We start from the raw sequence: 41,610 nt of genomic DNA on the forward strand, positions 1-41,610 counted from the left end.
GCTACAGACCACCAGCTCCTGAAGCGCTCTTGCCAGCGACTTGTCTGCCGCCCTACGTTGAGGGCGTGCCGGCATGACCGCCGCACATAACCCGCCGGGCCCTAACTTTAAAACTGGGCCACTTGGGTGGGGCAGGCCACAAGCGTTATCCGGCTCTGTTTCAATCACCGCGATCTGCAATCACGGGAACGCTCGGATTATTGTCGCTACCAGGCCAACCATACAGTGGATCTTGCTCCTCAACCGACTTAGGCGGGCAAGCCGCGTGGAACAATCAGGGTGTATGGCTCACACCAACTGAATTCGCGCCGGTCGGTACAGCCGAGAGGCTACACTAATTGAGCATGAAGAGTGACCGTACAACGCATAGGCAGCTCGCTTTGACGGCAAGCCCTAGTCTCACCGTCAAAGCAATTTGAGCAATCTAATGTCTGTGGCCGTTGCCGGCTGATTGATGGTCGTGATCGCCAGAGTTTTGTTCCTCGCCCTGACCGTGATCATGCATCGATTGCATCATGTCGTGACACTGCTGCATGCGCGTTCGCATGGCTTCGTCCATGTTTTCCATCATCGCTTGGCGGGAGGCTTGGTCATGATGATCCGAGTTATCGCCCATCATCTCGTCGTGCATGGACCGACACTCCTCCATCGTCGGCATTTGCGACTGAGCGCCATGGTCGTGATCTCCATGATTATGGTCTTGCGCAATAGCGGTGCCGCCTAGCATTGTGAGGCTCATCGCGCCGAGCCCAGCTACCACTAACTTATTCATATCTTTCTCCTTAATCAGTCAATTGGGGTGCGCCCCAAACTCAAAACCAAATTCGTAGCCCCGTCACCAAGGCGGTGTTTTCCGTACGGCCACCGGCGGCGGTCACGTAGTCGGCCGTCGCCCCAAAGGTGCGTGACCATTCAACGCCGACATAGGGCGCAAATTCCCGAAAAATCTCGTAGCGCAGTCGCAACCCGACAACAGCGGAGTTCACGCCGCTGCCGGTCTCAAGTTCCGGAATGTCTTCTGCAGACCAGGTCCATTCGGTCCTGGGTTGCAAAATGAGCCGCTGAGTCAGCAGGAGCTCATACTCAGCTTCAAATTGTCCCGTTAGCTCTCCCTGATCGCTCAAGAACAAGGCGCCATCAACCTCAAACCAGTAAGGCGCCAGCCCTTGAATCCCGATCACAGCATGCGTGCGCATCGGGTCCGGCTCGAAATCCTGGCGGATCCCGGCCTGCAGGTCGAAATATGGCGTGATCGCGCGGCTATAGAGCAATTGGAGGTCGGCTTCTTCAAATGCCCCCTCTCCCAGCTCGAATTCCGCCTCGCTCTTCACCCAAATCCGGTTCACGCGCCCGCCATACCAGGCGTTGACATCCCAAAGCGCTATCTCTTCGTCATCGCGGCGGGATTGATATTCAAACCGGTCGGCTTGGAAGAAGAAAAGGTGCTGTCCGCCAGCGCCTTCTCTTAGCGCTTCGCGGGCCGCTTCCATCTCCTCGGGCGGGTAGTACGCATCGGCTTGATTTTGGCCCAACGCAGCGCTCGCCGTAACGATCGCCATCAAAGTCGCGGTCACCATCGAGATATGAAGTCTCATTGATGATCTCCATGGTGAGCGCCGTGCTGAGCGTGAGGGGCGTGTTCAGTGTGATTTTGATGGTGCATCTGATGATGCTGTTGCCCGGGCGTCACCGAGACGACTTGGAACATGCCGGCATGCATGTGGTAGAGAAGGTGGCAATGAAAGGCCCAATCGCCCACATCTTCCGGTGTGACATCCACTGAAAGCTTTTCGCCGGGCTTTACCGTGATCGTGTGTTTGCGCGGTTTGTGGTCACTTTCACCGTTTACAACATCAAAGAACATGCCGTGCAGGTGAATGGGGTGGGGCATCATCGTGTCATTGACCATTGTCAGTCGTACGCGCTCCCCCTGGTAGAACTGGATCGGATCAACGACCTCGCTCCAGCGACGCCCGTCAAAGGACCACATGTAGCGCTCCATGTTCGATGTGAGGTGGACTTCCACCTCTCGACCGGGCGGCCGAGTATCCGGGTTTCGATCGAGACTCTTGAGGTCCGTGTAGACCAGAACGCGGTGGCCGACATCCGCCAGGCCGGCGCCAGGCTCGTGCAGGCGGGATGTCGGTTGCATCGCCATGTTTGCGACCCCCGGCCCACCCGGGTGATCGTGCCGTTGCGGACCGCCCGTTTCGGGCGAATTCATCATTGTGTGACCTTCATGGCCCGCAGAATTGTGGCTGCCATGCTCACCGTGAGCAGACGGGCTCGCCTGCGAGGCCATCGGGGTATGGCCCATGGCCGAATGATCAATAGACGGGGCATTATGTCCGGCATGTCCGATCGAACCGTGATCCATACCCATGTCTTGCATGGTCAATGTAGGGCGCGGACGAAGCGGCGGGACAGGCGCGGTCATTCCAACACGCGGCGACAAGGTTGCTCGGGCGAAGCCGCTGCGATCGATGGATTCGCACATCATCGTGTAGGCGCGATCCTCTCGCGGCTGAACAATGACGTCATAGGTTTCAGCAACACCGATCTGGAACTCATCCGTCTCAACGGGTTGGACGTTCAGACCATCCGATTGAACAATCGTCATGGGCAAATCCGGAAACCGGACATTGAAGATCGTCATTGCCGAGGCGTTGATGAACCGCAATCGTACCCGTTCTCCCGGTGAAAACAGGCCCGTCCAATTGTCCTGCGGACCGTGGCCGTTCACGAGATATTCCAAGGTCGCGGCGGTGACGTCGGAGATGTCCGTCGGGCTCATCCGCATTTGACCCCACATCGATCGGTCTCGCAGAGCGGCGAGCAGCCCGTTTTGCCGAGAGGCCGCCACAAAGTCTGACATGGTTCTTTGCTGGAAATTATATGTATCGCTCATTTTCATGAGCTTCTCGAAGACCCTGTGCGGGCCTTCGAATGTGTAGTCGGAGAGCACCACGACGTATTCACGATCATAGGCAACCGGATCGGCCCCGGCGGGCTCGATGATGATCGGCCCGTAATGGCCCATCTGTTCCTGCAGACCGGAGTGGCTGTGGTACCAATACGTGCCCGACTGCCGGATCGGGAAGCGGTAGGTAAATGTCTCACCAGGCCGTATGCCAGGGAATGTCACGCCGGGCACACCATCCATCTGGAATGGAAGCAGTAGGCCGTGCCAGTGGATAGAGGTATCCTCGTCTAGAGTGTTGTGAACCCTCAGCGTGACCTCATCGCCCTCGCGCCAGCGCAGGAGAGGAGCCGGCAGTTGATCATTGACCGTAATCGCATTACCCGCGCGACCATCAATTAGCGCAGTCGCCCGACCAATCGAGAGGTCGAAAATTTGGCCCGACAATGGCCGCAATCCATTAAGATTTGCGGCACCCGCGGTCTGCGCCCAAGCTGGCAGCAGGCCAGTGGTCGCGGCGCCACCTATCGCTGCGGACGCGCTCAAAAACGATCGTCGTGATATCATTCACACACTCCTTCGCCCGACCTCAGACGTGTCGGGCGCTTGTGCCCGGCAGCGTCGGACCTAGGGAATCCGCGGCGGGGACAAGTCGCACGCACTCCCGGGCACAAACTTCTTCATTGCAAGGTTTACGTACACCGACGGCAGATCCCTCATGCGGAAAAATGTTCTTTGAGCAATTTTCGCGCTCGATAGATCCGCACCTCTACAGCTTTTGTGGATACGCCCATAATCTCGCCAATCCTAACCAGGGGCATTTCATCGACAACAGAAAGCAATAATGGGGTGCGTAACCCTTCAGGCATCTTCTGAATGATGTCGTGCGCTCGGGCCAATTCGCTAGTGCTTACCGCGGCGGACTCTGGGTCGGGCGCTTCAGCGACAAATTCATCCCGCTCACTTTCAATACCAACCCAATTGAGCGTTCTGCGCCGCCGGTGGTGATCGCGGGCCTTATTTCTCGCGATCACAAAAAGCCAAGCGAGAAACGGGCGATTTGGGTCGAACCGCTCGAGGTTTTTGTACACCGCCACAAAAGTATCCTGCGCGATATCCTGGGCATCATCTAAACTGCGAATATGACCCGCTAAAAACCGCAACAGGGTCTCTTGATGTTTATCCATCAAGCGATTGAACGCAGCATGATTTCCTGCCCGAGCCTCCTGAGCGAGACGAGCATCTTCATGCTCACTCTCCGTCAACTCATTCGGTGTCCGCATGAAAGGCCTGCGCCAACCTCAGGTCAAATTCTTGCACTTGATCAGGATCGAGTTCGGCACGCATAGCGAGGATGTGGTTGAGTGTTTCCATCTGCAAACCTCCCATCGCTGTGTGAAACGCTTCTGCAGCCTGTGCTACATCAGCCGAGAGTGCCTGATCACGTAGAAGCGCGGCGCCGATTTCCTGGCGTGCGCCTTCCATTTCCGCTTCGTAACGCTCGCGGATGATTGCGAACTCCGCCTCCAGGCCCTCAATGGCCTCTTCTTGCCTGGCAGACAAATGTAGTTCGTCATGCACGATCGCGTGGAGATTGGTCGCGTTTTGATTGGCACCCTCGAATACTGAAATGCCCAACCAGACGCCCAAGAATCCGCCGAGAACGCCCAGGACAGACGCGACGATGCCCGCCCGGAGCATTAGTGCTTGTCCTTCGGCGCGGCGATCATCGCGACGATCGAATAGCTGGAATCAGCATCGAAGACTGCCAGATCATCGTGCGGTGACGGTTGCGCCAGTGCCGCTCCCGACAGTCCGCCCACGACAAGAGCGAGCGCGGCGGGCGCCGCACGCACACCAATAGCCGGCATGATCGGGCGAAGAGCCTTTTGAATACGCTCTAGCCAGCTCTCCTGATTGTCGATCTTTGCCCAGACGCCGTCACGAAAGGCCCGTTGATCTATCTCAGGCGATCGTGTGACCGCTTCAAGCAGGTTATCTAGCTCTTGATCATTCATTGTCTTACTCCTTTCACTTCCCCCTAAGAGGTGTGTAGGTGCCGGATCTTCCAACCGTCATCCGAGCGTACCAACAGGGCCGTACCATGCGCATCGCGCTCTCGCGCCTCACCACGCACTTCGTATTCCATACGAATATCGAAAGTGGCAAAAGCCAGCGTCTCGTCGACTTCAATAGTGTAATTGGACCAATCATAGACATGAAATGTCACATGCTCGGCCGCAAATTCTGGCGCGAGGTGATGGTCCCGATAATTTGCCCAGCCGATATCCCGGCCCGAACCTTCAAAGATTGTGAATTCGTCACCGGACACCAGGACAAACGCCTCGGCGATGGAAACGTCTTCTTGGGCCAAACCACCGGAATAGCCCTCCAGGACGTCCATGATGTCTTCGTTATCGCCCGCCCAGGCACCCGAAGAGAGGGCCAGGCTCATAGCGAGAGCGGTTGATGTAGCTGCGATCGTCTTCATGATTGTTTCCCCTCAATTGATGACGTGGTTGGTGTTTTCAAAAAGCGGTCGCCCAAGCGACGAATGCCAGAGCGAGCTGGTTTTTCAATGATCTCGAAGGTCAGAGCTGAAGCCCCAATCATGATCACCAACAGGACCGCAAAAAGGCCGGTCGACATGGTTTCATCAATGGCGCCGACAACGTCTTGAAGGAAGTTGAAGGCCACCATGAAGAACGGCACATGGATCATGTATATGGCGTAGGAGACGTCTCCGAGATAAACGAAAATGCCCGTATTGGTCTTGGTTTCCGCGTGTCGGTCCAGTTCCGCAAGCAAGAATATCAATGGCGCGCCCAAAAGCGCGAGCACGCGGTCATCGACCGCCATATGTGCAAAGAGCAGGTAGGCGGTCACCACGACCGCCATACTTATCCAGGCGATCGATTTTGGAAGGCTCCGGATCTGACCAAGCCGATACAAGCCCACCCCAATGAGAAATTCGGGAATGATCCGGATAACGCCATAGCGCTCCGTTGCCATGGGCAATGTCTCACCAAACAGGCGCAAATGAACCTGATCGAGAACAAAAAACAACGCGACCGCTATGGCCAGAAGGACAAGAGGTCGACGCTTTAGCGCGACAGCCAGCATGAGATAAGCTGGAAAGGCAAGGTAGGCGAACCACTCCGCGCTAATCGACCAAGACGGCCCGTTCCATCCAAAATTCGGCGCAAATCCCCACGCATGCACCAATAAGAGATGGGCGGGCAGGTCTTGCAACGGAAAGCGCTCTGGTTCGAAAGGAACACCCAATTGCGCGGCCCCGAGTGCGACTACGCCCAAAAAGGCTAGCGTCGCGATGTGGAGCGGATAAATGCGGGCAAATCGCGCAATGATGAATCGCCCAAATTTGAACCGCCCCTCTTCGCGGGCCGCCACATAGACATGGGTCAGCACAAACCCTGAAAGAATGAAGAACAAATCCACGCCAAACCGACCCATGGCGAATATCTGGGAGCTCGCGTCAATGTCGACCACCCAAGGCTCTCGCCAGTGGTAAAACACTACCCAAAGCGCTGCGAAAAACCGCATCCGCGTCAAGCCAGGTAAGTTTTGTGGATAGGCCCTCACGCGTTAGCCTCCCATCAAATGTCGCAAGCCACCATGTGCCAAGGAACCGCCCAAAAATCCGTTGAGAGCCACGGCCGCAGCCGCGCCGAAAACGCTAATGTTGAGCACCAAGGACGGCACGGCGCTGGGATTTCTCCGGCGCCATTCTACCGCGGCTACCACTCCAAAAAGCCCCAAGGCTAAGCCGGTGCCGAGCCAACGGTGAGTAAGCATTACGCCAGCTTCGTTGCTCGCCATCGGACCAGAATGAGCCCAGCCGAAGAAGCCTGCGACAAGCCCACCAACTGCGCCGGTCCAGACGAGGAAGCGAACAATATCTGCATAGGCTTGCTCGTCGCGCGCCATGTTCAAGGCCTGCGCCAGGGCCGCCGCGAGGATAAGCGCGATCGGAAAATGTACCGCGACGGCATGGAATACTCCAAGCTTTGCCAGCGCGCGTTCGAACGGTGTTTTCGGCCCGTCATCACCCCAATGACTATGGCCATCGGAGGGTGCGTTTGAGTCACCGTGATGGTCATCCGCGCCCGCGCAGGGATCGTGCGCGTCTGCTTGTCCCGTGCCATGATCATGCGCTTGGGCATGGCCATGGTCGTCGCTTGAAGCATCCGTGTCATGGGCTGCCGTTGGGTCGTGCGCGTGGTCGGTTTGTTCGGCCATCGAAGAGGTGGGCGTAGCAGTCCCGTGATCATGCGGCGGTGCATTTGGATCATCGTGATGATCCGCTTGCTCCCTGTTTTCCGACGTGGTCTCTGTTTCTTGAGACACCGAAACGGGGTCATGTTCGTCCGGCGGATGGGCAAAAGCACTCGGACTGTTCAAGCCAATAATGAACAGCCCAATCAGGCTCAAAAGTGTATTCCGAAAAGACACGCGATGAACTCCCATCAAATGTGATGTGGGAGACTTACGCGTCAAACCGCCGCACCCCTCAAAAAAAGCAACATATCGGTTTGGAAAGCCAAAAGACCCGCATTTTTCTGCCGGTCGAGCACTTGCGGCGCGATAAGCGCTTCTCCACATGCACGCGTTAGCCGGTCCTGCTCGGTCGGCAGCAAACCCGCCGGCGGCCGACACAGTCGTTGAAAGTCGGCCTTGGTCCGTTTGAGCCCGCACCAGCTGACCGGCAAGCGTGGCAGATCGCTGTCATGAGCAGCACAATGCGCTCCCAGCACAGAAAACAAATTTACCGCGCGCGCATAGGTCTGGTCGGCGAGAATGCCACGTTCCGGCAGCGCTGGCATGTCAAAGGTGTCAAGCAACACAATTGGCCCTTCATCAACGCGTTCTGTCATTTCATGCGCTGTTACACCGTAGCGATGTGCACTATCCCATATCGCGAAACTTTCTGGGTGAGAGCCTGGATATTCCGGCGGCCCAGGATGAATATTGTACGGCGTAAAGATGAGCTGCTTAAGGATCGATTTGGGCACGATGACGTCCGTTAGAAAAGCAATCAGACGGACGCGGCCGGCTCGTTGTTCGACGACGCAGCTCAATTCTTTCAACGAAGTGCAAGACACCACGTCCAACGCGGGATTTTGCCGTTTCATGAAAGTTTCAAAATGAGGTCTTTCTTGTTCTCCGGTGAGCAGGACGAGGGTTCGAGCTTGCGCCTCGGTCATGATGGATGGACCGGGGTTGATAGCGATGGAAAAAACCGGGGCACGCGCTCTGCATAATAATCAAACGCTTCACCGAACGCAGAGCGGGTCTCTCGCTCCTCAATCAAGGCGAGCCGGACGTACATCCAAATAAGGACAGGATACATGGCCAGTGTGAGCAACGTTGGCCACTGAAAAAGAAAGCCCGTCAAGATGAGTACAAAACCAACATACTGTGGGTGTCGCACCCGGGCGTAAGGACCGGTTTGCGCCAACTCGCCGGTCGATTGTGCAGCGTACAAAACGCGCCAGGCACTCGCGATCAGCCAAAAGCCGCCACCGATTAACAACGCGCTTATGAGGTGAAAGGGACCCAGATGCGGATTGCCTTGCCAACCAAAGAGCATTTCCGGCAGATGGCCCGCATCATGACTGAACCAGTTGATGTCCGGATAGGCGGATTGTAGCCAACCGGATAGGACGTAAAGGGTAAGCGGAAAACCGTACATTTCGGTGAACAGCGCGACCAAAAAAGCACTGAGTGCTCCAAAAGATCGCCAGTCGCGCCAAGAGCGCGGTCGCGAAAAACTTGCTGCAAACAGGATGAAAACCGCAGAATTCAGAGCCACCAGGGACCAAAGACCATAGTCTGATTGCGTCATCGTGCTTGCCTCGAATTTCAATGGCGATCATGACGGTGCATAAAGCTGTGTCCGAAGATGCATAGCGCGAGCAGCCCCAACAAAATCCAATCGCTGGTGATGTGGGCACGGTGTTCAAACAGCAATAAAAATCCGGCAATTGCTGCAAACAGGCCGAGAATGAGCCAAGTCAAACGGGATGGTGATTTCGGCGAGGGTTCATTCATTTCTCGAGCTCGCAGGTCAGGCTGAATGTCCTGTGTTCTCCATGATTACGCCTAAGGCGCGCCCTACCCTCATCCAGCGCTGACCAAGTTTGTATTGGCGCGCCTCCGACCCGAGCCGTCATAAGCGTGAGGGATGAGTGCGCGTCGTGCGTAAGCGCAATGCAGGAGGGACGGATGAACCGACGGATATCTTTTCATACTTGGTATGTGGTATTTGTTATTTTCGCTGTCTTGATGCTGCAGACGTGGCTCTCACAGGCCAACCATCAAGAGACCGTCCCTTATAGTGAGTTTGTTACGGCGCTGGAAAACGGCGAACTGTCTGATGTCGAAATCAGCGGGCAGATCATCCGAGGAACGCGCACGAGTGCCTCTGGCGAGGTTCGCGAACATATCGTTGCGACCCTAGTGGATCCGTCACTGGCACAAACCCTGTCACAATATGACGTCACATATTCGGCGCGCGCTCAGAGTGGTGTCGCGAACGCCCTACTCTCCTGGTTCTTGCCGATGGTTTTGTTCCTGGCGATTTGGATGTTCTTTATCCGGCGAATTGCCAATCAAGGCGGAATGGGAGGGAATGCCCTTTCAATCGGTCAATCCAAGGCAAAGGTGTATGTCGAGGCCGACACGCGCGTGACGTTTGCCGATGTCGCGGGTGTTGAAGAAGCAAAGACTGAACTCAAGGAAATCGTCGATTTTCTGAAAGACCCGCAAGGCTATGGCCGCCTAGGCGCTCGTATGCCGAAGGGTATTTTGCTTGTCGGTCCGCCCGGCACCGGAAAAACCCTGTTCGCACGCGCGATGGCGGGTGAAGCGAATGTCCCGTTTTTCTCGATAAATGGTTCAGAGTTCGTTGAGATGTTTGTCGGTGTGGGCGCCGCGCGGGTCCGCGATCTATTCGAAAAAGCGCGTGAGAAGGCGCCCGCCATCATCTTTATAGATGAACTTGATGCCTTGGGGCGCGCCCGCGGTGCCTATCCTGGCCTGGGCGGACATGACGAGAAAGAACAAACCCTCAACCAATTGCTTTCTGAACTCGATGGGTTCGATCCAAGCCAAGGGTTGGTGCTGCTTGCCGCAACCAACCGCCCCGAAGTGCTAGATCCAGCGCTTTTGCGCGCCGGTCGATTTGACCGCCAAGTTCTCGTGGACCGTCCGGACAAGTCGGGGCGGATCGCCATACTGGACGTCCACACACGCCGGATCCAGATAGAGAACAATACTAGCCTTGAGGAGATCGCCGCGTTGACCCCCGGTTTTAGCGGCGCAGACCTAGCCAATCTGGTCAATGAGGCTGCCTTGCTCGCTACGCGACGTGCTGCGGACGCTGTTAGCCTCATCGATTTTGTTTCAGCGATCGAGCGCATCGTTGCCGGGCTGGAAAAGAAGAACCGTCTACTCAATCCGGATGAACGCCGAACTGTAGCCTATCATGAATTGGGACACGCGTTCGTCGCTATGGCGCTTAAGAACACAGACCCGGTTCAGAAAGTTTCCATTATACCGCGTGGAATTGGGGCCCTGGGTTACACGATCCAAAGGCCAATTGAAGACCGCTTTTTGATGTCCAAAGCGGAATTGGAATCAAAAATGGCGGTTCTCCTGGGCGGTCGGGTGGCGGAAAGGCTTGTCTTCGAGGAAGTGTCGACAGGTGCGGCGGACGACCTTCAGAAGGCCTCTCAGATCGCTCGCGCCATGGCGACCCGTTACGGTATGGTTTCTGACATCGGCCAAGTGGCCCTAGAAAAGGAAGACCAGGCGTTTTTGGGCACGCGCCTACAAGAGGGATCCCACCTTTATAGCGAGGCCACGGCGGAAAAGATCGATGCCGCCGTCCAAACTCTGATTGACGATGCCTGCCAACGGGCCACACGCATTTTAACTGAACATCGGGAGGCACTTGATACTGCCGCTGAGCTCTTGCTTGAAAAGGAAACACTCTCTGGGCCCGAACTGGCCCGAGCCACCGGAGCGTTCAAATGGAAATGACTCTTCATTTCTTGGGAGCAGCGGGAACCGTGACGGGTTCGAAATTTCTGCTGAGCGCGGGACCCCATCAATGGCTAGTCGATTGTGGATTGTTTCAAGGGTATCGAGAGCTAAGAGAGAAGAACTGGAGCCACATCCCGGTTAATCCCACCACGTTGAACGGCGTGCTCCTCACGCACGCCCACATCGATCATTCAGGCTACCTGCCGGTCTTAGTAAAAAACGGCTATTCAGGCCCGATCTACACGACACCTGCCACCGCTGATTTGTGTCGCATTTTGCTCCCCGACAGCGGGTATTTGCAAGAAAAGGACGCCGAGTTCGCCAACCGGCATGGCTTCTCGCGACACCGGCCTGCCAAGCCTCTTTATACCCGGCTTGAGGCGGAAAACTCTTTGACCCTGTTCAAAAGCATAGCGTTCAATAAGCCGCAAGTGCTCGCGCCTGGCCTCACTACGAGCTTCTTTCCGGCCGGCCATATTCTCGGCGCGGCAATAATTAAGCTCGATCTTCTCAATGGCGAAACGCTTGTTTTCTCAGGCGATCTCGGGCGAACGCGAAGCGATACCATGCTGGCGCCAACACCCATAGAGCAGGCCGATTACCTCATCATCGAATCTACGTACGGCAATCGCAAACATGAGCGTATCGAGATCGAAGATGCGCTAGAGCGCGTCCTCACGGACACTGCTAATCGTGGCGGCACGGTCATCATCCCTGCATTCGCTGTAGGGCGAGCCCAATCATTGCTGCACCATATCAGCCAGCTAAAACGCACACGCCGAATACCCGATTTACCGGTGTTCCTGGATAGCCCAATGGCGATCAACGCCAGTGAGCTATTTTGCGAACATATCGACTCGCATCGACTAAGTGCATCGCAGTGCAAGGAGGCTTGCGATGTGGCGACATATGTTCGTTCGACCGAAGACTCCAAAGCCCTCACATCTAACCGCATGCCCAAAATCATAATATCTGCTAGCGGGATGGCGACGGGGGGGCGTATCGTCCACCACATCAAAAATTACGCGTCCGATCCTCGAAACGCTCTTTTGTTTACCGGCTTTCAAGCGGCGGGAACGCGCGGGCGAGCGATCGTGGATGGGGCTAAAACCGTCAAAATTCACGGGCGCGAAGTAGCCATTCGCGCTAGCGTCTACAATCTCGAGACCCTGTCGGCCCATGCCGATGCTGATGAAATCATAGATTGGCTGGGGCAGTTTAAATCGGCGCCTAAGATAACTTTCATTGTCCATGGCGAACCAAATGCGAGCGCGGCGCTAAAATCTCGGATCGAGCGCGAACTGGGATGGTATTGCAAAATACCCGCTCTCGGCGAGATGGCGGTCCTGACATGATCAAGCGAAGCGCCGGCGCAGCGACGGAAACCGCGGCAGAGCAATCCAATACACTAGAAGCCCGACGCTTGGGGATCGACACTCACGATCACGCGATCATCTATATGAGAGCGGATTGCCATATCTGCCGAGCCGAAGGCTTTGCTAGTCATGCCCGTATCAAGATTACTGGACCGCAAGGTCAATCGCTCATCGCAACACTAAACTTGATCGTGTCAGAGTTGTTGGCTCCCGGACAGATCGGTCTTTCGGAAACGGCATGGGAAAAACTAAAATTGGTCGCAGGGGATTATGTGCGGCTCGCTCATCCAGCCCCGCTACACTCATTGAGCGCGGTGCGGTCGAAGATCTTCGGCAAGGTGCTGGATAAAAATGCTTTAGACGAGATCATCGCAGATGTCGCGGCGGGCAAATTCTCCGATATCCACCTATCGGCTTTTCTCACCGCAAGTGCTGCTCATCACCAAAATGTGGACGAAATTCGCGATCTTACGCTTTCGATGGTCGATGTCGGTCAGCGATTGGACTGGGGACGCACGCCGATCGTCGACAAGCATTGCGTCGGTGGCCTGCCGGGCAATCGCACCACACCGATTATCGTAGCTATCTGTGCCGCAGCAGGGTTGACGATGCCCAAAACGTCGTCGCGCGCCATCACGTCTCCGGCCGGCACAGCTGACACAATGGAAACATTGGCGCCGGTAGAGCTTGATCTGCTCGCGATGCGGCGTGTTGTTGAAAGTGTTGGCGGATGCGTCGTTTGGGGTGGAGCGGTTTCTCTCAGCCCCGTGGACGATGTATTTATCCGGATAGAACGCGCGCTCGACATCGACAGTGATGGACAGCTCGTCGCGTCAGTCTTGTCGAAGAAAATCGCCGCGGGTGCGACCCATCTTGTGATCGACATGCCTGTCGGGCCAACGGCCAAAGTCCGCTCGAACGAGGCCTCCGATCACTTGGAACATCTGTTTGAGCGCACCAGTTCAAGCCTTGATCTCAATCAACGCATTATCAAAACATCAGGCCTCCAGCCGGTTGGGCGCGGGATCGGCCCGGCATTGGAAGCATGGGATGTTCTCGCTGTGCTCAACAATAATCAGACCGCGGTCTCTGACCTCAGATCCAGAGCCATTCAGCTTGCCGGTGAGCTGCTAGAAATGGCGCAAGCTGCATCAGACGGGCAAGGCGTAGAAAAAGCGGCAGAACTCCTAGCGACCGGCCAGGCTTGGCGCGCTTTTCAAGCGATATGCGAGGCACAGGGCGGGCTGCGCGAGCCGCCGGTCGCAGCCCATACTCGGGTTATCGAATCTTCTCAGAATGGCAAAGTCGCCAATATTGATAATCGGCGACTTGCCAAGGCCGCCAAACTCGCCGGAGCTCCAGCGTCAAAAGCGGCGGGTATCGAATTGCTCGCCAAGCTCGGCTGTGTCGTCGAGAAAGGTCAACCATTGTTCACGCTACATGCGGAATCGATTGGTGAGCTTTCCTACGCCCACCAATACATCTTGGACGAATCCGAAATCATCACCGTAGAGGAGGAGCAATGACGCCTCTTATTTTCGCAGTTGGCGATAGCGCACCCATAGCTCGGCGGATCGCCGAAGAAATGTCTACCGACGTCGGTCGGCTCTTTTCGAAATCTTTCCCGGACGGGGAGACTTATCTCCGCTTCGACACCTCTGTAGATGGCCGAGATGTCTTTCTGGTCTGTAGTCTTGATCGGCCCGACCACAAGTATCTACCGTTAGTATTCGCAGCCGCGACGGCCCGAGAATTAGGGGCCAAGCGCGTCGTACTCATTGCGCCCTATCTCGCATATATGCGCCAAGACAACCGTTTTCAGCCTGGCGAGGCGGTGTCCTCGACCTATTTCGCCCAATGCTTGAGCGCCTGGTTTGACGGTTTAGTAACCGTCGATCCCCACTTGCATCGATATCATGACCTTAGCGAAATCTACGACATTCCGAACCGTGTTCTGCATGCCGCTGACACAATCGCCGCTTGGATAGCGGCTCACGTACCTGGAGCACTCATCGTCGGCCCGGACAGCGAGAGCGAACAATGGGTGCGTGCCGTCGCGAAGACCGCTGGCGTGCCGTTCACAGTGCTTGAGAAAGTTCGCCACGGTGATCGAGAGGTCGAGGTGTCTGTGCCAAACGTTGAGGCTTGGGAGAACCGAATCCCGATTTTGGTTGATGACATCATTTCTACGGCGCGAACAATGATCGAGACCGTAGGCCATCTTCAAAGAGCCGGGTTGCCGCCGCCTGTTTGCATCGGTGTTCATGCAATTTTTGCAGACGAAGCCTTCCTCGCGCTCCATGAGGCCGGAGCTCGACACATCATCACCTGCGACACGATCCGTCACCCAACAAATGAAATCGCCCTTGCTCCGTTGCTCGCAGCGGGGTCTCGGGATTTGTTGACCGAACTTTCGTCAACAGCGGACACAAACGAATAATGCGTGTTTTGACGATTAATTGCGGCTCTTCGAGCGCGCGTATCGCAGTTCATGATGTGGTGGGTGATGACGTGACCGAACGCGCACGGATTTCTTGCGCGAAGATTGGTCATAAAGAAGCGCGCATTAAACTGCGCGTGATCGGTTCCAACAAAGCCGAAAACTGGGACTACAAACTCGAAACACACCATCAGGCCATCCATCACCTGCTCTACCTGTTGGATAGCGAACATTGTCTCGATTACATCGAGGCTGTCGGGCATCGGTTTGTCCATGATGGCGGGCTGTTTGACGCACCGGTGGTGATCGGGCCTGCTGAGCACGCAGGGCTCGAAAATGCGGCCCGCTTCGCCCCCCTACACATGCCGGCGAGTCTCGAAGGCGTCGAGGCAGCAAGTGTCCGCCTTGGAAAATTGCCGCAAATTGCGGTCTTCGATACTCATTTTCATCAAGACCTGCCCGACCTAGCCCAGAATACGGGGCTGCCCAGGAAATTGGTGTCGCATCCGGTGAGGCGCTACGGTTTTCACGGTCTTTCCTGCGAATATGTTTTGAACTGGTTCCAATCTCAAGGATCGGTGCAATTGCCTTCACGCCTCATCGTAGCGCACCTGGGCTCAGGAGCCTCGGCTACTGCGATACTGAACGGTAAGAGCGTGGACACAACCATGGGGCTTACCCCCCTCTCCGGCTTGCCAATGGCGACCCGCGCAGGTGATCTCGATTTTGGCGCGGCTCTTTTCGTCGCCGAGAATTCGAACATGACCGTCTCCGAGCTGCGAGAATTGCTCAATGAAAAGGCAGGGTTGCAAGGTCTTTCTGGGATGTCTGGCGATATGGTCGAACTGCTCGAGTGCGCTTCCGAGTCCCCGTTAGCTTCGCACGCGATCGACTACTTCTGCTACCACGCCGCCAAACAAATCGCCGGACTGACCGTGCCGCTGGGCGGATTGGATGCGATTGTGTTTACCGGAGGCATCGGAGCGGCTAGTCAAGAGATACGAGAACGCATTTGCCGGCGGCTCTCCCATTTCGGGGTCGACGCGCCTGAGTCGCGGGCAGAAAATGTTGAGCCTCGACGCCCTGAAGAAGGAAAAGCTCAGCGAATTTTTGTCGTCAGTAGCGATGAGAACGCAGTAATCGCGCGACATGTGAACAGCACCATTTCGGCCTCACCTTGCGCCGGCTCAGATTAAAGTTTGAAGCTATGTGCTCGTTTGAGTTTGTTCGACTCGGCACAGCCCCCAACAGCGCGAACTGTCCCTAGTCCAGTGGCAGATTTCACTCTTTGTCGCGCTACGCTGTCTGGCTGGACAGTTGATGAAATTCATCGACGGGCGACACCGCTAGTATGCCCCCATCCTCAACTGCCGGCCCCATCACATCACGGATAGCAGATACCACCTCTGCGACACGTTCTTCAGCGAGAAACAGCTGGAGCCGTGCATTCGTCGTCATCAAATCTCGTTGATAGAAATTCTTATATGCGCCGTAGCCTTTTGTGTGTGAAACGCTCAATCCCGGCACTCCCAATCGGCGTAAACGCTCTTCAACCGGTTCGACCATTTCAGGGCTGATAATAGCGGTCAGGTTTTTCATCGCCATAGAAGATCTCCTCGAAAGAAAGGCTCGTAGAGATTACGCGCTGGCCGACGTCATCCCTTACACCTTTTCATCGATTTTGCCGTCGGTGCTTAGCCAACGGAATTTGAAAACCTATGACGGTCGGATTCACAGTTCGACTCTACCGTCGCGTGGCCGATGCTTCGAACAATCCAATCTCGACGTTCAACCGTCACATAACAAGCGCACTAGGCGGGTTCCTTCGAATTCGTTGCCTGCTCCCAGCGCTTCCACCCTGCTAATAATGACATGCATTCGCGCTAGACATGGGAGGGGTGGAGTGTTAATGCGAGCCATTCGCAAATATGAAATAGCGAGATAAACTGTGCGTTCACTTCTCCTTTCGGGCTCAGCCCTCTTGGCCGTTCACTCTCCCGCCTTCGCTCAAATTAATGTTTCTGATGGGGCGGACATTATCACCATCATTGGCCTTCAGGGCGATCCCGATGCCATTCCAGGCTCAGCCGATGTGCTAGATGCGGAAGACTTGGCAGTTCATGATTATGCAGACGTGACGCGCCTTTTGCGCACCGTCGCCGGCGTGAATATCCAAGAAGAGGACGGCTACGGCCTGCGCCCGAACATCGGCATGCGCGGCACCGGCCTCGACCGATCCGAGAAGATCACCCTGATGGAGGACGGCGTGCTGATGTCGCCGGCCCCCTACGCCGCACCGGCAGCCTACTACTTCCCGCACGCCGGACGCATGGCCGGCGTCGAGGTGATCAAGGGCGCCGCCGGCGTCCGTTACGGTCCGCGCACCCAGGGCGGTTCGCTGAACCTGCTCTCCACGCCGGTGCCGGAAGAAACCTCCGGCCTGCTGAACATCTGGGTCGGTGACGAGGACACCCGTCGCGGCCATGCCTATGTCGGCGGCATGACCGATGCCGGCGAGGGCGTTCGCATCGGTGGACTGATCGAGGGTTTCTTCGACAGCGCCGACGGGTTCAAGGTCATCGACGGTATGGAAGACGCCTCGACCGGCTATGATATCGAGGATTATGTCGGCAAGTTCCGCGTCGAGATCGACGGAGACGCGATCAGCCACATGTTCGAGCTCAAGGGCCAGTACTCCGACGAACTGTCCAACGAGACCTATCTCGGCCTGACCGAAGCGGATTTCGCGGCCGATCCGTTCCGCCGCTATTCCGCGAGCCAGAACGACCAGATGGATGCCGAGCATTCCGAATGGTCGCTGCGCTACCAGGGCCGGTTCGCCAATGGCCTGACCCTGTCCGGCGTCGCCTATCGCACCGATTTTGCCCGCGACTGGTTCAAGCTCGACCGCATCGATCCCGACGGTGCCGGACCGGCGGGCGCGGTGAAGATCGGCGCCCTGCTCGATGACCCGGTGACCTATGCCGACGCCTTCGAAATCGCGACCGGCGGCATCGGCTTCGTCTCGGCCGATGATGCCGTGCTGATCAAGCACAATAATCGCGAATATTACGCCCAGGGCCTCCAGCTCGAGCTCGACGGCGAAGCCAGCTTCGGCGGCGTCGAGCACGCCTGGCGTTTCGGCGTCCGCGTCCATGAGGACGAGATGGACCGCTACCAGTGGCGCGAGAACTTCCGGATGGATAACGGCACGCTGGTGCTCACCTCCGTCGATGTGCCGGGATCCGATTCCAACCGGATCGACAGCGCCGAGGCGGTGTCCTTCTTCGTCCAGGACGAAATCAGCTTTGGCCAGTGGACCTTCACGCCGGGCCTTCGCTACGAACAGGTCGACCTGCGCCGCGAAGATTACGGCAAGAACGACACCGACCGCCTCGGCACCAGCCTGGTGATCAAGGAAAACTCCGTCGATGCCTTTATCCCGGGCCTCGGCATCCGCTTCGATGTCGATGACAATCTCGCCCTCTTCGGTGGCGTCCATCGCGGTTTCGCGCCGCCGGCACCGGGTTCCACGACCCAGGAGCCGGAAGATGCGACCAACTGGGAATTCGGTGCGCGTTACTCCCAGGACAACTGGAATGTCGAGGCGATCGGTTTCTTCAACGCTTATGAAAACCTGATCGGTACCTGCACCAATTCGACCGGCGGTGGCTGCGTCATCGGCGACCAGTTCGATGGCGGTGAAGTCGACGTTATGGGCCTGGAACTGACGGCCGACGCCGATCTCGGCCGTATGGCCGGCTGGTCGGTCTCGGTGCCGGTTCGCGCCGCCTACACCTGGACCGATGCCGAATTCCAGACCGGTTTCTCTTCGGGCTTCGGTCCTTGGGGCAGTGTCGAATCCGGTGACGGCCTGCCCTACATCCCGGAAAACCAGCTCTTCGCCGCGATCGGCCTGGATGCCGGTGAATTCGGCGGTGAGGTTTCGGTGTCCTGGGTCGACGAGATCCGCACCGAAGCCGGTCAGGGCACGATCCCGGCCGACGAGCGTGTCGAAGGCCACACGGTCATGGATGCCTCAGCCTGGTATGCGATCACCGAACAGGTCCGCACCCGCATCTCTGTCCGTAACTTGGCGGACCAACGCTACGCCGTAGCCCGTAGTCCTTCAGGGCTCCTACCGGGCGCGCCCAGAGCTGTGTTGGTCGGACTTTCGGTGACGTATTGAGCAGGCCTGAGGCGCATGCCTCCAGGTTTTGGTAGACTAAATTACTGCCAAAATTCCCCTTCAGGGGAGCGAATGCCGAGCAAGACATCCTGTTCGATTTTCGAAAGACACGATTCCACCTTTTTTCCCGTCACATGACATGCTCGTTCTACAATGTGAGCCCAGGACAAACCGTTGGCAAAAAGCATCCCGTGAACATCGAGTGTGCCCCCGCGGTTCCGAAAACCCAAGAAAGCAGATCGCCGCGCGCCGGTATCAATCGGTCTCAAACAACCCGACATCGCCTCGGCGCGGGTGTGAACCGCAAAAACGCGTGCCTGAGCATGAGCAGGAAACAGGTCTTCTAACAAATACTCAGGGGCACATACCTCCGCCTCGGTTTTATCTCTGGGGATGCGGAAACGTCCCGGTTCGGCAATGTAGACGAGACTGCTGGACAATCCGGAGCGCTCCAGGCGCTCAGAGGCTTTGAGCGTTTGCTCAAGCTGATACGCACCGGTCGCCGCCAGGATTAAGGACTCTTCCCCAGAACCACTCACTCGAATTGCGCCATCGGTACACAATCGCTCGGCGTCGGGTTGCGAAAAGACCGAGGAGACAACCCGTTTGGGGCACACGATATTCCAGATTTCGCCACGCGATTTGTAAACCGCGTCGATCATCGCGAGAGCACTGTTCCAATCAGCAGGAAAGACAACCCGGCATGTGTCCGACATTTCGCCTAAAAACGCTTCTGCGAGTGTCGTGTCCTGGTGGGAAAGCTCGTTTTTACCGTTTTCCCAGGCGTGTGAAGTCGTGATCAGCGGCAAGCTCGGCCAATCGAGTGATTTGCCGGCTTCCTTGAGGTGGCGCGTAAAGATGAGATCTTGGCGGACGGCGCCGAGCATCTTGACCGCGAAGGCTTCGTAAGAAACGGCAAGTGAAAGCCCGCCCTTGTTTGCCAAGGCTGCACATATCACCGCTTCCTCATTCAGAGCGGTTATCACAGCCCCATCAACGGCTTCAGCTATACCCGGCTCTGGTGTGGTGACACGATGCTTGAGCAAATCCAGTGTAGCGTTCATTCGATTTGAGCGCATCTCGTCCGGATTGCCTACACGTACGCGCACATCCTTGTTCAGGGAAAAAAGTTCAGCAGTATAGGTATCGATCGCCTCCATCGGAGACGAGGCAAGACTTGTGTCGTCCCAACGCGGTTCGGGATATTTAAGTTCGAGCGGTTCGCGTGATACCATGGGGTGATCGCGCTCTTTTGGACGCCCAACCACAGTGTGGTTGTTGAGCGCCTGCGCGGCGGCTCTTAGCTCGTCAATGGGGACGTACAATTTACTTGCGGCCGCGTTGAATGTATCGCGAGCTGTTTCATCGTCCCGTGGATTAGCCTCGAGCGGCAGATTGTGTGCGCGATTGGTCCCGGCACCGGGAAAACCGAAGCCTTTGACCGTTTCAGCTACGCCGTAGTGAAGCGGAACCGGATAGTTTGCGTCGCCACGCTGAATAGCCTCTGAGCAGGCACTCAGACGAGATTCGATCTCTATGATACCCCAAGTGAGAGATGCGGGATCTCGACCATCCAAACTAATTGGATCGAACCCGTTGAGTTGAAGGTGTTCCTTAAACCAATCGGTTCCACCATCCTGGGCCATGCTCGACCGCTGATCGATCCGACGACCATTAGCGATCATGATTGGAGCGACCAAGCCTGTATCCTCTGCTCGCCACCATCGAGGGGCCCAATCAGAACCGCGTTGTTCTTCAAACGCACCATCGCTCAAAAATGCGACGAGCTTTTCGCCCGGCAAAGGCATATGAGGGTATAATAGTTCGGCAAAGCCCAGATATCCTCCCTCTATCATCCCACCGGCTGTCGTCGCGTTGACATGACTTCCAAGTGGAGACAATGGGCGACCATCGGCACCAACTTCGCAGGAATAGAAATCTCTCACGAGTTGAGTGAGTTTGTCGTCGCTAAGGCCGTAGTGACGAGCTTGAGCGTCGGATAGATTATTGACCAACACATTGACAGCGTCGATCGCTGCAACGCAATGCCCCTGCCCCATGAGCCAGGACCGGGTTTCTCCCGTGAGCGTATTGGCCAAAAGGTATCCGACATAGGCCGGCACCATGTTAAGCGCGCCGCCGGTATGGCCTTCCGGATTGGGCTTAAAATCTTGAGCATCAAGCGGGCGGCCATCTAGGTGGACGTTTTGCGTGTAAGTCATGTGCGCGACTAGCCACATTCCCGCGCTTGCGATCATGTCGGCGGCCCGGAAAAGCGAAAAGACGTTCGACCGAGAGGCAAATTTGTTCTTCGCGACAAGCTCATCGGCAAGCGCGTGCACACGGCACTGTATTTTCGCTTCGTGCTCGATCATCCCATACCCTGCGGCCCAGCGCGCGAAATCTGGATCATGGGCACGAAAATCCCGCGCGCGCGCCTCGATGTGATGACGTTCGTGATTTGTGCGCTGGGCGTTCATGTTGACCTCGTCTTCGATGAGTTTAATTCAAGGAGCATTCGTGCGGAAAATCTTCGTTCGCTCTCACGATTCTCTGCTAGGTACGCGTCGACCTGAGGCGCCGCGAGCGGTGCAGGGCTCCTACCGGCTTATCGTGACAGCGAACTCAATCGCCGATGCGAATACGTGATGGTCCGGTGAACTGATAAGGTGGAATTTCTAGGTTTTTTGGGGCCGGGCCACGTCGAACCCGCCCGGAAACATCGTAGACCGAGCCGTGACAGGGACAATACCAACCGCCAAATCGGCCGCGATTGTCACCCACGGACTGTCCAAGCGGAACGCACCCCAGATGCGTGCACACACCGACCACGACAAGCCACTCCTCATCGATCACGCGATCAGCATCAATTTCCGGATCAATTAGACCGGGATGGTCATCATCGGCACGTGCAAGGGCCAAAGTCTGAGGCGTCCTGCGTTCGATGAATACCGGTCGCTCGCGCCAGGCTATCGTCAAACGCTCACCGGGCTGGAGTGCGGACACGTCAACTTCGGTCGTGCCCGCCGCGAGTGTATCTGCCGCCGGATTTAAACTATCGATAAACGGCCATGCGGACAGTCCGAGCCCTACCACGGTACCGCTTGCCGCAGCGATATAGATAAAGTCGCGTCGCGTGGTTTGTTCGGGCATGTTTACCTCCATTGCTTAAAGGAGGAGGCGCGGGGCCCGCTTTCGCGTGCCCCGCGGTGACATCGGCGGATCGAGAAAAGGAATAAGCGTTCCGCCGATAAACTACCCCTACTCCGCCTCCTCCGGTGCCGGAGCGTTCAGAATCGTTCGGAGGTAGATCAACGTGTCCGCCATATCCTGATCGGTTAAGTCTGGATTGCCTCCCATTGGCGGCATCGCCATGAATGAACCCTCGCTTTGGAAGCCATTGATCATGCGCTCGAGGAGAACATCATCGGCCTGAGCAAGACGCCCGTTCGGACCGGAAAGCGCCGGCATGCCCTCAAACGCGCCCTCACCGTTATCGCCGTGGCAGGCGATACAAGTTTGCTCATAGACTTCCTGTCCGTTGGTGATGTCAGCCTGTGACAAGTCGAAGCCGGTGTTCATCGATATCGATAGATCGCTTTCCGGCTCGGTCAGGCTTGCCGAACTCGACATCAAGAAGGCCCGAATATCTTCGGCAACATCCTGAGGAATGTTCGCCCGCACTCGCATATGCGTCACCGAGACATTCCACAGATCCGGACTGAGTTCACCCGGTGATCGGATGTTGTGGCAACGACCACAGTTATCGGCCCACGCTTGCGCGCCGCGACCAACCTGATCAGCGGAAAAGTCGTAACGACCATCCGCTTGAGGCGGCGGCGCTTGCGCCGTGTCCTCCTGAGCGACGACAGCAGCGGTCACGAAGACCGCTGCGACGCCGAGCAATAATCCCGCTCGTACCATTTAAAAATCCCTCCTTGATTAGAAGCCATACGAGAATTGAAGCAGTACGCGTGTCTCCTCCTGTACGTCGTCATCGTGTCTGGCAGTGAATTCGCGCTGCTGGATAGCGCTATGAAGTACGATCGACGGGGCGAGCCAATAATTCACGCCGATATCCCAGCGTTGCTCGGCAGCCTCTTCAGCCAACTCGTCGAGGCCATCAACTTCGTACTCGCCGTAGCGCAAGGTTGGCTCGACGCGTCCCAGCCAAGGGTGCCCGGCTGTCCCCGACAGGCGGTAAGCGGCCTGGACATACCAAGCCGTGCTTTCCAGCTCCGGCAACGCGACGATCCCTTCGCTGCCTTCATAGGCAGAGTTGATCGTGTTGCGCGTCGATTTGAGGTATTCAGCGCGTAGGTCCCAGGCGCCGCCAGTATAGGCAGCGTCAAAGCCCCAAAGCGTTACATCGGCATCGGAGAGCTCAAGCCCGTGATCATCTTCCTCGGTCTCTGAACCAAGTTTGTCGAACGGTTTCGCATCGGCGTGACCGCCCTCCTCTTCTTCAGCTCCGACACCAGATACGCGGCCTCTCAGAAAAGACGCACCAAATTCAACACCGGGAAATGGCAAGAACCCCACGCGGCCGGAAATGGCCTTGTCATCATTGTCATCGTTGTTGAAGGCCTCAAGTGCGAGTCCGCCCTCATGGCTTACGCGGGGCCCGTTTCCAAGCGCGACCGAATAGGTCAAAAGCCCGGGTTCTAAATTGACCCCTCCTCGGACCATGACACCCGTTTCCGATCCAGGCTGAACGCCGTCATGTCCGAAGCCTGCAGGAGCGTCCGCCAGCCGGTTAATCCATGATGGATGGAGGCGCTCTTGAAATTGCCCAACCGGGCTTAAGAATTGCCCAATTACGATCACAGCATTGGGATGGGCAAGAATGTTGGCCTGTGCATATTCGAGGGTGTACTCGGTTCCCTCGTCTGTATTTTCGATTTGGGCTTCTGCTTCGAACAGGACCAAATCTTGATATTGAAAGTGGAAGCCTGGATTAAAGCGGACTCGCGTAAACTGCGAGGAGCTGTCGCCTCCGTCAGGATCTGAGAATACAAACGAGGCGTCGGCATACCCGGCCAGATGCCAGATGGTGTCTGCGGATCGGTTTTGGTCCGATAGGACCGGCAAATACCCACCGCCACTCGCAATGCGTTCTGCGGCCTCAGGATCTTGGCCGAATGCGTGGCCGCCTAGGCCGATCAAAAAAGCGCTTGCTAGGCTAAGGTTCAGAACCCAACGGGCTGGTTGGTAGGAAAGCGTTTTTGTCCGAGTCATGTGTCCCTCACTTGCGGCCAGGAGGGCGGAAAGGCCCACCCTGGCGGCCTTTCCATTGCGTTATTGGTTGGCATCGAGTTGATCGAAGAGTGCGCTCATCCGTCGGCGAGCCAGACCCGGATGCCGGGCTGCGCGGGCGGCTTCGCCGTTGACGGTTTCGCCATCGCCAACTTCGATCAAAACGATCATGCCGGCGGCATAATGAGGCGCACATTTGATGCCGTAGAGGCCTTCTTCGTCGAAGGTCACCGTCACGGCTTGATTAAGAGCACCTCGAAACGGCTCTGCCCCCTCGGGCAACATGCTGGAGATTGTCTCCGCATTGTGGCTTGGATTGGTGGGTAGGAAGGTGACAGTGTCACCCGGCTGAACTTCGAGAAACGCCGGCTCAAACACCATGGCACCTTCAGCGCCACGATTGAGCATATGGACCTCGTAGTCTTCAGCCCAAGCTACACCCGCTCCGGTCAGTCCCACTACGCCGGCAAGGACGGCTGCGCACGCAATCTTTTTCATAACTAGCCCCTGTATTGGCCTTAGAAATCTTGTGTTCAATACAGGGATTACGGATCAGAAAGGTTCGCCCCTCATCGATCAGGCGTGGCAGGTTGACGCATGAAAGCGTCGTCCGGGATAGAAATAATCCGTCATCAATACAATGGGTTATCAATGCGCATCGTGATGATGACTGGCTTTGGCCGCCGCTGCGCGTCGTGGCTTGAGAAAGTAAACCTCGAACAAGTAGACGCTGAAGATAACCGTAGCCGCAATGCCGACAATGACCGGGTCCTGCTCAAGCTTAACCGCGATCAGTCCGGCCAAGACAGCTAGGTCAATAAGGATTGCCGCGACCACGATGAGCGGATTGGCGCCCACGGTTTGCCGCAGGTGCCGCAACACGCCCCAATGCACCGCCAAGTCCATGACAAGGTATAGCATTGCCCCGAGCGCGGCGATGCGCGACAGGTCAAACAAGACGGTCAAAACGGCCGCTAGCACGACCGTATAGACCAGCATGTGAGTTTGAATCCGCCCCGGCATGCCAAAATGCCGATGCGGTATTAGTTGCATGTCAGTCAACATGCCCAGCATGCGGGAAACGGCAAAAACGCTTGCAACCAGACCCGAGGCCGTCGCCAGCATGGCCAGAAGGATCGTGACCAGGCGTCCTGTATCGCCGAAGCTCGGCCGGGCCGCCTCGGCTAGGGCGAAGTCCTTCGCGTCCACGATGGCGTCGATCGGCAAACTTGCCCCAACAGCCAGGGCCACGAAGATATAGACGACCACGCAAGCCAGTATCGCGAGAATGATCGCCCGACCGACATTGCGATGCGGATCCTGGATCTCGCTCCCGCTATTGGTGATGGTGGTGAACCCCTTGAAGGCCAGGACACCGAGCGCGAGCGCGGCGAGAAAGCCGATTGCACTGGGTTCGGCAGGGACGCTGCCGGGCTCTAGCGTCAGACCTTGTGCCGCCCAGAAACCCGCAAGGGCGAGCGCTGCAATCCCGACTACCTTGACCAAGGCCAGGAAGACCGAAAAGAAGCTGACAACCCGATTGCCGAGCAGGTTGACAGCGAAGGCAGCGAGGATCAGCCCGACACCGAGGGCGGGGATGATTATCGGACTGGCTTGCCATCCGAATAATTGCGCTGTGTATGTGCCAAACGTTCGGGCCACCAGGCTTTCATTGATCACCATGGAAAAGGCCATCAGCAAGCCGGCGCTCGCCGTGACGGCGGTTCGGCCATAGGCTCTCTCCAGGAACATGGCGATACCGCCGGCCGATGGAAAGGCGTTGGCCAGTTTCACGTATGAATAGGCACTGAAGCCGGTCGCGATAGCGGCGGCCACGAACACCCAGACAAAAGCGTCGCCGGCCAATTCGGCGATCTGACCGGTGAGGGCAAAAATGCCCGCCCCAATCATCACGCCCGTGCCCATCGCTACAGCACCGAACAGGCTTAGCGAGTTCGTCTTGTAGGCCTTGTCCATCTTCGCCTCGTTACAGATCAGAGTTTGACGGAGCGCAATCGCAGAGAATTCGAGATCACCGAAACCGAGGATAGGCTCATCGCCGCCGCGGCGAAGATCGGTGAAATCAAAATGCCCAGGAACGGGTACAGCACGCCGGCAGCGACGGGCACGCCAGCCGCGTTGTAAACCAGCGCAAAAAAGAGGTTCTGCTTGATGTTGCGCATGGTGGCGCTGGCCAGACGCCTAGCTCGGACAATCCCGTTCAAATCCCCCTTGATAAGGGTGAAACCGGCGCTCTCGATCGCGACATCTGCGCCTGTTCCCATGGCAATGCCAACATCCGCCTGCGCCAGCGCCGGCGCGTCATTTACGCCATCTCCGGCCATCGCGACACGTCGCCCTTCGGACTGCAAATTCTGAATGATCCGCGCCTTGTCTTCGGGAAGGACGTCAGCGCGAATTTCGTCAATGCCGAGCCGAGCGGCTACTGCGCGAGCGGTTTTCTCATTGTCGCCCGTCGCCATGACAATCTTGAAGCCAAGACCATGCAGTGCTTTCAAAGCTTCTGGCGTCGTTTTCTTGACCGGGTCCGCAACGCAGACCAAGCCGGCGACCGCACCGTCGATCGCGACGAACATGACGGTTTCGCCTTGCTCGCGACGATTATCCGCCGTCTCCGCCAGATCGGTTGCTGCGAGACCCAGCTCTTCAAGCAAGCGAGCATTGCCAAGCGACACAGCCCGACCATCAACCCGACCAATCACGCCCTTGCCCGTGATCGCTTCAAAGTCTTGCGTTTGGGCAAGTTCCAGTCCTTTTTCCAGCGCCCCCTCGACAATAGCCTCTGCCAACGGGTGTTCGGATCCACGCTCCAGACTAGCGGCCAGTCGAAGTAGCTCATCGTCCGTGTGATCATCACGGGTGATGACTGCCACGAGCTTTGGCTTACCCTCGGTAAGCGTACCAGTCTTGTCCACAATCAGAGTGTCGACCTTGGCGAAACGCTCGAGCGCTTCGGCATTTTTGATCAAAACACCCGCCTGAGCACCCCGGCCTGTTGCCGTCATAATCGACATTGGGGTGGCAAGACCCAGCGCACACGGACAGGCGATAATCAACACCGCAACCGCTGATACCAGGGCATACGCCATGGCGGGAGGCGGACCCCAAATGGACCATGACACGAAGGAAATGACAGCGATCAGGATGACGGCGGGAACAAATCGCCCCGAGATCACGTCAGCAAGCTTCTGGATCGGCGCCCGGCTCCGTTGGGCATTGGCCACCATCTCGACGATCTGGCTGAGCATCGTGTCGGCACCGACACGTTTGGCTTCGATGATCAAGCTGCCAGTGCCGTTGATCGTCGCACCCGTTACCGCGTCACCAGACGTTTTTTCGACCGGTACAGGCTCCCCGGATATCATAGATTCATCGACAGACGAGCGACCATCAACGACCTCACCGTCCACGGGAACTTTCTCTCCCGGTCGAACACGTACGCGGTCTCCAACCTTAACATCTTCGAGTGGGATTTCTTCTTCACTCCCGTCCGGTCTGATAATTCGAGCTGTCTTGGCAGCCAGGTCAAGCAAGGCCCGGATGGCAGACCCCGTCCGCTCGCGCGCGCCAAGCTCCATGACCTGGCCCAGCAAAACGAGAACAACGATCACGGCGCCTGCTTCGAAATAGACGCCCACATGGCCGTCCGCGTCGCGAAACCCCTCTGGGAAGATGCCGGGCACTATCACCGCGGCGACGGAGAAGATGTAAGCGGCTCCAACGCCCATCCCGATCAGGGTGAACATGTTGAGGTTTCGTGTGATGACGGACTTTGCGCCACGCTCGAAGAACGGCCAGCCGGACCACAAGATGACAGGTGTTGCCAGAATAAGCTCAGTCCAACCAGCAATGCCTTCGCCAATGGCTTCGCGGACAAATCCCAGTCCGACAAACGGCCCCATGGATAAGACGAGCAAGGGCAGTGTCAAAACAGCCCCGATCCAAAACCGGCGGCGAAAATCCACCAATTCAGGGTTCGGTCCTTCGTCCCCAGTCGGCACCCCCATCGGCTCGAGCGCCATGCCGCAAATCGGGCAATCGCCGGGGTGGTCCTGGATGATTTCCGGGTGCATGGGGCAGGTATATTCGGTACCCGCCGGCATGTCGTCGTAGGCCTGTTTGTGTGCACCGGAGAGGTAATGTTCCGGATCTGCGACGAACTTGTCATGGCAGGACGAGGAGCAAAAATGATAAGTCGCTCTGTCATGAGACGCCTGGGGTTTACCGGCATCTGGATCAACATCCATTCCGCAGACCGGATCGGTCACTCGTTCGGCGCCGTGGCCATGATGAGCGTGGTCTTGAGCGTCATCGCCGCAACACGCGTGCGTCGGTGCCTCGCCTTTGCAGCAAGAACCAGAGTCTTTGTCTGATGTTGTCATACAGGTCTCCATAGACGAAATTTCGACGCATGATCCAGCTTCCAGTCACTGGAAGGTCAACAGGCTTTGATCACCCTTCCTCCGGTATCGTCGCAATGCGCTGAGCCAAGCCTTCCACGATTGGGCAATCGGGCCTGTCATCGCCGTTGCAGTTGCTGATCAGGCGGCGTAATTCGCGACGCATCGCCAAGAGTTCACGGAGTTTGACGTCCATTATCTTGAGCTGTCCCTGAGCGATAGATTTCACTTGACCGCTTGTGCGTGTCGGGTCTTCGTACAGGGAAAGAAGGCGTCGGCATTCCTCCAAGGAGAAGCCCAGGGAGCGCCCATTGGCGATGAAAGCGAGCTTTTGAACATCGCGCTCATCATAGACGCGATATCCATTCGCGGCCCGAGCAGGCGAAACTAGACCAACCTCCTCGTAATAGCGGAGGGTCTTGGACGGAAGGCCGGTTAGTTTCGCTGCCTGGTTCACGTTCATTCCGCAGGCGCTCCCTCAATCTGCTTGTCATCCTGTTTGGGTTTGCGGCCTTTGAGTACGGCTCGTTGCCACAACAAGAAGGCCGCAGGAATAACCAACAAAGTCAGGATGGTCGCACTTGTCATGCCGCCAACCATTGGCGCCGCAATGCGCCGCATGACTTCCGATCCGGTCCCGGTACCAAACATAATCGGCAACAGGCCGGCCACAATCACCGCAACCGTCATCATGATCGGTCGAACACGCATGAGCGCGCCCTCCACGATCGCTTCTCTCAAATCGGCCGCTGTCATGTCTCGACCCTCATCGCGCGCGAGCGCCTTTCGTCGAGCAAGGGCCTGTTCGAGATAAACGATCATTAACACGCCGATTTCGACGGCCACGCCGGCGAGCGCAATGAAGCCCACTCCGACGGCGACAGACATGTTGTAACCGAGCAAATCGAGCAGCCACAATCCACCAACCAATGAAAGCGGTAGAGTGACCATGATCAAAAGGACTGGGATCAGCCGACCAAAATTGAGGAACAAGAGGAGCACGATGATCACAATTGTAACTGGAACCACGATGCTCAACTTGGCCTTGGCCCGTTCCATATACTCGTACTGGCCCGACCAGCTGATAGAGTAACCGGCCGGCAAGTCGATATACTCTTCCACGGCGGCCTGTGCGTCAGCAACATAGCTGCCGATATCAACATCAGCGATATCGATATAAATCCAGCCATTCAGACGGGCGTTTTCACTGCGGATAACGCCAGGTCCGTCTGACACTCCAATCTCCGCAATGCGCGAAAGAGGGATTTGAGCGCCTGACGGAGTAACAATCGGTAGAGCACGAAGCTCATCGATCGAGCCGCGATAGTCGCGCGGATAGCGTAGATTGACCGGATATCGTTCCAAGCCTTCAACACTCTCCGTGATCGTCATACCACCAATAGCCGTGCGTACGACGTCGTGAACATCGGCCACGTTAAGACCGAACCGTGCCGCTTCAAGTCGATCAACATCGATATCGACAAAACGGCCACCTGTTACGCGTTCGGCATAAACCGAAGCGGTACCCGGCACGGTCTCGATGACATCTTCGATTTGTTGGCCGATCTCGGCGATCACATCGAGATCCGGTCCCGCGACTTTTACGCCCACAGGGGTTTTGATGCCGGTTGCCAACATATCGATGCGATTGCGGATCGGCATGATCCAAACATCCGTCAAAGACGGGACATCAACCAAGCGGTCAAGTTCAGCGCGGATGTCATCCATCGTCACGCCCGGTCTCCACTCGTCACGTGGCCGCAACTGAATGGTCGTTTCGATCATCGTGAGTGGAGCCGGATCGGTCGCCGTCTCGGCCCGGCCTGCCTTACCGTAAACCGTCAAGACCTCCGGAACCGTTGCGATAAGGCGGTTTGTTTGCTGGACCACCTCGGCAATCTTGCCCGCTGAAACGGCTGGATAGGCGCTTGGCATGTAAAGCAGATCGCCTTCGTCCAGATCAGGCATGAACTCGCTGCCCATTCTCGACAGCGGCACCGCCGCACTGGCCATTACCAAAACCGCCAGGCCGACCATCACCCACGGGCGCGCCAAAACAACACTGATGAAGGGGCGATACGCTGCGATCAAAATGCGGTTGATCGGGTTTTTGTGTTCAGGCGTAATTTTACCGCGAATAAAGAACCCCATTAGCACTGGAACAAGCGTTACTGAGAGACCCGCGGCTGCTGCCATCGCATAGGTTTTGGTAAACGCTAAGGGGTGGAACAAGCGGCCCTCTTGAGCTTCCAAGGCGAAAATGGGCACGAAACTGAAGGTGATGATCAGGAGCGAGAAGAAGAGAGCGGGCCCCACCTCCACAGACGCGTCAGCGACAATCCGCCATCGGTTTTCCGGCGTTATCTCTTCCTTCTCAATATGCTTATGTAAGTTCTCGATCATCACGATGGCCGCGTCGACCATGGCGCCAATCGCAATCGCGATCCCGCCCAGAGACATGATATTCGCATTGATCCCCTGCGCGTTCATGATGATGAAGGCGGCAAGAACGCCCAGCGGCAAGCTGAGGACAATCACAAGCGACGAGCGCAGGTGGAAAAGGAAGATCGCACAGATCAGAGCAACGACAAGAAACTCCTCAATGAGCTTTTCTTGAAGGGAGTGTACGGCGCGCTCAATCAGCCCAGCACGATTGTAGGTAGTGACAATCTCAACACCGTCAGGAAGTGACTCTTCAAGCTCGTGTATGCGCTCTTCAACGCGCTCGATCGTTGCCAACGCGTTTTCGCCGTAGCGCATGATGATGACACCGCCGACGGCTTCGCCCTCACCGTTAAGCTCGCCAATGCCGCGCCTGAGCTCTGGCCCGATCTGGATGTCAGCAACATCCGAAAGCAAAATCGGCGTGCCGTTTTCAGTCACGCTTACCGGGATAGCCTCCAGATCCTCTATGCCTTGTATGTAGCCGGATGCACGGACCATGTATTCCGCTTCGGCCATTTCGATCACGCGACCGCCCGACTCCTGATTGCCGCGCTGGATCGCCATACGAAGATGAGAAAGCGGGATATTGTAGGCGCGTAGACGGTCCGGGTCGGCTACGACTTGGTACTGTCGCACCATACCGCCGATCGTCGCGACCTCGGAAACGCCCTCAATGGTTTGAAGCTCATACTTGAGGAACCAATCTTGTAGGGATCGCAGCTCGGAGAGGTCGTGCTGACCGGTGCGGTCTATGAGCGCATACTGATAAATCCACCCGACACCCGTCGCGTCTGGGCCCAGGGCTGGCGATGCTCCTTCTGGCAAGGTCGGGGCAACCTGGGAGAGGTATTCCAGGACCCGTGATCGCGCCCAGTAGAGGTCCGTCCCATCTTCGAAAATGATGTAAACGTAGCTGTCGTTGAAAAAGGAATAGCCTCGGACCGTGACGGCGCCCGGCACCGCCAACATGGCGGTCGTCAGCGGATAGGTGACTTGATCTTCGACGACCTGAGGGGCTTGTCCAGGATAGGTCGTCTTGATGATGACCTGAACATCAGAGAGGTCGGGAATGGCGTCGAGCGGGGTGCGGCTAAGCGAGAAGGCTCCAAATACAGCCAACAAGACGGCCATGATAAGGACAATCAGACGGTTGCCGATTGACCAGCGAATGATGGAAGCAATCATGATTAGTGCCCTCCATGACCGGCGTGATCGCCGTGATCCGGCTCATCCGTGGCCGTGGGCATATCCATGTCCTGCGCCATGATCGCAGAGATCCGCCACTCGCCGTCTTCATTGCGCTGCAGATCGAACATGACGCTTTGCCCAACGGCGAATTCACTCAGGTCAACGCCGTCGAGTGTCAGAAATGACATAGACATTGCGGGCCACCCGAGCGCATCGATCGGCTCGTGTTCGAGATCGACCATACCATGGCCGGCCATCAGGCTTACGATGACACCTCGTCCTTCCGCTTGTTGGACTTGAGTGCCTTCGGCTTCATCGATTGCACCCGGCGGGCTCATCCGCAAAGCAGCACCTTGAAGGCTGGCTTCAGAATCGATCAGGAACTGGCTGGAAACGACAATGCGTTCGCCCTCGAGCAGGCCAGAGAGAATCTCAATGCGGCCATCAGATTCCATCCCCGTTTCGATGCGCGCCGGTCGATATCGCCCCTCACCTTCAGCGACAATGACCCGATCTGATTGCCCGGACCGGATGACGGCTTCGCGCGGGATCGTCAAAGCCTGCACGTGAGGTTCTGTGTCGATGGTTACGTTGACGTAGGTTTCTGGGCGTAGCGCGCCATCTTCGTTCGCCGAGCGGATACGCACCGGCACACTTCGACTTTGCGGATCGACAGTTGGGTAGACGTATTCGACCACGCCGTGCCAGGTGCGGCTCGGATCCGCCGTCGATCGGATGTGGACGTCTTGACCTGGCGAGACCATGAGGGCGTCATCTTCAAAAACATCCACGAGGATCCATACCGAAGATAGGTCGGAAATCGTCATGAGCTGTGCGCCCGGCCGCACATATGAGCCCTCGCGCACCTCAAGAGCGATCACAACGCCGTCCTGGCTGGCCCGCACTTCCACGAGTTCATCGGCATTGCCCGTTCGGGCTATGCGGTTGATCTGATCGCGTGTGACACCGAGAGCAACCAAACGGGACCGTGCCGCGGAGATCAGGACGTCCCGACCAATCCGGCGTGCCTGAATGTATTCTGCCTGGGCTGTTGCGATTTCCGGCGAGTACATGCGGAAAAGCAGATCGCCGGCACTGACGACATCTCCCACCGCGGCAACAGGGAGATCCTCGATCCAACCCTCAGCGCGCACATCAACCACGGAGGTCTGATCCTCATCGGGTCGAACATACCCAACTGATGAAACGGCGTGAAAAAAGTCTGCGCGCGCGACCTGCGCGGTGCGAACGCCGATATTGTTCTCGACTGCGGGCGAGATCAATATCGCGCCGTCCGGATCGGCTTCCTCACCCTCATAGACAGGAATGAGATCCATACCCATCGGTGATTTACCCGGAGTGTCGCTTCGAAAACTCGGGTCCATTGGAGCTTGCCAATACAAAACCCGACGCTCGGCACTGTCACTACCGCCGGAATTCTCTCCGCCTAGGATGTTTGCCGAGAAAAAGCCGATGGTGAGGCCGGCGCTGACCAAGGCGGCGCCAAGCAAATAGGATTTGAGTGTCATTGGACATCTCCTACAAGGTAGAGGATGCGAGCCTGGCTCTGCAGCGCATCAATATTTAGTCGAACAAAAGCGAGTTCTGCGTCCAGAAGGGCGAGCTCAGCGCGAACCAATTCAGCGAAATCAGCCTGCTCATTCTCGTAGGCAATGAGAACGGCTCGAGCCGTTTCGCGTGCTCTTTCAAGAACGTCACCCTCGAAAAGCACGCGCTCCTCGCTAAGCCGGAGGTGGCGCGAAAACTCCCGCTCCAACTGCCGGTTCAAATCCAGCAAGGTCGCCTGTCGATTGAGTCGATCCGCTGCCTCTTCCTGGCGTGCTGCGGCAACACCTTCGTCTTGTCGGCGGCGACTGAACAGCGGAACCTCAACCGTTACGGCGACGCTCGCCGCATCGGAACGCGAGTCCCTCAATCCGTAACCGGCTTCAACGGCCCAGCCCGGTCGATATTGCTGAAGTGCCAAGTCAACTTCACGGCCCCGCGCAGTAACTTGAGCATCCAGCATGCGTACCATTGGGTGGCTTACGAGCCTTGATTGTGCGGATTGAATGTCCGGCGGCGTTGCTGGCAGGATCGGCAGCTGCGGTGTAAGGGGCCGACGAGCGACGTCAGAGGCGACAAAGCGCTCCAAATTGGCCTGCGCCAATTCTTGCTGGCGTTCGATCTGGATGAGGCGCGTGTCCAGTATCGAGGTTTCCAACTCGATCCGAATTACGTCGTGACTGTTTCGGCGGCCGGTCGCAAAGCTAGCGGTCGCGATTTCGCCAAGCTGTCTGATCGACATTTGGCTTTGACGTGTTAGCGCGTCGGCTTGCTGCCAATAATAGGTCTCGAGCCACGCCTCGCGCACCGACACTCGGATGCGGGCCTGTTCAAGCTCGCCGCCCTCTCGCGCGCCGGTTGCCTGAGCCTGGCGGCGTAGCCGATTTAATTCGCGGGTCTCGCCACGCGGAAACATCTGCCGAACGCCAATTTGGGCCTGCGTCATAGCTTCGCGGTTCAAATCGAAATCACTCAGCGGAACGTTTGCCAGCCCGACACGGACCATGGGGTCCGGCAAGGCATTTTCGGACTCGCCGCGATGCTCCAGCGCTTGCGCACGAGCCTGCCAGACTTGTACGGATGCATCGTCAGCTTGTTCAGCGGTCAAGACGGCTTCCGCCAAGCTTAGCGGTGGTTGTTCTGCCGCGTCTTGTGACAGCGCTACCAGCGAAATCGCGAGCGCTGCTCCTATAATTCCAGTCATAATCTATCTCCAGTCATCGTCCTTTGAGGTCGTCTTGCCCAAACGCGGGCTGCTCGGTCTCATTGGCGAGGTGGCTGTTTGGGAACGGGATGCGTGGTCGCGCGAAAACGATCATGTACCGCTTGCACATTCATCTGAATGGCGAGCTGGCGGACGTCGTGTCCGTCAGCTCGATTTATCGAGGCGGGTGAGAATGTGTGGTGTACCGTGCAGCGTGCGTTGTCGCAGGTTTCGCAGTTTCCAATCTCACCGATGTGCGATGCAAGGGTTTCACCGCAACATGTTGAGCTGGAAGCGGAATGACATGCGCCGGTAATTTGTGCGTCGAACGGCGCCATCGCGTCTGATGATCCCGCAAATGACAGGGCGAGAATTATCGCTGCGAGCGCTAAAAAGTTGGGGAAATTCCGAGTCATTTTGTCCCTAGTCGAAGTGCCCCTATGTGGGGGCGTTCGAACCAATTACGCTGTTCACCCAAGTATCCCTCACAGCTTCTCTGATTTCGGGCGCGCCAAATTGCCGCGGTCACAACCAAAGGCGGTCTCGCCGTTGCCCTTGCATTTGAAAGGCCGCTTCAGTATCACTGACTGACATGTCAGTCAGTGATACTGAAGAAGGTGCAAGGCCCGATGTCGACCGGCGTAACCAAAAATATGGACATGAAGCGGCGGTTGCTGGACGCCGCCGAAATCGTTTTCAACGACAAGGGGTATCAAGGCGCGCGTGTGTCCGACATTGTCGGCCAAGCTGGCGTGGCTCAAGGCAGTTTTTATCTTCATTTCGACAACAAGAAAGCTGTCTATCTAGAGCTCATCGACGGGTTCTTCTCCCATCTCCTAGACGAAACACTAGGTCAGCACCCCGTCGCGCAGATGAAACAGCCAGCCGACATGCGCGCACAAATTCACGCCATATGGTCAACGCTGATCCTGTTTTGCCGCTCGCACCCCATGCTGACGCGGCTGGTGTTAGAAGCTCAATCGGCACTTCCTCCGGAAGATCGCGAGCGGCTCAATCAACATTTTGAGAGCATTGCGGAAACTCTGTCACACTACATGCGAGCCACGAGCTCTGCTGGCCTGACAAAACCACTCAACGCCGATCTCATGGGTTGGGTTGTGTTGGGCATGATCGAACGGGCGCTCTATTTCGCGGTGTTTGTTGCTCCTGACGCCAGGGCTGAAGAATTGGCCGGCGACCTTACCGCGTTTGAACTTTCCGGGCTCCTGGCACCAACGACTGAAAGCGAGGTAAGCCGTGCTCCATAATCTGCGATGGGGGCTTGGCCTCATTTTGGGTTTGTCTGGACTGATCCTGCTTTGGTGGATTAATCGCCCTGAACCGGATCACCCAGCTTACCTGGAACTTTATGGCAATGTTGACGTGCGCCAGGTGGATCTGAGCTTCAGGGTCGCAGGCCGGCTCGAAGCTGTGTCTGCTGATGAAGGTGATCGCGTTGATCGCGGGGATATAATCGCGGCCCTAGAGCGCGAAGATTTTGTCGACGCAGTTGCCTTGGCGGAAGCCGAGCTTAGCGCGCAACAAGCGCTTCTCGATGCTTTGGAAGCGGGGAGTCGACCGGAAGAAATTGGACAGGCTGAAGCTCAAGTCGAACAAAGTCGCGCAGCATTGGTTTTCGCCGAGGCAACGTTGGAGCGACAGGAGACCTTGGCCGAGCGTAACATCGCGTCTCATCAACTGCATGATGAAGCGCAGATGCAGGTCGACTTAGCGTCCGCTAGGTTAAGAGCTGCACAGCAAACACTTGCGCTTTTGAGACAGGGGCCGCGGGAGGAGGACAAGCGCGCGGCCCGTGCGCATCGTGACGCCCTCTTGCATTCTCTCCAACTGGCGCGGCGAAGGCTCGAAGACGCAAGCCTGACCGCGCCCAATCAAGGCATCGTCCTCACACGCATTCGAGAGCCGGGCGCGGTCATCTCCGCCGGCGAGCCCATATATACACTTTCACTTAGCGAACCGATCTGGGTGCGGACCTATGTTGATGAGCCCGATCTTGGCCATATTCACCCGGGGATGAATGTGACGGTGACGACCGATTCCGGAGGACGATATTCGGGCCAGATCGGATTCATCTCACCGGTAGCAGAATTCACACCTCGAAGCGTACAGACGCGCGAACTCAGGACCAGCTTGGTCTACCGCGTTCGGGTTGTAATTTCCGAAACCGACAACGGTCTCCGGCAAGGTATGCCGGTGACAGTCCAGGTTGATTTGGCCGCTGATGACGGTTGAGCCGCTGATATCGGTGGCTCACCTCACCAAGAGCTTCGGCAGCCGCAATGAAACGGCGCTGAACAATCTATCCTTTGACGTTCATGTTGGGGGAGTGACGGGACTGGTTGGGCCGGACGGCGCGGGCAAGACAACCCTGCTGCGCATACTCGCCGGTTTGTTGAAGCACACAAGGGGCGAGCTGCGCGTCTGCGGCTTGGATCCGCAAAATACTGGCGCACAACTACATACCCATTTGTCCTACATGCCACAAAGGTTTGGCCTCTACGAAGACCTGACCGTCCTGGAAAATCTTAATCTGTATGCAGACCTGCGGGAGCTCGGCACGGAGCGACGGCAGGATCGTTTCGATGCGCTCCTTGAATTCACAGGTCTGGCCCCATTCACAGACCGCTTGGCTGGCGCACTTTCTGGCGGCATGAAGCAAAAACTTGGCCTGGCCTGCTCTCTTGTCAGGAAGCCCAAACTCCTTTTGCTCGATGAGCCAAGTGTAGGCGTTGATCCGATCTCTCGCCGGGAATTGTGGCGCATGGTCAAGGGTCTTGTTGATGATGGGATCGGCGTGGTGTGGAGCACCGCTTACCTGGACGAAGCTGAATTATGTGATCGCGTGATCGTGTTGAGCGAGGGCAATGCGATCTTCGACGGCTCGCCAGCGGTGATGACCGAGTTGTTGGTTGGCAGAACCTTTCATTTGGTGGGCCTGAACCACCGTAGACGCCGAGTGCTGGAAGATTTGCTGGTTCGCCCGGAAATCGTGGACGGTGTTATCGAGGGTGAAAACCTGCGACTTGTATTGAGTGACCCAGCCGCATCGCGCCCGCTCGCAGAGGAGTTTCCCGACGTCAGCCTGTCCCCCACTCCGCCTCGGTTCGAGGACGCTTTCATGGATCGACTGGGTGGTGCCAAGCAATCACGCTCACCGTTTCGAAAGCTCTCGAAAATCCTCCGGCCAGAAAACGGCGTCGTCATCCGCTCTAACGCTCTGACCAAGAAATTTGGTAGCTTCGCGGCCGCACAAGATATCAGCTTCGAAATAGAGCGGGGCGAAATTTACGGATTGATTGGACCCAATGGGGCCGGGAAGTCCACAACGTTTAAGATGTTGTGCGGACTCCTGGAGCCAACCTCAGGTAACGCCTCGATTGCAGGGTATGACTTGGGCCAATCACCCAGCCAGGCTCGCGGGCGCCTGGGATACATGGCCCAGAAGTTTTCGCTCTACGCCGATCTGAGTGTTCACCAAAACCTTGAATTCTTTGCCGGTGTCTACGGCCTGACAGGGCAGTCTCGACGGAACGCTATCGATGAGATGGTCGCAACCTTCGATCTGACATCGATCAAAGAAAAAAATGCCGGGATAATCCCGCTGGGTCACAAACAACGGCTCGCTCTGGCGTGCGCCTTGATGCATCGACCGGATGTGCTTTTCCTGGACGAGCCGACCTCCGGAGTAGATCCTCGCACCCGTCGTGAGTTTTGGTCTCACATCAATGCGCTGTCTGATAACGGAACGACCGTTGTGGTCACCACTCACTTTATGGAAGAAGCCGAATACTGCGACCGCGTCGGGTTGATCTTCGCGGGCCATATGATTGCTGAAGGAAGCCCGGCAGAGCTCAAGCTACACGCCGGCAATTCGGAAATGACGCTTGAAGAGGCTTTCGTAGAGCTGGTGACGACCTCGTCGAACTTGCCTGAAGCCACCGCATCATGACCCAGTCGACGCGGCGGACTTTCAGCGCAAGACGCATTACCGGTCTCATCCGCAAGGAAGGGCGCCAGGTACTGCGAGATCCCAGCAATTTTGTGGTGGCGATCATTCTGCCCGCACTTTTGCTCTTCCTGTTCGGCTATGGCGTATCCTTTGATCCTCGTCACTACGACGTCGGTCTTGTCATCGAACAGCCGACACCGGAAACCGGGAGCTTCGCAGCCTCTCTAAACAATTCCCCCTTCTTCGATGTTGAAACCACCCATGATCGACGCTTTCTGGAACGCAAACTCGTTTCCGGCGACTTACATGCGATCGTCGTGCTCCCGGCGAACTTCGCCGAAGAAGCTTACCGTCGCCACAGCGCGCCTCTTCAGTTGATCGTAGATGGTGCCGACCCCAATACCGCAAATCTGGTGGAAGGATACATCGAATTCCTGTGGATCAATTGGATTGAGCAAGAGCGCATCAGTCGCGGCGACACGATCGCAAGTCTGCCTATATCGGTCGAGCACCGGGTCTGGTTCAATGCTGAATTGGCGAGCCGAAACTATCTTGTTCCCGGGTCGATGGCGATAATCCTGACGCTGATCGGGTCCCTCCTGACAGCGCTGGTCATCGCGCGGGAATGGGAACGCGGCACGATGGAGGCTCTACTCGCAACGCCGATCAATGTTGCCGAACTGCTGATCGGAAAACTCACGCCGTATTTCTTCCTGGGCATGGGTTCGATGGGGCTATCGAGCCTTCTCGCTGTCATCGTCTTTGATGTACCACTTCGCGGATCCCTCATCGTCCTGATCGCGATTTCGGCCATTTATATGCTGACATCCCTCGGCCAAGGTTTGTTGATCTCCACATTGACACGCAATCAGTTGGTTGCCGCACAGATCTCGATCCTCTCCTCCTTTCTGCCAGCGTTTTACTTTTCGAATTTTGTGTTTGAGCTGGAAAGCATGCCAATGGCTTTGCAGTGGATCAGTTATGCGGTGCCCGCTCGATACTTCGTCGCCTCATTGCAAAGCGTGTTTCTGGCAGGTGATGTCCCGTCAATCGTGCTCTTCAACGCTGCTGCCTTGGCAGCCATCGCAGCCACGTTTTTCACGATTACTCTTCTAAGAACGCGCACTCGACTGGACTAGATATGCTGACCCGTCTTCTTGCATTGATAAGAAAGGAACTGCTGGCGAGCGTGCGGGATCGGCAAACCCGATTCATCGTTCTCATCGCCCCACCGTTTTTGCTTCTGATCTACGTATTCGCCATCACACAGGATGTTGCGAACATCGCCATCGGCATGGTCAATCAAGACCGCGGGCGCTTTTCGCGGGAGGTTGTCGACCGCATCGTCGGGAGCCCGCGTTTTCGGACTGTGATCTACTATGAAACGGTAGAAGATTTGGGCGAGGCCATCGACGCGCAACACGTTCTTGTGGGGGTGTATTTTCAGGAAGATTTTTCGCGACGCGTGCTGAGGCGACAAACTGCGAATGTACAATTGCTTCTGGATGGCCGCCGATCGAATGCCGCGCAAATTGTCTCCGGCTATCTCTATCGAATTGTCACAGGTTACAATCTTGAACTGATCGATGCCGCTGGCGTTGTCGCTCCGACAACCATCGTTTCGCGAACCTGGTTTAATGCCAACGCCACCCCACTCTGGTCCGCCACGCCCGCTTTATTCGCCGTGCTCGCATCGATCGTCGGGTTCATGGTGTCAGCTCTGTCCGTCGCCAGGGAACGAGAATTGGGAACCTTCGAGCAATTGCTCGTTTCGCCGCTTACGCCGTTGGAAATCCTGATCGGCAAGACATTGCCTGCGTTGATGATTGCGGTGGGCAGTTCAATCGTCATGCTGATCTTCAGCGTGTTCCTGCTCGGAGTGCCAATGCGGGGCGACCTTCCTGCCCTTTTCGGATCAATGATCGTCTTCTTGCTGTCGATCATTGGTATCGGCCTGTTTATCTCGTCTCTGGTCAGAACCCAGCAACAAGCCGTCATCGGATTGTTCATCTACATGATACCGGCTGTTCTCTTGTCCGGATATGCGACACCCGTGGCAAATATGCCAATAGGACTGCAATGGCTGACCCAGACCAATCCGATCACGCATTTCATCGTTATCTGTAAAGCGGTTTTTTTAAAAGATGCCCCACCGTCGGATATCTGGGCTCACACCTGGCCGCTCATCTTGATCGCAATTGTGACCTTGTCCTGCGGCACCTGGCTCTTCAATCGACGCCTAGGCTGACTAACGTTGAGCTGCCTCATTCATCTGACGATGGCGCTGTCGGATATGGTCGGGCCAGGTCGATTTGATATAGGCGATGACGCCTCGAATCTCCTCATCGGACAGGATGTTTTCGTATCCGCCCATATCCGTTTCATACCCTTCCGGCAGCAAGGCCGCCGTCCCATATTTCGTGATCTCTGGACTGCTCCCCGCAAAGTGGCCCGGTCTTTGAGTTAGGTCCTGGCTCCAACTGAGGAGTTCAGAAATGGGCCGCAAGACTTACAAGGCCGAGGAGATTATCGCGCATCTGCGGGAGGTTGAGGTTCGCCAGGGCCGGG

General features: G+C 56.8%; 36 protein-coding genes. 11 read left to right on the forward strand and 25 right to left on the reverse strand.

Features of this window, described 5'->3' with window-relative positions:
- Positions 1-424: 424 nt before the first annotated feature.
- The 12 genes from AC13HB_RS00515 to AC13HB_RS00570 form a co-directional block, all read right to left on the reverse strand.
- Positions 425-772, reverse strand: a complete 348-nt coding sequence (locus AC13HB_RS00515) for a hypothetical protein (RefSeq protein WP_482947759.1) — start codon at positions 770-772, stop codon at positions 425-427.
- Between the two features lie 40 nt (positions 773-812).
- Entirely contained in the window at positions 813-1,595 is a 783-nt protein-coding gene (locus tag AC13HB_RS00520; RefSeq protein ID WP_482947760.1) for a copper resistance protein B, read from the reverse strand.
- Positions 1,592-3,487: a copper resistance system multicopper oxidase gene (locus AC13HB_RS00525; protein ID WP_482947761.1), complete on the reverse strand. Its 1,896-nt coding sequence runs from the start codon at positions 3,485-3,487 to the stop codon at positions 1,592-1,594. The genes AC13HB_RS00520 and AC13HB_RS00525 overlap by 4 nt, the downstream gene beginning before the upstream one ends.
- Before the next feature lie 149 nt (positions 3,488-3,636).
- Positions 3,637-4,203, reverse strand: a complete 567-nt coding sequence (locus tag AC13HB_RS00530) for an RNA polymerase sigma factor (RefSeq protein ID WP_482947762.1) — start codon at positions 4,201-4,203, stop codon at positions 3,637-3,639.
- Entirely contained in the window at positions 4,187-4,621 is a 435-nt protein-coding gene (locus AC13HB_RS00535; RefSeq protein ID WP_482947763.1) for a periplasmic heavy metal sensor, read from the reverse strand. Before AC13HB_RS00535 ends, AC13HB_RS00530 begins: the two co-directional genes overlap by 17 nt.
- Positions 4,621-4,938 carry a hypothetical protein gene (locus AC13HB_RS00540; protein WP_482947764.1) on the reverse strand — a complete coding sequence of 106 codons (318 nt, stop codon included), beginning with the start codon at positions 4,936-4,938 and terminating at the stop codon, positions 4,621-4,623. The genes AC13HB_RS00535 and AC13HB_RS00540 overlap by 1 nt, the downstream gene beginning before the upstream one ends.
- 23 nt (positions 4,939-4,961) lie before the next feature.
- The gene (locus tag AC13HB_RS00545) at positions 4,962-5,411 is read right to left on the reverse strand and encodes a nuclear transport factor 2 family protein (protein ID WP_482947765.1); all 450 of its coding nucleotides are present in this window, start codon (positions 5,409-5,411) and stop codon (positions 4,962-4,964) included.
- On the reverse strand, positions 5,408-6,484 hold the full coding sequence (locus AC13HB_RS00550; RefSeq protein ID WP_482947794.1) for an acyltransferase family protein: 1,077 nt from the start codon (positions 6,482-6,484) through the stop codon (positions 5,408-5,410). The genes AC13HB_RS00545 and AC13HB_RS00550 overlap by 4 nt, the downstream gene beginning before the upstream one ends.
- Before the next feature lie 42 nt (positions 6,485-6,526).
- On the reverse strand, positions 6,527-7,393 hold the full coding sequence (locus AC13HB_RS00555; RefSeq protein WP_482947766.1) for a DUF2231 domain-containing protein: 867 nt from the start codon (positions 7,391-7,393) through the stop codon (positions 6,527-6,529).
- A 41-nt stretch (positions 7,394-7,434) separates the two neighbouring features.
- Entirely contained in the window at positions 7,435-8,145 is a 711-nt protein-coding gene (locus AC13HB_RS00560; protein WP_482947767.1) for a formyltransferase family protein, read from the reverse strand.
- Positions 8,142-8,786: a methyltransferase family protein gene (locus AC13HB_RS00565; protein WP_482947768.1), complete on the reverse strand. Its 645-nt coding sequence runs from the start codon at positions 8,784-8,786 to the stop codon at positions 8,142-8,144. Before AC13HB_RS00565 ends, AC13HB_RS00560 begins: the two co-directional genes overlap by 4 nt.
- A gap of 17 nt (positions 8,787-8,803) precedes the next feature.
- Entirely contained in the window at positions 8,804-8,992 is a 189-nt protein-coding gene (locus tag AC13HB_RS00570; RefSeq protein WP_482947769.1) for a DUF2933 domain-containing protein, read from the reverse strand.
- 174 nt (positions 8,993-9,166) lie between these two features.
- Here AC13HB_RS00570 and ftsH point away from each other — a divergent pair, with 174 nt between their 5' ends.
- The 5 genes from ftsH to AC13HB_RS00595 are packed head-to-tail and all read left to right on the forward strand — an operon-like array spanning position 9,167 to position 15,999.
- A complete protein-coding gene (gene ftsH / locus AC13HB_RS00575) occupies positions 9,167-10,984 on the forward strand; it encodes an ATP-dependent zinc metalloprotease FtsH (RefSeq protein WP_482947770.1) in 1,818 nt (605 codons plus the stop codon).
- On the forward strand, positions 10,975-12,342 hold the full coding sequence (locus tag AC13HB_RS00580; protein WP_482947771.1) for an MBL fold metallo-hydrolase RNA specificity domain-containing protein: 1,368 nt from the start codon (positions 10,975-10,977) through the stop codon (positions 12,340-12,342). The genes ftsH and AC13HB_RS00580 overlap by 10 nt, the downstream gene beginning before the upstream one ends.
- Positions 12,339-13,889, forward strand: coding sequence for a thymidine phosphorylase family protein (locus tag AC13HB_RS00585; RefSeq protein ID WP_482947772.1), 1,551 nt, complete (start codon positions 12,339-12,341; stop codon positions 13,887-13,889). The genes AC13HB_RS00580 and AC13HB_RS00585 overlap by 4 nt, the downstream gene beginning before the upstream one ends.
- Positions 13,886-14,803: a ribose-phosphate pyrophosphokinase gene (locus tag AC13HB_RS00590; RefSeq protein WP_482947773.1), complete on the forward strand. Its 918-nt coding sequence runs from the start codon at positions 13,886-13,888 to the stop codon at positions 14,801-14,803. The genes AC13HB_RS00585 and AC13HB_RS00590 overlap by 4 nt, the downstream gene beginning before the upstream one ends.
- Positions 14,803-15,999, forward strand: a complete 1,197-nt coding sequence (locus AC13HB_RS00595; protein WP_482947774.1) for an acetate/propionate family kinase — start codon at positions 14,803-14,805, stop codon at positions 15,997-15,999. Before AC13HB_RS00590 ends, AC13HB_RS00595 begins: the two co-directional genes overlap by 1 nt.
- Positions 16,000-16,099: 100 nt before the next feature.
- Here AC13HB_RS00595 and AC13HB_RS00600 read toward each other — a convergent pair whose 3' ends face one another.
- A complete protein-coding gene (locus AC13HB_RS00600) occupies positions 16,100-16,408 on the reverse strand; it encodes a P-II family nitrogen regulator (protein ID WP_482947775.1) in 309 nt (102 codons plus the stop codon).
- A 343-nt stretch (positions 16,409-16,751) separates the two neighbouring features.
- On the opposite strand from AC13HB_RS00600, the gene AC13HB_RS00605 reads away from it, so the two are divergent.
- On the forward strand, positions 16,752-18,992 hold the full coding sequence (locus AC13HB_RS00605; RefSeq protein ID WP_482947776.1) for a TonB-dependent receptor family protein: 2,241 nt from the start codon (positions 16,752-16,754) through the stop codon (positions 18,990-18,992).
- A gap of 41 nt (positions 18,993-19,033) precedes the next feature.
- On the opposite strand, the gene AC13HB_RS00610 is transcribed toward AC13HB_RS00605, so the two are convergent.
- The 11 genes from AC13HB_RS00610 to AC13HB_RS00660 all read right to left on the reverse strand — a co-directional run bounded on the left by AC13HB_RS00610 (position 19,034) and on the right by AC13HB_RS00660 (position 34,976).
- Positions 19,034-21,472, reverse strand: a complete 2,439-nt coding sequence (locus AC13HB_RS00610; RefSeq protein ID WP_482947777.1) for a phosphoketolase family protein — start codon at positions 21,470-21,472, stop codon at positions 19,034-19,036.
- Between the two features lie 145 nt (positions 21,473-21,617).
- Positions 21,618-22,145: a ubiquinol-cytochrome c reductase iron-sulfur subunit gene (gene petA, locus AC13HB_RS00615; RefSeq protein ID WP_482947778.1), complete on the reverse strand. Its 528-nt coding sequence runs from the start codon at positions 22,143-22,145 to the stop codon at positions 21,618-21,620.
- A 108-nt stretch (positions 22,146-22,253) separates the two neighbouring features.
- Positions 22,254-22,916 carry a cytochrome c5 family protein gene (locus AC13HB_RS00620; RefSeq protein WP_482947779.1) on the reverse strand — a complete coding sequence of 221 codons (663 nt, stop codon included), beginning with the start codon at positions 22,914-22,916 and terminating at the stop codon, positions 22,254-22,256.
- Positions 22,917-22,934: 18 nt separating this feature from the next.
- Positions 22,935-24,230 carry a porin gene (locus tag AC13HB_RS00625; RefSeq protein WP_482947780.1) on the reverse strand — a complete coding sequence of 432 codons (1,296 nt, stop codon included), beginning with the start codon at positions 24,228-24,230 and terminating at the stop codon, positions 22,935-22,937.
- Between the two features lie 60 nt (positions 24,231-24,290).
- Positions 24,291-24,746 (reverse strand): pseudoazurin, encoded by a 456-nt coding sequence (locus AC13HB_RS00630; RefSeq protein ID WP_482947781.1) that lies wholly within the window; start codon positions 24,744-24,746, stop codon positions 24,291-24,293.
- Between the two features lie 150 nt (positions 24,747-24,896).
- A complete protein-coding gene (locus AC13HB_RS00635) occupies positions 24,897-26,225 on the reverse strand; it encodes an APC family permease (RefSeq protein WP_482947782.1) in 1,329 nt (442 codons plus the stop codon).
- Between the two features lie 17 nt (positions 26,226-26,242).
- A complete protein-coding gene (locus tag AC13HB_RS00640; RefSeq protein WP_482947783.1) occupies positions 26,243-28,651 on the reverse strand; it encodes a heavy metal translocating P-type ATPase in 2,409 nt (802 codons plus the stop codon).
- A gap of 70 nt (positions 28,652-28,721) precedes the next feature.
- Positions 28,722-29,132 (reverse strand): Cu(I)-responsive transcriptional regulator, encoded by a 411-nt coding sequence (gene cueR / locus AC13HB_RS00645; RefSeq protein WP_482947784.1) that lies wholly within the window; start codon positions 29,130-29,132, stop codon positions 28,722-28,724.
- On the reverse strand, positions 29,129-32,299 hold the full coding sequence (locus AC13HB_RS00650; protein ID WP_482947785.1) for an efflux RND transporter permease subunit: 3,171 nt from the start codon (positions 32,297-32,299) through the stop codon (positions 29,129-29,131). Before AC13HB_RS00650 ends, cueR begins: the two co-directional genes overlap by 4 nt.
- Positions 32,300-32,301: 2 nt before the next feature.
- Positions 32,302-33,831, reverse strand: a complete 1,530-nt coding sequence (locus tag AC13HB_RS00655) for an efflux RND transporter periplasmic adaptor subunit (protein ID WP_482947786.1) — start codon at positions 33,829-33,831, stop codon at positions 32,302-32,304.
- On the reverse strand, positions 33,828-34,976 hold the full coding sequence (locus AC13HB_RS00660; RefSeq protein ID WP_482947787.1) for a TolC family protein: 1,149 nt from the start codon (positions 34,974-34,976) through the stop codon (positions 33,828-33,830). Before AC13HB_RS00660 ends, AC13HB_RS00655 begins: the two co-directional genes overlap by 4 nt.
- A 725-nt stretch (positions 34,977-35,701) precedes the next feature.
- Here AC13HB_RS00660 and AC13HB_RS00665 point away from each other — a divergent pair.
- Genes AC13HB_RS00665 through AC13HB_RS00685 form a run of 5 tightly spaced genes read left to right on the forward strand, consistent with a single transcriptional unit; the run spans position 35,702 to position 41,290 of the window.
- Positions 35,702-36,340, forward strand: a complete 639-nt coding sequence (locus tag AC13HB_RS00665; protein ID WP_482947788.1) for a TetR/AcrR family transcriptional regulator — start codon at positions 35,702-35,704, stop codon at positions 36,338-36,340.
- On the forward strand, positions 36,330-37,325 hold the full coding sequence (locus tag AC13HB_RS00670; protein ID WP_482947789.1) for an HlyD family secretion protein: 996 nt from the start codon (positions 36,330-36,332) through the stop codon (positions 37,323-37,325). The genes AC13HB_RS00665 and AC13HB_RS00670 overlap by 11 nt, the downstream gene beginning before the upstream one ends.
- Positions 37,315-39,042: an ATP-binding cassette domain-containing protein gene (locus AC13HB_RS00675; RefSeq protein ID WP_482947790.1), complete on the forward strand. Its 1,728-nt coding sequence runs from the start codon at positions 37,315-37,317 to the stop codon at positions 39,040-39,042. Before AC13HB_RS00670 ends, AC13HB_RS00675 begins: the two co-directional genes overlap by 11 nt.
- Positions 39,039-40,181 carry an ABC transporter permease gene (locus AC13HB_RS00680; RefSeq protein WP_482947791.1) on the forward strand — a complete coding sequence of 381 codons (1,143 nt, stop codon included), beginning with the start codon at positions 39,039-39,041 and terminating at the stop codon, positions 40,179-40,181. Before AC13HB_RS00675 ends, AC13HB_RS00680 begins: the two co-directional genes overlap by 4 nt.
- A 2-nt stretch (positions 40,182-40,183) precedes the next feature.
- Entirely contained in the window at positions 40,184-41,290 is a 1,107-nt protein-coding gene (locus AC13HB_RS00685; RefSeq protein ID WP_482947792.1) for an ABC transporter permease, read from the forward strand.
- Here AC13HB_RS00685 and AC13HB_RS00690 read toward each other — a convergent pair whose 3' ends face one another.
- Positions 41,291-41,416: a c-type cytochrome gene (locus tag AC13HB_RS00690; protein ID WP_482947793.1), complete on the reverse strand. Its 126-nt coding sequence runs from the start codon at positions 41,414-41,416 to the stop codon at positions 41,291-41,293.
- Between the last annotated feature and the right edge of the window lie 194 nt (positions 41,417-41,610).

Source organism: Maricaulis sp. B-26 (assembly GCF_056857855.1).

Bases quoted from the DNA above. Each gene is read 5' to 3' on its own strand.
- AC13HB_RS00610 (WP_482947777.1), bottom strand. From the start codon at position 21,472: ATGAACGCCCAGCGCACAAATCACGAACGTCATCACATCGAGGCGCGC.
- AC13HB_RS00655 (WP_482947786.1), bottom strand. From the start codon at position 33,831: ATGACACTCAAATCCTATTTGCTTGGCGCCGCCTTGGTCAGCGCCGGC.
- AC13HB_RS00665 (WP_482947788.1), top strand. From the start codon at position 35,702: ATGTCGACCGGCGTAACCAAAAATATGGACATGAAGCGGCGGTTGCTG.
- AC13HB_RS00550 (WP_482947794.1), bottom strand. From the start codon at position 6,484: ATGCGGTTTTTCGCAGCGCTTTGGGTAGTGTTTTACCACTGGCGAGAG.
- AC13HB_RS00545 (WP_482947765.1), bottom strand. From the start codon at position 5,411: ATGAAGACGATCGCAGCTACATCAACCGCTCTCGCTATGAGCCTGGCC.
- AC13HB_RS00690 (WP_482947793.1), bottom strand. From the start codon at position 41,416: ATGGGCGGATACGAAAACATCCTGTCCGATGAGGAGATTCGAGGCGTC.
- AC13HB_RS00635 (WP_482947782.1), bottom strand. From the start codon at position 26,225: ATGGACAAGGCCTACAAGACGAACTCGCTAAGCCTGTTCGGTGCTGTA.
- AC13HB_RS00525 (WP_482947761.1), bottom strand. From the start codon at position 3,487: ATGATATCACGACGATCGTTTTTGAGCGCGTCCGCAGCGATAGGTGGC.
- AC13HB_RS00565 (WP_482947768.1), bottom strand. From the start codon at position 8,786: ATGACGCAATCAGACTATGGTCTTTGGTCCCTGGTGGCTCTGAATTCT.
- AC13HB_RS00630 (WP_482947781.1), bottom strand. From the start codon at position 24,746: ATGAAAAAGATTGCGTGCGCAGCCGTCCTTGCCGGCGTAGTGGGACTG.
- AC13HB_RS00650 (WP_482947785.1), bottom strand. From the start codon at position 32,299: ATGATTGCTTCCATCATTCGCTGGTCAATCGGCAACCGTCTGATTGTC.
- AC13HB_RS00680 (WP_482947791.1), top strand. From the start codon at position 39,039: ATGACCCAGTCGACGCGGCGGACTTTCAGCGCAAGACGCATTACCGGT.
- AC13HB_RS00625 (WP_482947780.1), bottom strand. From the start codon at position 24,230: ATGACTCGGACAAAAACGCTTTCCTACCAACCAGCCCGTTGGGTTCTG.
- AC13HB_RS00620 (WP_482947779.1), bottom strand. From the start codon at position 22,916: ATGGTACGAGCGGGATTATTGCTCGGCGTCGCAGCGGTCTTCGTGACC.
- AC13HB_RS00535 (WP_482947763.1), bottom strand. From the start codon at position 4,621: ATGCTCCGGGCGGGCATCGTCGCGTCTGTCCTGGGCGTTCTCGGCGGA.
- AC13HB_RS00570 (WP_482947769.1), bottom strand. From the start codon at position 8,992: ATGAATGAACCCTCGCCGAAATCACCATCCCGTTTGACTTGGCTCATT.
- AC13HB_RS00580 (WP_482947771.1), top strand. From the start codon at position 10,975: ATGGAAATGACTCTTCATTTCTTGGGAGCAGCGGGAACCGTGACGGGT.
- petA (WP_482947778.1), bottom strand. From the start codon at position 22,145: ATGCCCGAACAAACCACGCGACGCGACTTTATCTATATCGCTGCGGCA.
- AC13HB_RS00590 (WP_482947773.1), top strand. From the start codon at position 13,886: ATGACGCCTCTTATTTTCGCAGTTGGCGATAGCGCACCCATAGCTCGG.
- AC13HB_RS00675 (WP_482947790.1), top strand. From the start codon at position 37,315: ATGACGGTTGAGCCGCTGATATCGGTGGCTCACCTCACCAAGAGCTTC.
- AC13HB_RS00640 (WP_482947783.1), bottom strand. From the start codon at position 28,651: ATGACAACATCAGACAAAGACTCTGGTTCTTGCTGCAAAGGCGAGGCA.
- AC13HB_RS00585 (WP_482947772.1), top strand. From the start codon at position 12,339: ATGATCAAGCGAAGCGCCGGCGCAGCGACGGAAACCGCGGCAGAGCAA.
- AC13HB_RS00530 (WP_482947762.1), bottom strand. From the start codon at position 4,203: ATGCGGACACCGAATGAGTTGACGGAGAGTGAGCATGAAGATGCTCGT.
- AC13HB_RS00600 (WP_482947775.1), bottom strand. From the start codon at position 16,408: ATGGCGATGAAAAACCTGACCGCTATTATCAGCCCTGAAATGGTCGAA.
- AC13HB_RS00595 (WP_482947774.1), top strand. From the start codon at position 14,803: ATGCGTGTTTTGACGATTAATTGCGGCTCTTCGAGCGCGCGTATCGCA.
- AC13HB_RS00515 (WP_482947759.1), bottom strand. From the start codon at position 772: ATGAATAAGTTAGTGGTAGCTGGGCTCGGCGCGATGAGCCTCACAATG.
- AC13HB_RS00685 (WP_482947792.1), top strand. From the start codon at position 40,184: ATGCTGACCCGTCTTCTTGCATTGATAAGAAAGGAACTGCTGGCGAGC.
- cueR (WP_482947784.1), bottom strand. From the start codon at position 29,132: ATGAACGTGAACCAGGCAGCGAAACTAACCGGCCTTCCGTCCAAGACC.
- ftsH (WP_482947770.1), top strand. From the start codon at position 9,167: ATGAACCGACGGATATCTTTTCATACTTGGTATGTGGTATTTGTTATT.
- AC13HB_RS00540 (WP_482947764.1), bottom strand. From the start codon at position 4,938: ATGAATGATCAAGAGCTAGATAACCTGCTTGAAGCGGTCACACGATCG.
- AC13HB_RS00520 (WP_482947760.1), bottom strand. From the start codon at position 1,595: ATGAGACTTCATATCTCGATGGTGACCGCGACTTTGATGGCGATCGTT.
- AC13HB_RS00560 (WP_482947767.1), bottom strand. From the start codon at position 8,145: ATGACCGAGGCGCAAGCTCGAACCCTCGTCCTGCTCACCGGAGAACAA.